General features: G+C 65.8%; 49 protein-coding genes and 1 tRNA gene. 18 read left to right on the forward strand and 32 right to left on the reverse strand.

What is annotated here, in order from left to right; genetic code table 11:
- Positions 1 to 187: 187 nt before the first annotated feature.
- Positions 188 to 583 (reverse strand): DUF3126 family protein, encoded by a 396-nt coding sequence (locus tag A1351_RS24015; protein ID WP_024881228.1) that lies wholly within the window; start codon positions 581 to 583, stop codon positions 188 to 190.
- A gap of 213 nt (positions 584 to 796) precedes the next feature.
- A complete protein-coding gene (locus tag A1351_RS24800) occupies positions 797 to 1330 on the reverse strand; it encodes a hypothetical protein (RefSeq protein ID WP_024881227.1) in 534 nt (177 codons plus the stop codon).
- 199 nt (positions 1331 to 1529) lie between these two features.
- On the opposite strand from A1351_RS24800, the gene A1351_RS14585 reads away from it, so the two are divergent.
- From A1351_RS14585 to A1351_RS14610, 6 genes are all read left to right on the forward strand, one after another.
- On the forward strand, positions 1530 to 2147 hold the full coding sequence (locus tag A1351_RS14585; protein WP_024881226.1) for a DNA-3-methyladenine glycosylase I: 618 nt from the start codon (positions 1530 to 1532) through the stop codon (positions 2145 to 2147).
- Positions 2135 to 2746, forward strand: a complete 612-nt coding sequence (locus tag A1351_RS14590; RefSeq protein ID WP_024881225.1) for an HD family hydrolase — start codon at positions 2135 to 2137, stop codon at positions 2744 to 2746. Before A1351_RS14585 ends, A1351_RS14590 begins: the two co-directional genes overlap by 13 nt.
- A gap of 48 nt (positions 2747 to 2794) precedes the next feature.
- Complete coding sequence (locus A1351_RS14595; RefSeq protein ID WP_026599482.1) at positions 2795 to 3307, forward strand: tyrosine phosphatase family protein; 513 nt, start codon at positions 2795 to 2797, stop codon at positions 3305 to 3307.
- Between the two features lie 10 nt (positions 3308 to 3317).
- The gene (locus A1351_RS14600; RefSeq protein ID WP_024881223.1) at positions 3318 to 4337 is read left to right on the forward strand and encodes an NAD regulator; all 1020 of its coding nucleotides are present in this window, start codon (positions 3318 to 3320) and stop codon (positions 4335 to 4337) included.
- A 129-nt stretch (positions 4338 to 4466) separates the two neighbouring features.
- Complete coding sequence (locus A1351_RS14605) at positions 4467 to 5276, forward strand: hypothetical protein (RefSeq protein ID WP_064033348.1); 810 nt, start codon at positions 4467 to 4469, stop codon at positions 5274 to 5276.
- A gap of 259 nt (positions 5277 to 5535) precedes the next feature.
- A complete protein-coding gene (locus A1351_RS14610; protein ID WP_064033349.1) occupies positions 5536 to 7221 on the forward strand; it encodes a DUF882 domain-containing protein in 1686 nt (561 codons plus the stop codon).
- Positions 7222 to 7614: 393 nt separating this feature from the next.
- Here A1351_RS14610 and A1351_RS14615 read toward each other — a convergent pair whose 3' ends face one another.
- Positions 7615 to 8217, reverse strand: a complete 603-nt coding sequence (locus A1351_RS14615; protein WP_064033350.1) for a hypothetical protein — start codon at positions 8215 to 8217, stop codon at positions 7615 to 7617.
- Positions 8218 to 8317: 100 nt separating this feature from the next.
- Between A1351_RS14615 and A1351_RS14620 the strand changes: the two genes are divergently transcribed.
- On the forward strand, positions 8318 to 8656 hold the full coding sequence (locus tag A1351_RS14620) for a hypothetical protein (protein WP_036292659.1): 339 nt from the start codon (positions 8318 to 8320) through the stop codon (positions 8654 to 8656).
- A 245-nt stretch (positions 8657 to 8901) separates the two neighbouring features.
- On the opposite strand, the gene A1351_RS14625 is transcribed toward A1351_RS14620, so the two are convergent.
- The 3 genes from A1351_RS14625 to A1351_RS14635 form a co-directional block, all read right to left on the reverse strand.
- Positions 8902 to 10272, reverse strand: a complete 1371-nt coding sequence (locus A1351_RS14625) for a (Fe-S)-binding protein (protein ID WP_064033368.1) — start codon at positions 10270 to 10272, stop codon at positions 8902 to 8904.
- A gap of 43 nt (positions 10273 to 10315) precedes the next feature.
- Entirely contained in the window at positions 10316 to 11167 is an 852-nt protein-coding gene (locus tag A1351_RS14630; RefSeq protein WP_064033351.1) for a class I SAM-dependent methyltransferase, read from the reverse strand.
- A gap of 92 nt (positions 11168 to 11259) precedes the next feature.
- Positions 11260 to 12066: a bifunctional 2-polyprenyl-6-hydroxyphenol methylase/3-demethylubiquinol 3-O-methyltransferase UbiG gene (locus A1351_RS14635; protein WP_026599478.1), complete on the reverse strand. Its 807-nt coding sequence runs from the start codon at positions 12064 to 12066 to the stop codon at positions 11260 to 11262.
- A gap of 168 nt (positions 12067 to 12234) precedes the next feature.
- On the opposite strand from A1351_RS14635, the gene A1351_RS14640 reads away from it, so the two are divergent.
- Positions 12235 to 12921, forward strand: a complete 687-nt coding sequence (locus A1351_RS14640; protein WP_024881215.1) for a sulfate transporter family protein — start codon at positions 12235 to 12237, stop codon at positions 12919 to 12921.
- Positions 12922 to 12943: 22 nt separating this feature from the next.
- Here the strand turns inward: A1351_RS14640 and A1351_RS14645 are convergent, their stop codons facing one another.
- Positions 12944 to 13948 (reverse strand): complex I NDUFA9 subunit family protein, encoded by a 1005-nt coding sequence (locus A1351_RS14645; RefSeq protein ID WP_024881214.1) that lies wholly within the window; start codon positions 13946 to 13948, stop codon positions 12944 to 12946.
- 166 nt (positions 13949 to 14114) lie between these two features.
- Here A1351_RS14645 and A1351_RS14650 point away from each other — a divergent pair.
- From A1351_RS14650 to queF, 5 genes are all read left to right on the forward strand, one after another.
- Positions 14115 to 14199, forward strand: a tRNA-Leu gene (locus A1351_RS14650).
- A gap of 182 nt (positions 14200 to 14381) precedes the next feature.
- Positions 14382 to 16295: a hypothetical protein gene (locus A1351_RS14655; RefSeq protein ID WP_157096319.1), complete on the forward strand. Its 1914-nt coding sequence runs from the start codon at positions 14382 to 14384 to the stop codon at positions 16293 to 16295.
- Positions 16296 to 16414: 119 nt separating this feature from the next.
- Positions 16415 to 16993: a DUF2939 domain-containing protein gene (locus A1351_RS14660; RefSeq protein ID WP_064033354.1), complete on the forward strand. Its 579-nt coding sequence runs from the start codon at positions 16415 to 16417 to the stop codon at positions 16991 to 16993.
- Positions 16990 to 18339 (forward strand): peptide MFS transporter, encoded by a 1350-nt coding sequence (locus A1351_RS14665; protein WP_245291658.1) that lies wholly within the window; start codon positions 16990 to 16992, stop codon positions 18337 to 18339. The genes A1351_RS14660 and A1351_RS14665 overlap by 4 nt, the downstream gene beginning before the upstream one ends.
- Positions 18340 to 18371: 32 nt before the next feature.
- A complete protein-coding gene (queF, locus tag A1351_RS14670) occupies positions 18372 to 18833 on the forward strand; it encodes a preQ(1) synthase (protein WP_024881210.1) in 462 nt (153 codons plus the stop codon).
- Positions 18834 to 18948: 115 nt separating this feature from the next.
- Here the strand turns inward: queF and kdsA are convergent, their stop codons facing one another.
- Both kdsA and A1351_RS14680 read right to left on the reverse strand, forming a co-directional pair.
- Complete coding sequence (gene kdsA / locus A1351_RS14675; protein WP_064033355.1) at positions 18949 to 19806, reverse strand: 3-deoxy-8-phosphooctulonate synthase; 858 nt, start codon at positions 19804 to 19806, stop codon at positions 18949 to 18951.
- Between the two features lie 32 nt (positions 19807 to 19838).
- Positions 19839 to 20738 (reverse strand): SDR family oxidoreductase, encoded by a 900-nt coding sequence (locus A1351_RS14680; protein ID WP_024881208.1) that lies wholly within the window; start codon positions 20736 to 20738, stop codon positions 19839 to 19841.
- A gap of 77 nt (positions 20739 to 20815) precedes the next feature.
- Between A1351_RS14680 and A1351_RS14685 the strand changes: the two genes are divergently transcribed.
- Positions 20816 to 21265, forward strand: a complete 450-nt coding sequence (locus A1351_RS14685) for a helix-turn-helix domain-containing protein (protein WP_024881207.1) — start codon at positions 20816 to 20818, stop codon at positions 21263 to 21265.
- A gap of 27 nt (positions 21266 to 21292) precedes the next feature.
- Here the strand turns inward: A1351_RS14685 and A1351_RS14690 are convergent, their stop codons facing one another.
- The 9 genes from A1351_RS14690 to A1351_RS14730 form a co-directional block, all read right to left on the reverse strand.
- The gene (locus A1351_RS14690) at positions 21293 to 22600 is read right to left on the reverse strand and encodes an HlyC/CorC family transporter (protein WP_024881206.1); all 1308 of its coding nucleotides are present in this window, start codon (positions 22598 to 22600) and stop codon (positions 21293 to 21295) included.
- Between the two features lie 4 nt (positions 22601 to 22604).
- Entirely contained in the window at positions 22605 to 24398 is a 1794-nt protein-coding gene (gene aroB, locus A1351_RS24025; RefSeq protein WP_083967342.1) for a 3-dehydroquinate synthase, read from the reverse strand.
- A 47-nt stretch (positions 24399 to 24445) separates the two neighbouring features.
- Positions 24446 to 25156, reverse strand: a complete 711-nt coding sequence (locus A1351_RS14700; protein WP_064033356.1) for an NUDIX hydrolase — start codon at positions 25154 to 25156, stop codon at positions 24446 to 24448.
- On the reverse strand, positions 25153 to 26058 hold the full coding sequence (locus tag A1351_RS14705; protein WP_064033357.1) for a PhzF family phenazine biosynthesis protein: 906 nt from the start codon (positions 26056 to 26058) through the stop codon (positions 25153 to 25155). The genes A1351_RS14700 and A1351_RS14705 overlap by 4 nt, the downstream gene beginning before the upstream one ends.
- A 59-nt stretch (positions 26059 to 26117) precedes the next feature.
- On the reverse strand, positions 26118 to 26579 hold the full coding sequence (locus A1351_RS14710; protein WP_024881202.1) for a nuclear transport factor 2 family protein: 462 nt from the start codon (positions 26577 to 26579) through the stop codon (positions 26118 to 26120).
- A gap of 37 nt (positions 26580 to 26616) precedes the next feature.
- A complete protein-coding gene (locus A1351_RS14715) occupies positions 26617 to 27069 on the reverse strand; it encodes a nuclear transport factor 2 family protein (protein ID WP_026599469.1) in 453 nt (150 codons plus the stop codon).
- Between the two features lie 151 nt (positions 27070 to 27220).
- Positions 27221 to 28240 carry a ketol-acid reductoisomerase gene (ilvC, locus tag A1351_RS14720; protein WP_024881201.1) on the reverse strand — a complete coding sequence of 340 codons (1020 nt, stop codon included), beginning with the start codon at positions 28238 to 28240 and terminating at the stop codon, positions 27221 to 27223.
- Between the two features lie 207 nt (positions 28241 to 28447).
- Entirely contained in the window at positions 28448 to 28999 is a 552-nt protein-coding gene (ilvN, locus tag A1351_RS14725) for an acetolactate synthase small subunit (protein ID WP_024881200.1), read from the reverse strand.
- 96 nt (positions 29000 to 29095) lie between these two features.
- Positions 29096 to 30868: an acetolactate synthase 3 large subunit gene (locus A1351_RS14730; protein ID WP_064033358.1), complete on the reverse strand. Its 1773-nt coding sequence runs from the start codon at positions 30866 to 30868 to the stop codon at positions 29096 to 29098.
- 340 nt (positions 30869 to 31208) lie between these two features.
- Here A1351_RS14730 and A1351_RS14735 point away from each other — a divergent pair, with 340 nt between their 5' ends.
- Positions 31209 to 31727: a TIGR00645 family protein gene (locus A1351_RS14735; RefSeq protein WP_024881198.1), complete on the forward strand. Its 519-nt coding sequence runs from the start codon at positions 31209 to 31211 to the stop codon at positions 31725 to 31727.
- 21 nt (positions 31728 to 31748) lie between these two features.
- Here the strand turns inward: A1351_RS14735 and A1351_RS14740 are convergent, their stop codons facing one another.
- The 8 genes from A1351_RS14740 to adh form a co-directional block, all read right to left on the reverse strand.
- Positions 31749 to 32048, reverse strand: coding sequence for an alkylphosphonate utilization protein (locus A1351_RS14740; protein WP_024881197.1), 300 nt, complete (start codon positions 32046 to 32048; stop codon positions 31749 to 31751).
- Between the two features lie 225 nt (positions 32049 to 32273).
- A complete protein-coding gene (locus tag A1351_RS14745; RefSeq protein ID WP_036309006.1) occupies positions 32274 to 32699 on the reverse strand; it encodes a hypothetical protein in 426 nt (141 codons plus the stop codon).
- Positions 32700 to 32734: 35 nt separating this feature from the next.
- On the reverse strand, positions 32735 to 32914 hold the full coding sequence (locus tag A1351_RS24805; RefSeq protein WP_108917330.1) for a hypothetical protein: 180 nt from the start codon (positions 32912 to 32914) through the stop codon (positions 32735 to 32737).
- Between the two features lie 85 nt (positions 32915 to 32999).
- Entirely contained in the window at positions 33000 to 34148 is a 1149-nt protein-coding gene (locus tag A1351_RS14750; protein ID WP_064033359.1) for an ABC transporter permease, read from the reverse strand.
- The gene (locus tag A1351_RS14755) at positions 34145 to 35071 is read right to left on the reverse strand and encodes an ABC transporter ATP-binding protein (RefSeq protein WP_064033360.1); all 927 of its coding nucleotides are present in this window, start codon (positions 35069 to 35071) and stop codon (positions 34145 to 34147) included. The genes A1351_RS14750 and A1351_RS14755 overlap by 4 nt, the downstream gene beginning before the upstream one ends.
- Positions 35068 to 36048, reverse strand: a complete 981-nt coding sequence (locus A1351_RS14760; RefSeq protein WP_064033361.1) for an HlyD family secretion protein — start codon at positions 36046 to 36048, stop codon at positions 35068 to 35070. The genes A1351_RS14755 and A1351_RS14760 overlap by 4 nt, the downstream gene beginning before the upstream one ends.
- Before the next feature lie 153 nt (positions 36049 to 36201).
- On the reverse strand, positions 36202 to 36489 hold the full coding sequence (locus A1351_RS14765; RefSeq protein WP_026599464.1) for a type II toxin-antitoxin system HicB family antitoxin: 288 nt from the start codon (positions 36487 to 36489) through the stop codon (positions 36202 to 36204).
- Between the two features lie 89 nt (positions 36490 to 36578).
- The gene (gene adh / locus A1351_RS14770; RefSeq protein WP_024881190.1) at positions 36579 to 38096 is read right to left on the reverse strand and encodes an aldehyde dehydrogenase; all 1518 of its coding nucleotides are present in this window, start codon (positions 38094 to 38096) and stop codon (positions 36579 to 36581) included.
- Between the two features lie 305 nt (positions 38097 to 38401).
- On the opposite strand from adh, the gene A1351_RS14775 reads away from it, so the two are divergent.
- Together A1351_RS14775 and A1351_RS14780 are read left to right on the forward strand one after the other, a co-directional pair.
- A complete protein-coding gene (locus tag A1351_RS14775; RefSeq protein WP_064033362.1) occupies positions 38402 to 39169 on the forward strand; it encodes a hypothetical protein in 768 nt (255 codons plus the stop codon).
- A gap of 1 nt (position 39170) precedes the next feature.
- Entirely contained in the window at positions 39171 to 39353 is a 183-nt protein-coding gene (locus A1351_RS14780) for a hypothetical protein (protein WP_026599462.1), read from the forward strand.
- A gap of 12 nt (positions 39354 to 39365) precedes the next feature.
- On the opposite strand, the gene A1351_RS14785 is transcribed toward A1351_RS14780, so the two are convergent.
- Complete coding sequence (locus A1351_RS14785) at positions 39366 to 40355, reverse strand: helix-turn-helix domain-containing protein (protein ID WP_064033363.1); 990 nt, start codon at positions 40353 to 40355, stop codon at positions 39366 to 39368.
- A gap of 418 nt (positions 40356 to 40773) precedes the next feature.
- Here A1351_RS14785 and A1351_RS14790 point away from each other — a divergent pair, with 418 nt between their 5' ends.
- Positions 40774 to 41757: a DUF2778 domain-containing protein gene (locus A1351_RS14790; protein WP_024881187.1), complete on the forward strand. Its 984-nt coding sequence runs from the start codon at positions 40774 to 40776 to the stop codon at positions 41755 to 41757.
- A 174-nt stretch (positions 41758 to 41931) separates the two neighbouring features.
- Here A1351_RS14790 and A1351_RS14795 read toward each other — a convergent pair whose 3' ends face one another.
- The 5 genes from A1351_RS14795 to A1351_RS14815 form a co-directional block, all read right to left on the reverse strand.
- Complete coding sequence (locus A1351_RS14795) at positions 41932 to 42747, reverse strand: lipopolysaccharide assembly protein LapB (RefSeq protein ID WP_024881186.1); 816 nt, start codon at positions 42745 to 42747, stop codon at positions 41932 to 41934.
- 44 nt (positions 42748 to 42791) lie between these two features.
- Positions 42792 to 43571, reverse strand: a complete 780-nt coding sequence (locus tag A1351_RS14800; protein WP_026599460.1) for a tetratricopeptide repeat protein — start codon at positions 43569 to 43571, stop codon at positions 42792 to 42794.
- A gap of 144 nt (positions 43572 to 43715) precedes the next feature.
- Complete coding sequence (addA, locus tag A1351_RS14805) at positions 43716 to 47177, reverse strand: double-strand break repair helicase AddA (protein WP_064033365.1); 3462 nt, start codon at positions 47175 to 47177, stop codon at positions 43716 to 43718.
- 31 nt (positions 47178 to 47208) lie between these two features.
- Complete coding sequence (locus tag A1351_RS14810; RefSeq protein WP_064033366.1) at positions 47209 to 48603, reverse strand: MFS transporter; 1395 nt, start codon at positions 48601 to 48603, stop codon at positions 47209 to 47211.
- 600 nt (positions 48604 to 49203) lie between these two features.
- Positions 49204 to 50292 (reverse strand): MerR family transcriptional regulator, encoded by a 1089-nt coding sequence (locus A1351_RS14815; protein WP_157096320.1) that lies wholly within the window; start codon positions 50290 to 50292, stop codon positions 49204 to 49206.
- Positions 50293 to 50943 lie beyond the last annotated feature (651 nt).

The following is a 50943-nucleotide window of genomic DNA, read 5'->3' on the forward strand; positions in this document are numbered from 1 at the left end:
CCCGCGTCGCGACGCGGGCTTTCTCGGCTCCGCGCCCTGCCTATGGGCGCTGCGCTGGAAGAATCTGGATGTCGAGGCGCGCTTTTCCGCCGCTCTGCTGCGCGATTGGGAAGAGCTCGCGCGCGGGCTGCGCGCCTTTCTGGCCTCGATCGACGCCGATCGGCCGCGTCCGCGCTGAGGCGGGCGCTCAAAAATCGTCGAGGTCGAAGTCCAGAATGGCGATCTGCAGCGTGTAGCTGGTCTGCTTGGCGTCGTCGGCGGAAATGACGCCGAGAAAATCCTCGCCGCTGTTGAGCTCGACGGAATCGGTCTTGCGACCGCGCGGCGCGATGGTGAGCTTGTCGTTCTCGAACAGCTTCCGCAGATAGGATTGCAGCGTCTCGCGGCCGACGGGCAGCTTCATCCCGAAGGCGAAGGAGCGGTCGCCGTCCTCGTCGTCCACCATGATGGAGGCGATCTTGCGCTCGCCGAGATGCACGGCGGCGTCATCGGGGTTCTTGGGATCCGCGGTCACGCGAATCTCCTCATTGCCGAGCGCCTGGCGCAAGAAGGCCTGCAGCTTGCGCAGCTCGATCTTCTCCATACGGCTTCCCCCGCTTCGCGCGCCTCTTGCCGAGCGCCTCGCCGTCGTCTCGCGGCCCGCAGCCTGTGCCACGAAAAGCGGCCGCGCCGCAAGAGGGGCTCCCGCCCGTGGTCCCGCCCGACGAAAAAGCCCGGCGCGACGCGCCAGTGGTCCCGCGCAATAAAAAAGCCCGGCGCGACGCGCCGGGCCAGAGCGGCGGCAATGGCCGAGGCTTCACTCGCCCGCGGCTTTGAGGCGCTTGTTGCACTCGCTCCAATATTTCGGCCAGGTGGCCTTGGGGTCGGCCTTCAGCAGCTCGGCCTTCTTGGATTTCCATTCGGCGCCGCATTTTTTCTGGCGGGCGGTCTGGGCGGCCTTGCCTTCGGAGACGGGCTTGGCCGGCTTGGCGGCGGTTGTCGGCGCGGGTGCAGGCGCCGGAGCGGGCGTCGCTGTCGTCGGCGCGGGGGCCGGGGCCGGGGTCGGCTCGGGCGCTGCGGCGGCCGGAGCAGGGGCGGGGGCAGGTGTCGGTGCGGGAGCGGCGGCGGCCGGCGCGGTCTCGGCGGGCTGCTCGGACAGGCGCACGCGGCAGGCTTTCAGAAAGTCCTGCCAGCTCTGACCCTTCAGCTCATTGGCGGCCTTGGCGGCTTGATATTGCGTGCCGCATTCCTTCAAAACATTCGCCTGCGCTTTCGCTTCACCCGCGGCGGCGACCGCCAAGCCGACCGCGAGGGCGCCGACGGCAGCGTAAGAGACGAGACGGATCGACATCAAATTTCTCCTTGGTGAGCGCCGTCGCCGATGAAGATTCCTCAGCGCAAACGGCTCCCGACGGCCGCACTGCGAGCACGGCCTGTGCCAATTGTCATGCATCGAGGCAAGGGCCGCAAGCTCGCCGGGACCGCAATCCGGATGTTATGAAACACTCTTTGGGCTCAGATGGCGCACGGAAAGCGTGAGGGAAGGGGCGATGGCCGCCGAAAGAGAAAATCCGCGCGCTTGGCGCGATGCTGCCGCGCTGCGTCATCCAGATGGCGTTTTGCGTTGTCCGTGGGCCGGTTACGATTCGCTCTATGTCGCCTATCACGACGAAGAATGGGGCCGTCCGGAGCGTGATTCGCGCGCGCTCTACGAGAAGCTGATTCTCGATGGCTTCCAGGCCGGCCTCTCCTGGATTTCCATCCTGCGTCGCCGCGAGGGCTTCCGCGCCGCTTTCGAGGGATTCGATCCCGAGCGAATCGCGCGCTTCGACTCCGCTCGCGTCGAAGCTCTGATGCAAAACCAGGCAATCATCCGCAACCGCGCCAAGATCGAAGGCGCCATCGCCTCCGCGCGCGCCTATCTGGAGCTCGAGGAGAGCGTGGGATTTTCCAATTATCTCTGGGATTTCGTCGATGGAGCTCCCATCGTCCGCCGTCCGCGCACGACGGCCGACATTCCGACGCAGACGGACATCTCCCGCCGCCTCGCCAAGGATCTGAAGGCGCGCGGCTTCGCCTTCTGCGGCCCGACGATCGTCTACGCCTTCATGCAGGCGGTGGGCATGGTGGACGACCATCTGGCGGAGTGCCACAGATGCGCGGAGTGAAGGCCGAGGCGGCGCCCCGCGCCTGGCAGCGCATGCTGTCCGGCCGGCGGCTCGATCTGCTCGATCCCTCGCCGCTGGATGTGGAAATCGAGGATATCGCCCATGGGCTGGCCCGCGTCGCCCGCTGGAACGGTCAGACGCATGGCCCACATATATTCTCGGTCGCCCAGCACAGCCTGCTCGTCGAGGAGATCGCCTGCGCGCTCTCGCCCGGGCTCGGACGCGAGGGGCGGCTGTTCATGCTGCTCCATGACGCGCCGGAATATGTGATCGGCGACATGATCTCCCCCTTCAAGGCGGTCATCGGCGACACATACAAGAGCGTGGAGAAACGAATTTTGACGGCGATCCTGCTGCGCTTCTCATTGTCGCCGGAGCCGGACGCGGCTCTCTTGCGTCTCGCCAAGCGGGCGGATCGCGCCTCGGCTTTTTTCGAGGCGGTGGGTCTCGCCGGCTTTACACGCGGAGAGGCCGAGCGCATCTTCGGCCGTCCGGCGCTGGCGCCCGACGCTTGCGCGCAGGCGTTGGAGCCGCTCTCGGTCGAGGAGGCGCAGCAGCGCTTTCTCGCGCGCTTCGCCACGATCGAGCGAGGCGCGTAGCGACGCATCAGAGTGTGAGGCATCGAAGTGACACAGAACGGGTGAGACATGGCGCACCTCTATGTCTGTTCGCTTACGAAGGTCGTCGACACGGTGCGCGCCAGTGGCGCGCGCTCACTCATCACAATTCTCACCGCCGGCTCTTCGCTGGCGCGGCCGAGCGAGATCAAGCCCGAGCGACATTTGCGTCTCGCCGTCTCCGACATAGAGGCGGATCAGGACGGCCATGTGCTCGCCAATCGCGCGCATATAGAGAACCTTCTCGCCTTCGCCGGCGCATGGGACCGGCGTGAGCCGCTGGTCATCCATTGCTACGCCGGAGTCAGCCGCTCGCCGGCGGCTGCCTTTATTCTCGCTTGCGCGCTCGCGCCGCAGCGCGCGGAGAGCGAATTGGCGTCCGAGCTGCGCCGCGCCTCGCCGACCGCCACGCCCAACCGCCGTCTCGTCGCTCTGGCCGATCGCATTCTTTCTCGCGAAGGCCGCATGTCGGCGGCCATAGCCGAGATCGGCCGCGGCGCGGATTGCTACGAGGGGGCGCCCTTCGCGCTCGAGCTCGCCTGACCCATAGACGATGACGAGCTTCGATCATCGGCGCGAGCCGCCGGCATCTTCGCGCGACTCTGAAGGACCGCTGCCGGTCGCCATCGGCCTGACGGCGGCGATCGTCGCGGCGCAGGAGGACGAGCCGCTCATCCTCACTGTCGCCGCCCACGGTGAGGACGCGCGCGCCGCTCTGCCCTCCGGCCCTTTCGATCCGGTGCATCACCGCACTTTCGAGATCGGCCTGCGCGCCTGGGTCGCCGAGCAGACCGGCATGACGCTGGGCTATGTCGAGCAGCTCTACACTTTCGGCGATCGCGGCCGCCACGCCCGCGCCGGCGACCGCGATCCGCATGTGGTCTCCGTCGGCTATCTCGCGCTGACCCGCATAGCCGAGGAGCAGGCGGACGAAATTCGCGGCTTTCGCAGCTGGTACGAGTTCTTCCCTTGGGAAGATTGGCGCGGCGGCCGGCCCGAGGCGATGGAGACGACCATTCTGCCCGGCCTCTCGGCCTGGGTGGAGGAGGCGCCGGATGCGCTCTCCTCCTCCGGCCTGCGGCGGCGCGACCGCGTCAATCTTCTGTTCCGCCCGCAGGGCAGGGGGCTCGACGAGGAGAATGCGCTCGAGCGCTATGAGCTGCTCTATGAGGCTGGCTTGGTCGAGGAGGCCTGGCGCGACGGGCGCGAGGCGGCGTTGAAGCGCGGCGTGAAGCCGCCGCCGCTCGGCGCGCCCATGCAGCACGATCATCGGCGCATTCTGGCGACGGCCATGGGCCGGCTGCGCGCCAAGATGAAATACCGCCCGGTGATCTTCGAGCTGATGCCGCCGGCCTTCACGCTCACCGAGCTGCAGCGGACGGTGGAGGCCATCGCCGGCCGCCATTTGCACAAGCAGAACTTCCGCCGCCTCGTGGAAACCTCCGCCGCCGTGGAGCCGACGGGGGAGGTGTCGCTGAAGACGGGCGGCCGCCCCGCGGCGCTTTTTCATTTTCGCCGCAATGTCTTGCAAGAACGTCCTGCGCCCGGCCTCAGGGTCGGAATCAGAGGATGATCCGACGGGCGATCGGATGGGTCGCCGTCCACCCGACCGCTCGAGGATGATCCGGCCGTTAAGAGACTATTCACCCTATCATGGTGAATTTTCTCTTATCGGAGGTCAGTAGAGCGTAGGGGTGCTTGCTTGAGTTATCTGTCGCCGCCGCCTGCTCCGGCACCGGTCATCGTCTATAAGGACGTGGGCGGTTTCGTCTCGGAGTATCAGGCGCAAACGGAAGTCTATCGCCGCGAGGGCCGCGAGGTTCGACTGCACGAATGCCGATCCGCCTGCACAATGGCGCTCAGCCTTCCCAATGTCTGCGTCTATCCAGATTCGCAGGTCAAATTCCACTTGGCCTATAATCCGATAGACCATCAGACCGACGCTGGCGTCTCCGCCGAACTGTTCAATTACTATCCGGCGGCGGTGCGCGAGCGGCTCGGCTATCTCACCCGGCAATATCGGGTGCTGAGCGGCAATGAGCTGATTTCGCTCGGCATTCGCAATTGCAACGGCAGCGACCGCACGGTGATCGCCAGCCGCGCCCGCCGCGGCGCGCAGACGGTCGCCTCCGCCGCGCCAGCCGCCGATCCGCTCGGCGATCTTGCGCAAAAGGTGCGAGGCGCGGTGTCGCAAGCCTTCGCCGACCCCACGTCGCCGCCGCAGGGGCCGATCCGCCTCGCCCTCGCCGAGCGCGATCGGCTGTCGGCGAACCGGGCGATCGATGCGACGCCGACCGCCTCTATCCGAGCCAATGAGCCTGCGCCGGTCCAAGCGCCCGAGCCGCCCCGCCGCCCGCCTTCCGTCGCCTTCACCAGCGCGGATGCGCAGAAAGAGGCGCATTCGGAGCCTTTGCCGGAGATGGCGGCCTCGGCGCCGCTGATCCCCGGCGGGCAGCCGATTTTGGCCTCCGGCGCCTTCGTCCTGCCCCTCGCCGGAGGCGTGGCGCATTGACTTTCAACGGGAACTCGACATTGTGTCACTATGACGGCTGGGCAATTTTTCGCCATTATGTCGAAATACCGTCCTTGCCTTACGGGCGAATCCGATTCGCCCCTCACAAGAGGAGGCCGGGTCCCGCGACGCCGAGGCGCCGATAGGGACCGAGCCACGATCGATCTCCCGATCGGTCGTCCGTGCGTTCGGCGCTCGCGTCTTGCAATTCATTTCGTCGGGCCTTCTCGCCCGTCGACCAGCGGAAAGAAGAGACGTTTTGGACGATCGGCGGGAAGGCGCGCCTCTCCTCTCACGACGGTCTATCGCGCGGCTCGCGAGCGCCGCTGCGGCGCTGATCACGGCGCTGGCTCCGTCCTTCACCGAGAATGCGGTCGCCAATGGCGAGACGCGCACGCTCTATCTCTTCCACAGCCACACCAAGGAGCAGATCGCCGCGACCTATCTGGTGGGCGGCCGCTATGATTCCTCGGTGCTGGAGCAGTTGAACTGGTTCCTGCGCGACTGGCGCCGCGACGAGCCGACCAAGATGGACCCGCATTTGTTCGATGTGGTGTGGGAGGCCTATCGGCAGGCCGGGGCGAGCGAGCCGGTCCATGTCGTCTCCGCCTATCGCTCGCCGGAGACCAACGCCATGCTGCGCCGCCGCTCGCGCGCCGTGGCGAAGTTTTCGCAGCACATGCTCGGCAAGGCGATGGACACCACGATGCCGGGCATGTCCATGGAGCAGATCCGCGAGATCGGCATGCGCATGCAGCGCGGCGGCGTCGGCTATTATCCCACCGCCGGCACGCCTTTCGTGCATCTCGACGTCGGCGGCGTCCGCTCCTGGCCGCGCATGAGCTACGACCAGCTCGCGCGCCTGTTCCCGGACGGCAAGACGGTGCATCTGCCGACCAACAACCAGCCGCTCGCGCGCTATGAGGAAGCCAAGGCCGAGATCGAGGCGCGCGGCAATGGCGCCTATGTTCCGGCCGTCGAGCGCCAGAGCAAGGGTCTCTTCGCCATGCTGTTCGGCGGCGGCGAGGAGGACGAGGACAGCGCGATCGCCGCCGCTCCGCCGCCCACAGCGCGCAAGCAATGGGCGTCGCTCGCGCCGCGCCGCTCGGGCCGCGTCTCCGCCGACGCCGAGGAGGAGAGCGCCGAAGCCGCGCCGATTCCGGCGCCGAGCCGCCGCGAGCAGGAGCGCATCGCCGTGGCCGAGCGCAATCTGCCGCGCGGCGAGACTCAGATGCGCGCCGAGCCGGTCCCCGTCGAGCGTCCGGCCGAGCGGCAAAAGCCGGTCGCCATGGCCGCGCTCGGACCCTCCGCCGAGGAGGCGAAGATCGACGCCAAGCTCGACGCTGCTCTGGCCGCGCCTCTGCCGCCCCGGCGGCCCATGTTCCTCACCGTCGCCGGCGCGCCGCTGCCGCCCACGCGGCCGAGCGAGTTCGGCGCTCTGGCCAGCATTCCCGCCGCTCCGCCCGCCCGCCGGGCCGGAGGCGCCATCGCCAGCCTCGTCGATCTCAGCGCCGCCAGCCTGCGCGGCGGCGTCAGCGAGGAGGCGCATAATGTCCCGCCGCCGCCGGCCCGCCCGGCGCAGCAGGCCGTCGCCAAGCCGGAGCCGCTGCTCGCCTATGCGCCCTCCGCCGCGCAATCGCTTCCCTATGGAAGCGATCTCGCTCCGGAGCTGCGTCTGCCCACCGCCAAGCCGGCGCCCAAGCCCGCCAAGGTGGAGCTGGTGCCGGCGCGTCTCGACCGCTCCAATTTCCAAGCGCTGACGACGGGCGTGTCCGCGAGCCGGCTGCCCGGCGGCACGGCGCTCGGAACCACTTTCGCTGCGCCGCGCTCCGCCGCCCGCGCCGACACGGGGCTCTTCGCGCCCACGACCTCGAGCGGACAGGCGCAGGCTTTCGCCGGACAGGCGGCGATTCTGCCGACGGATCGGTTCGTCTCGGCGCGCTGAGGCCCCCTCCCCAACCCTCCCCCGCTTTGCGGGAGAGGGAGCAGATTCCGCGCTTCATCGAGATTTCGCGCAATGCCGGCCGCTCCCCTCCCGCAAGGCGGGCTATCGGATTCACACATTGCGAAACGCTGCAGCCGTCCTGGCCGGGCTTGTCCCGGCCATCCACGCCAAACAGCTGAGAAACCATAGGAAAGTGCCCACCAACGACGGATTCGTCCCGTGGCGGGCGCCCACCGGAGCTTCGGCGTCACGCCAAACATTCAAGACGCCTCGGCGTCCTGGCGTGGGTGGCCGGGACAAGCCCGGCCAAGACGCCGCGGGGGCGAGGAGGATGTGTGCATTCGATAGCGCAAGGCGGGGGAGGGGCAGGGAGGGGGCGTTCCTCGCGCTAAATCAGTCCTTTATCTCGGTCTGAATGGTGTAGATGTCGTAGGGCGGCGTCGCCTCGCCATTGGCGTAGGGCTCGGCCTCGCCGATCGCGCCGTCGGGCGCGACCGAGCGGCGGACGATGCCGGTGATCGGCCCTCCATAGACCTGGATCGTGATCGAAACCTCCTCGGCCAGCGTATTGGCGAGGGCGGCGGAGGGGCCGGTCTTGGAGAGTCGCGCTTCGACCGCGCCTTTCTCCAGCGTGCGCGCTTCTTCCGTCCCGCCGGGTGGGCGCCGCGACACTGCGCCGCGCAAGACGCCGGCGATCTCCCAGACCCCTGGCTGCTCCAGCGACAGGCCGGCGCCGCCGGCGAGCACGGAGGCGACGACGGCAAAGCGTTCCTCGCCGTCGCTATAGAGCTGGAATTGCCGCCCGCGCCCGGGCAAAGCGTCGGCGAAAACCGCCGGCAGGCAATCGTCGCTGGCGACGAGGCGGGTCATGAGATCGCGGCCGATGAGAAGAATCTCCCGCTCGCTGTCGGCGAGCTCGACCATCGACTGAATATCCCAGATGAATCGTTTCAGCGCCGGCGGAACCGGCCCTCTCTCGGTCGCGTTTGTGGTCATACGTTCAAAAATGCAAGCGTCGCGCCATTGCCGTCCGGCGAGACTGGCGCCGCAATTGATGGAGCGTCTCTCGCGGGAACTGCGGAGACGGAGCGGGGCGGTGATAAAGGACTACATCCCGGAGCTGAGCGAGGTGCGCATGGTGCGTCGCGCGCCGGAGCGGCCTTTCGCGCTCAATGGCGCCGACGCCCGCTATGTCGAAGCCTGCCTGCGCGATTTCGAGGCGGCTTTCGGACTCGACGCCTATCCCGGCGTTCCCTTCGAGCAAATTCCGGGGCGCGCGCTGATCGGCGACCTGATCGATTGGTGGCGCGGCATGGACCCGGAGGGCGAGGCGCAACAGAACGCGCATTCCCGCCTGCCGGGCGCGATCCGCCTGCTCGACACCGTGTCGGCGCTGATGGAGGAGCTGTCCCAGCGTCGCGCCGGGGAGAGCTGAGCGCGCGGCGTTCAATTCTGTCGGTTAGCGGACAATTCTGGACAATTGCGCGCGAGGCGAGCCTTTTATCCCGGCGCGCGCTCCACCCTCCCCTTCAGGGGGAGGGTCGGCCGGCGACTGCCGGACGGGGTGGGGTTCAAGGGCAAAGACTCGGGCGGTCACCCCCTCCCGCTCGCCTTCGGCGATCGACCTCCCCCCTCGAGGGGGAGGTGCGAGTGGCCCTTTCTGCTCAGGCTTCTGCAGCTCTATTCCGCGGCCTGCGGCGCCGGCTCTAGCGCGTCGCGCAGCAGCAGCGCGATATGGCGGGCTTGGCGGCCGCTGCCGTGCTCGATCTGGTGGCGGCACGAAAAACCATTGGCGATCAGCGGCGCGTCGGGCGCGGCGTCGCGCATCGCCGGCAGCAGCGACAGTTCCGCCATTTTCATCGACGTCTCGTAATGCTCGGCCTCGAGGCCGAAGCTGCCGGCCATGCCGCAGCAGCTCGTCTCGACAATGTCGAAGGTGAAGCCCGGAATCCAGCCGAGCACTTTCTTCGTCGCCTTCATCACGCCGAAGGCCTTCTGATGGCAATGGCCATGCACGACCGCCTTGGGCAGATCGAGCGGCTTCAGTGACAGGCGCAGGCCCTTGTTCTGATATTCGCGGGCGAGAAACTCCTCGAGCAGATAGAGCTGCTTGCCGAGATCGCCGACCTCCGGTCCGAGGCCCAGGCTGTAGAGCTCGTCGCGCAGCGACAGCAGGCAGGAGGGCTCGAGGCCGATGATCGGCGTCTTGGCGGCGATCTCGTCGCGGAAGGCGGCGAGCACGCGCTCCGCCTCGCCGCGGGCCTTTTTCACCATTCCGGTGGTGAGATAAGTGCGGCCGCAGCAGAGCGGACGGTCCGGCTCCGCATCGGTCGGCGCCGGCTTGGCGATGCGAACGCTATAGCCGGCGTGCTCCAGCACCTCGACGGCGGCCTCGGCCACATGCGGATCGAAGTGATGGCAGAAAGTATCGACGAAGAGGATCACCTCGCCGCGCGCGCCGGCGGTCGCCGCCGCCGGGGCCGAGCGGGCGAAGGCCGCGGGGGCCGGCTCGGGAAGGGGACGGCGGGCGGTGACGCCGATCCATTTTTCCGCGAGCTTGGAGAGAAGGCGCGAGCGATTGCGCAGGCGAATGGCGAAGCGCAGCAGAGCGCGATGGCGACCCGTCCATTCCGGTACGCCGCCGAACAGGCGCAGACGCTTGGGCACGCCGACGATCTCATGACGCTGGGCGAGATATTCGGTCTTGATCAGCGTCATATCGACGGCGCTGGGACATTCCTTCTTGCAGGCCTTGCAGGAGACGCAGAGGTCCATCGCCTCGTCGAGGCGCGGATCGGCGAAGGCGCGCTCGTCCGTGCCGTCATTGAGCGCGGCCTTGAAGGCGGCGACGCGCGCCTCGGTGGAATGCTTGACCTCGCCGGTGACGCGATAGCTCGGGCACATGACGCCCTTGGCGGTCTTCTGGCAGTCGCGGCTGTGCATGCAAACCGCAACCGCCTTGGCGTAATTGCCGCCCGTCGCCGGAATGCCGGAATAGGCGTCGCCTATTCCGTATGTGTCGTAAGCCGACCAGTCGAGAAATGTCTTCATGCCGCCCGTGTCCTCGGGCGGCATGTGAGCAATATTCGCGCCGTCAGACGGCGGCGTGGGCTTCCTCGGCCGGCGCCGCGGCCTGCGCTTCGGCGGCCTGCTCTTGCGGCTGCTCCTGCGCCGCGGGCTTGCGGCCATAGGTGATGATCCAGAGGCTGGCGCGGACCTGCTCTATCGCCTCATAGCCGGCGCGCTTGAAATAGGTCTCGAGCTCCTGCGGCGTCGAGGTCTTGCTGATCTGCGCCGGCCGCTCGAAGGGCGGCACCGCGCAATGCTCCTCGAAGAATTTCCAGCCGAGATCGGAGGTGATGTCCACATTGTCGACGAGCATGCGTCCGCCCGGCCGCAGAATGCGGAAGCCTTCCTTGATGTAATTATAGCGATCCCATTCCTCGAGATGCATGAAGACGACCGTGCTGTAGACGACGTCGACGGAAGCATCCGGCACGGCGGAGAGATCGAAGCCGCTGGTCGCCACCGTGCGCACATTGTCGAAAGCGGCGAGACGCTGGCGAATATGGCCGAGCATGTTCTCGGCGACATCGGCGCCGATCCATTCCTTGCAGATTGGCGCGAGCGCGGCGCCGACGCGGCCGACGCCGGCGCCGATCTCCAGCACCACATCGTCCGGGCCGATGCCGACATAGGACTGCAGCATGTCGCGCGTGCCTTCGCCCATCTGGCGATAGAGGTCTTCGTCGATATAGCCGGAGACGGCCATTTTCGCGTCATTCTCGGAGACCGAGACGGCGTTCCAAATGTTCTTGTATTGGCTGCGGTTGAGCTTGACGTGCTCCACGGGGATGGGATCGTTCTTCAGCCCGACCAGCGAACGAAGCGCGCGCACGATGCGGCGGCCGATGGGGAGCTTCTTGGCGTTGTCCTGACTGCTCATGCCATTCCTCTGTGAAGAGGCGCCCGCTCGCGGCGCGCGCCTTCGAATCTATCCGCGGCGCGATGGAAGCACCGCCGCGCCGCGCCGCGTCGTCAGCCGACCGAAGCGCTCCGCCTGGCGAAAACGGAAAATGTCGGCAGGACATTGCCCGCCGTCCCGATGATGTCGTTCAGCACGGTGACGTCGTCATAGCCGAGCGCCGCGAGCACGGCGAGTATGTCGTCCCGGTGCATCCAATTGGGAAAATCCATCGCGCCGCCGCAAAAGGCGACGCTGCGATCCCCATAGCCGCGCGCATAGAGGCGCACGTCCAGATTTTCGAACTTCTGCGTGAATGTGTGAGGAAGCTGGTCGTCGTCGACCATGACCGTCCACAGATAGATGGCGTCGGCGCGCTCGGACAGGGCGCGCAGCAGCCGCAGCGGCTCGCGCATGTGATAGAGCACGCCGCTCGCCACGACGAGATCATAGCGCGGGCCGGCCTGCTCGAGCCATTGCACGAAATCGCCGAGATAGAAGCGCGTGTCGGGAAAATCGAGGACTTCCCGCGTCACCAGGCATTTCAGAAAGGCGAGCCGGTTGGCTTCCACCGCGTCGATATGGGCGCCGGCCTTCGCCAGCATATAGGTGTGCGCCCCCTCCAGCGGACCGAGCTCCAGCACGCGGCGTCCTGTAAGATCGCCATAGCGCTCGATGCACCAGGTGATGCGCGGATCGTCGAAGGCCGGCAGCCGTCCGGCCGTAAGCCCCAATTCGACGGGAAAATGGCAGTTCCAGCCCGGAATGGCGTCGATGGCGTTCTGGTGCGACGGCGCGCGGGTCTCATCGCCGGAAAACAGGCTGGCGACCGCGACTTCCTCGGAGCGGGTGCGCCGTCTGAACCAATTTCGTCCTATCAATGCGAAAACCTCGCCTTTCGAATCCGGGCCGCGGCGCAGCCCCTAGCACAAATTCCGCGGCCGCGCCTGCCCCTGCTGGCGGTTGTCTCGGGCGGGGCGGTCTCGGCCCGGCTTGCGCCTGCGCCCGGCGCCCCCCATCTTGTCGGCGAATTCCGCCTCGGAGCCCTCATGCTGCAAGCCGCCCTGGACGCCGCCCGTCAAATCTTCTCGCCGCCCTTTCGCAATGTCCTGCTCAAAAGCCTCGGCCTGACCTTCGTCCTGCTGGCGCTGGCCTGGACCGGGCTGGACAAGGCCGCGCTGTCGTTTCTCACGGCCGACAACTATTGGTTGCGGACGATCGTCGGTTTCGCGACCGGCGCCGGGCTCGTCGTCGGCCTCGCTTTTCTCATCGCGCCGATCTCCATCCTCGTCGCGGGATTTTTCCTCGACGATCTCGCCGATGTGGTCGAGGAGGAGATCGACCCTCACGGGCCGCGCGGGCGTCCGCTGCCGGCCGGTCAGGCGATGGTGATGGCGCTGCGCTTCGCGCTGGTCTCTGCGGGCGTCAATCTCGTCGCGCTCTTGCTGCTGCTCGTGCCCGGCGTCAACGCCATCGTCTTCGTGCTGGCCAACGCCTATCTGTTCGGCCGGGAATATTTCGCCTTCGCCGCGACGCGCTATTGCTCGCTGGAGGAAGCCCGCGAGCTGACCCGTCGCCATGCGACGACCTTGTTCCTCGCGGGCCTGTTCATCGCCGGCTTCGTCGCCGTGCCGGGCCTCAATCTGTTCACGCCGCTGTTCGGCGTGGCCTTCATGGTGCGCCTGCACAGGCGGCTCGCCGCCCCTGCGGCCCGCGCTGAAGCGCGGGCGCGCTGAGGCTGGAGAGGCGTCGGGCGGCTCAGGCGAGCCGCTGCGCCTGATATTGGCCGGTCTTACGGTAGCGGTAGAGATAGCTGGGGACGATCGCCTCGATCGCCGTCGGCGTGATTCCGAGCCCTTGCAGCGTCAACCCGGTGGCCTTGGCGTCGGCGGAGACGACATTGTCGTGGCGCAGCAGCTCCACCTGATCGACGGTCGTCGTCAGCAGGCTGGGGAAGAGGCCGAGCGAAAGAGAATGCAGCGTCTGGGTGATGCGCGCGATGAGCGCCCCCGTCGCGAAGGAGAGCGGCCAGATCTTGACGTCGCGCTCGGCGACCTTCAGCGCATATTCGACCAGCGCGCGGAAGGTCTTCACCTCCGGGCCGCCGAGCTCATAGGTCGCGCCGGCCTGGGCGCGGCCGTCCACCGCCAGCGCGACGGCCTGCGCCACATCGCCGACATAGACGGGCTGGAAGCGCGTCGCCTCGCCGATGACCGGCTCGATCGGCAGATAGCGCGCCAGCGCGCCGAATCGGTTGAAGAATTCGTCCTCCGGGCCGAAGACGACGGACGGGCGCAAGATCATCGCGCTGGGGAAGGCGGCGCGAATTGCGGCCTCGCCCTCCGCCTTGGTGCGGGCGTAGACGGAATGGGAATTCTTGTCCGCGCCGATGGCGGAGACATGGACCAGATGCTTCACGCCCGCCGCGACGGCGGCCTCGGCGACGGCCTTGGCGCCCTGCGCGTGCAGGGTGGAGAATTTCTGCTTGCCGCCCTCGGCCAGCACGCCGACCAGATTGACGACCGCCTCGGCCCCGCGCACGGCGGCGGCGACGGAGGCCGGATTGCGCAGATTGGCCTGCACCGGGAAAATCTGCCCCACCTTGCCGAGAGGCTGCAGGAAAAAGGCGAGGTCCGGCCGCCGGCAGGCGACGCGCACGCGCCAGCCGTCCCGCGCCAGGGCCGCCACCACATGGCGCCCGATGAATCCCGACCCGCCGAACACCGTCACGATCCGCCCGGCATCCTTCACATCTGCGCTCATTCTTCGCCCCACGCCGCTTCGCTCGGAGCGCTCGAGAATATCGCTCCGTTTCGGGCGGATGCTCTAGCGCGATTTGGCCGGAAAGGGAATGCGCCGCACGAACGTGAACGAAGCGTCACGAGCGCCATTGACAAGCAGAGCGTCGTCCTCGTAAGAGAGCCGCGTTGCCCAGGTGGCGGAATTGGTAGACGCGCTGGTTTCAGGTACCAGTGGTGAAAGCCGTGGAGGTTCGAGTCCTCTCCTGGGCACCATCTCACTCTCGCAGAGTGTCCACTCGCGCAGAGTGTCATAGAGCGCCGCTGAGCGGCAAATGAGCCTGAACTCCACCGTAGCGCATATTCAGAGACTGCGGCCGGGCGCGCGCGAAGCGACGGACGTCTCGGCTCCGAAAGGCGAGCAGACTCGCCATCCACGAGCCGAGCCGAGGCCGAAAATGAAGAGAGTTCTTCTCGCAGGCGCGGCGACCATCGCGGGCGCCCTGTGGGCGCATGCGAGGGATCTCCGCCTCGAGGATTTCGGCGCGCCGAGCGCGATCGCGTCCATTTCCGCCTTTGGCGCGACCTGCGATGACGCGGCGCTCGCAGCGGCTGCGGCGGCCGGGCGCACGATCATCATCGACAGAATATGCGCGGTCTCGAACGACCTCGCTCTGTCCGGCATGACGATGTGGTTCGTCGAGCGCGGCGGAGGGTTTCGGGTCGCGAATCGGAAAGCGCTGACTTTCGCGGACGGGGCGACGGTCATCGCCGGCCCGTACCAGATTTTCAGTGGCACCGGCGCCGTCAGGGGGCTGGCTTTTCCAAAGCCGGAATGGTGGGGGGACGCCGATCAGGCGGCGTCGGTCCAGGCCGCGCATGACAGCTCGAAATTCGCCGCGCTCAACCGCGGCGTCCTGACGCCGCGGAACACGAAATATGGCGTCGATCTCGGCTGCGGATTTTATACATTCGCCCGTACGGTCGCGCTTTCCCCGGTGACTTGGTTTCCGCTTCAATTCACCGGTTGCGCGGCGGCTCTCGGCGGCACGCGAATCATGGCCTCCGAGACATTCGAGGGCGAGGCGCTCGTCGATCTCGTCGCGCCTTCGTCCGCTTCCGAGCAAAACGCGTCATTCGATGTCGGCCAATTCCAGCTCGTCAACAATTCCGCCTATTCGGTGACGAGTCTTCTGCGCATCGGCAAGGATGATGGGACGTCATTCAACCCCACGCAGCAGAACCGTATTCACGACATAGACTTCGAGAATTTCGTCAACGCCATAGAATGGCGCAATGGGCGCTTGATCGAATTTCGGCGCATCGGAATGTTCTCGACCGCGCCGCGCGCCTATTGTCTGAACATCGACCCGACGTCGAGCGCCGGCTCATTCGTCGGCGACGCCGATTTTTATCAAATGAACTGCACGCCTTGCCGCGGGACGATGGCGTCCTGCTCCACCGGCGGAAGCTATACGCGCAACATTTGGATCAAGGCCGATCATGCCGGAACGGGCGTCGCGGGCCTGCGCTTCCATGCGTGGATCGGATATTACTCCGCGAAGAATGTGGAGATAGCGGCTTCGAACGGCGCCGCGATCTCGGACATATGGATCGAGACCGGCTCTCAATTCGACGGCCACGGCGAGGAGGGCGGTCCCGTCAATGGCGGAATTGTCGAAGCGACGGCGACCGGGACGGGGTCGATCATTCAGAATATCAACATCGGCAATATTTATGCGCGGGCGTCCTCGCCCAAGCATATCGGCAGCGCCTTCACTTTCTCTGCCGACGCGGACGCCGCCGCCGGCGCGGGCGTGAATTCAATAAGCATGGAGGGGACATGGATCGCCAATGATTCGGCCGGCGGGGTACTCGCGCATAATGTCCGCGGGTTAAAAATCGACGCGATTTTCGCCTCGTCCGGGTTCGTCGGACAGACCGCTGTTCGGCTGGAAGGATCGACCTCGGATGTGACGATTCATCTCGACATGCAATATTGCCTCGCGCCGTATCTCTATGATCACGCCGTCGTGGCGCAGGACACGGTCAGCAATGTGAAGGTTTCGCCCTCCGCCGTCTCCAGCTGCGTCAGGAGCCCTTCATCCAATTCGTCGCGCGGGACGGGGATCGACCTTTCGGGGCTCTCGCCGCGTTCTTCGGCCGATGTTCCGTCCATCATCGAGGCGAAGGGGCTGGCGACGCTGCTCGGCTCGACGGTCGGTTCTCTGCCCGGCTGCAATTCCAGCGCTCTCGGCCAAATCGCCTATGTGACCGACGCGAGCGCGGCCATATGGGGCGCGAGGATCTCTGGCGGCGGCTCGACGAAGACGCTCGCTATCTGCAACGGTTCGAATTGGGTGGCGCGATGAGCGGCGGCGCCGATCGAGAGTGAGGCCGCGCCGGAGGGGCTTGCAACCCGGCCCCGACGGGACGAGAAGCGGAGACCGTCCTGCGGCCCTGTTTCGGGGTGGCTTCCGGGGGAACGATCATGCGACGCGCCCTAATCGCCGTTTTCGCCCTTCTCGCTCTTACGCTTCTCTACGCCGGCTACGCGTTTCTCTCGCTGCGCCAGCTCGAGGCGGGCGTGAAAGCGGGCGACGCCGTCGCCATTTCCGATCATGTCGATTTCCCCGCCGTGCGGGCCTCGATCAAGGAGCAGCTTTCGGCGATCGTCATGTCCCGCGCGCTGGACGAGGCGGATAAGCATCGCAGCGCCGGGGCGCGGCTCGGCGCCGGACTGCTGGCGGCGATCGGCCCCGCTCTCATCGACACGGCGGTCGATCGCTTCGTCTCGCCCGCCGCCATCGGCGCTCTGCTGGCGCGCCGCGCGCCGGCGGCCGGCGGCGGTGGGAGCGAAGCCGGCGGACAAGAGCCGAAGGAGCTCGATCTGCGTCGCTTCGCGCATCGCTTCGAGCTTCTTTCGCCGACGCGGTTCCGGATCACCCATAAGGATGGCGTCGCCATCGTCTTCGTGCTCGCGGATTGGACCTGGAAGGTCGCCGATATTCGCATCCCGCCGGATATTTTGAAAAAGATCCTGCGGCCGGATGCGGGCGAGCGTCTGTGATCGGCTCTGCGCGAAGGGCCGAGCTGTTCGGCCACCCGCGCGGCCTCGCATTTCTCTTCACGACCGAGATGTGGGAGCGCTTCTCCTATTATGGAATGCGCGCTCTGCTCGTCCTCTATATGGTCGATCATCTGCTCGCGCCCGAGCGAGCGCAGAGCGTCATCGGCCTCGGCGCGCTGAAGCAGGGGCTCGAATTTCTGCTCGGCCCGCTGGCGCCGCAGCCCTTCGCCTCGCAAATCTACGGGCTCTACACCGGCTTCGTCTATCTGACGCCCATTCTCGGCGGATGGCTCGCCGATCGCTGGCTCGGGCGCCGCTACACGGTGATCCTCGGCGCGGCGCTGATGATGGCCGGCCATTTCATGATGGCGTCAGAAGGCCTGTTTCTGCTGGCGCTCGTCACGCTGGCGCTCGGCAATGGCGCCTTCAAGCCCAATATCGTCACCCAGCTCGGCGGGCTCTATGCGCCGAATGATCCGCGTCGCGACCGCGCCTTCTCGATCTTCTATGTCGGCATAAATGTCGGCGGCTTCTTCGCGCCGCTGGTGAGCGGAACGCTCGGGGAGACGCTCGGCTGGCATTATGGCTTCGTCAGCGCCGGAGTCGGCATGGCGATCGGCCTCGCGACCTATCTCGCGGGCCTGCCCAGCCTGCCGGTCGAGCCCGCGCCGACGCGCATCGACGAGCGCGCGGAATTGCGCGACGATGGGCGCGCGCTGCTCGGCCTGCTGCTGCTGGCGCCGCCGGCCATTCTCTTTTGGGCGGCCTATGAGCAGCAGGGCAACACCATCGCGCTGTGGGCGGAGCGCTTCACGAACCGCCATGTCGATCTCCTGTTTTGGCGCGGTGAAATTCCCGTCACCTGGTTTCAGGCCGTCAATCCGCTGATGATCTTCCTCTTCACGCCGCCACTGGTGGCGTTGTGGACGCGGCTCGCGACGGCGGGGCGGGAGCCCTCGACCATCGTCAAGCTATCGCTCGGCTGCTTTTGCCTCGGCCTCTCCTATCTGATCCTCGCCTTCGCCGCGGAGACGCGCGGCGAGGGGCTGTCGAGCTGGCTGTGGCTCGCCGCCTATTTCGCTTTGCTCACGCTCGGCGAATTGTGCTTTTCACCGATCACGCTCTCGCTGGTGTCGCGTCTCGCACCGCCGCGCTCGCGCTCCATGGCCATGGGCGCCTGGTTCCTCACAATGTTCGCCGGCAATTTTCTGGGCGGCTGGCTCGGCGGCTTCTGGTCCGGCCTCTCGGGCGCGGGCTTTTTCGCGCTCATCGCCGGCGCGGCATTCGCTGCGGGCGCGATGATAGAGCTCGCGCGCCGCTTTCGCTCCGACCTCATTCCCGATTGACGCGCGCTCGCGTCGGGTTAAGAGCTTTCGGCATGACGAAGACGCATAAGGGCGCCGCGCTTCTCGGGCAGAAGGCGCCGCTGCCGCAATCGCCCGAAGAGGCCGAGCTCGACCTCGTCGCCAATCCGCATCCGGGCGAGACCTATCTCGTCCGTTTCGCTGCGCCGGAATTCACCTCGCTCTGCCCGGTGACCGGCCAGCCCGATTTCGCGCATATCGTCATCGATTATGCGCCGATGGAATGGCTCGTCGAATCGAAGTCGCTGAAGCTCTATCTCGGCAGTTATCGCAATCACGGCGCCTTCCATGAGGATTGCACCATCCGCATCGCCAAGGACCTCGTGGCGGCGATGACGCCGCGCTGGCTGCGCATCGGCGGCTATTGGTATCCGCGCGGCGGCATTCCGATCGACGTCTTCTGGCAGACGGGCGAGCCGCCCGCCGGCCTGTGGCTGCCCGACCAGGGCGTGCCGCCCTATCGCGGGCGGGGGTGAAAAACAGCACATGTCGCGCAATCTCGCCGTCATCGCGAGGAACGAAGCGACGAAGCGATCCAGGGGCCGCCCATGGCTCTGGATTGTTTCGCTTCGCTCGCAATGACGCGCGCGATTATGACGCGAGCGCCTTCGCCAGCCGGTCGAAGGCTAAAAGCGCCTCGATCAGCGCCGGCAAATCGCGTAGCGCGATCATATTCGGCCCGTCGGAGACAGCGCTTTCGGGATCGGGATGCGTCTCGATGAAGAGGCCGGCGACGCCCACCGCCACAGCCGCCCGCGCCAGCACGGGGACGAAGCGCCGCTCGCCGCCGGAGGCCGCGCCGAGGCCGCCCGGCTGCTGCACGGAATGTGTGGCGTCGAAAATGACCGGAACGCCGGTCGTCTCGGCGAGAACGGGCAGCGCGCGCATGTCGGAGACGAGGGCGTTATAGCCGAAGCTGGTTCCGCGCTCCGTCGCCAGCGCGCCGACGGCGCCCTCGGCGCGCAGCTTGTCGATCGCGTGGCGCATGTCCCAGGGCGCGAGAAACTGGCCCTTCTTCACATTGACGACGCGCCCCGTGCGCGCCGCCGCCGCCAGAAGGTCGGTCTGCCGGCAGAGGAAGGCGGGGATTTGCAGAATATCCGCAACCTCTGCGACAGGCGCGCATTGCGTCGTCTCATGCACGTCGGTGAGGATGGGAAGGCCGAAGCGCTCCTTGATCTCGGCGAAGATCGGCAGAGAGGCGGCAAGGCCGAGGCCGCGTCCCGCGGAGCCGGAGCTGCGATTGGCCTTGTCGAAAGAGGCTTTGAAGACCACGCCAATGCTCAGCCGCTCGGCGAGCTCGGCCAGCGCCTGTGCGATTTCGAGGCCCTGCGCGCGGCTCTCCAGCGCGCAGGGGCCGGCGATGAGGGCGAGCGGCAGATGATCGCCGAAGGCGACGCGGCGAGAAGAGCCGACCGTGACCGTGGAGAAATCCGCCGCTTTGTTCATCCGAGAAGCTTATCACCGATCACGACGAGGCGTCATTTGTGGGCGGCGGCGAGAGGCGCCCATGTCTGCGCGATGGTGACGGCGTCGGGCGTCGTCGGCCGGCCGATCAGCGCGCTGAGCTGGAGGCCATTGTCGAACAGCGCGCCTTTCGCCGCGCCTGCGTCGGAATCGGCCAGCATAGCGGCGAATGCGCCCGGCAGGCCGGCGCCGACGAGAGCGCCGGCGAAATCGGCTTCGGGCAGGTTCTGATAGGCGATCTTTCGTCCCGAGACATCGCTGATCGCGGCCGCGAATTCGCCGAGCGTATAGGCCTCGTCTCCGGCCAGCTCATAGATGCGGCCGGCCTGATCCGCGCCCGTCAGCACGGCGGCCGCGGCCTCGGCGTAATCGGCGCGCGCGGCGGAGGCGATCCGGCCCTCGCCGGCGGCGCCGATGAAGACCCCATGCGCCAGCGCCGGGGCGATGGAGGCGGCGTAATTTTCCGTATACCAGCCGTTGCGCAGCAACGCGAAAGGCGTTCCCGAGGCGCGCAGGAGCGCTTCCGTCTCGCGATGCTCCTGCGCCAGCGCCAGCGGCGAAACATCGGCGCGCAGCAGGCTCGTATAGGCGAGGAGGCCGACGCCGGCCCGCGTCGCCGCCTCGATGACATTGCGGTGCTGCGCCGTTCGCTGGCCCACCTCGCTCGAGGAGATCAGCAGCAGCCGTTCCACGCCCGCGAAGGCCGGGGTCAGCGTCTCCGGGCGGGAATAATCGGCGATGCGCAGCTCCACGCCGAGGGCGGCGAGATCGCGGGCGGCGTCGCTGTCGGTCCGGCGCACGCCGGCGACGATGCGCGTCGCCGGAACGCTTCGCAGCAGCGCGCCAATGACGAGCCGGCCGAGCTGGCCGGTCGCGCCGGTGACGAAAATGCGCGGGTGAGCGGAGGAGGTCATGGCGGCGTTCCTTTCGGTCTCGTTTCTGATATAAGGTCTCTAGACGAGACTATTGAGCCCGTGAAGGAGGCAGTTTTTTGGGACAAGGCGACGCCGAGGGAACCGTCTCGATGACTGCGCGGGAGGAGCTCGCGCGCAAATTCGACGAATGGCGAGAGTTGGCGCTGGATGCGAGCCGCTGTCCGGTGCGCGATGTGCTGGATCGCGTCGGCGACAAATGGACGACTCTGATTTTGATCGCGCTGGCCGCCGGGCCGCAGCGCTTCGGCGCGCTCAACCGTGCGACGCCGGATATTTCCAAGCGCATGCTGACGCAGACGCTGCGCACGCTGGAGCGGGACGGGCTGGTCGCGCGCAGTGTCTATCCGACCAAGCCGCCGAGCGTGGATTATCGGCTGACGCCGCTCGGCGTCGCCATGATGGAGCCGCTGGCCGCGCTCATTCGCTGGGCGGAGCAGAGCCATCCGGCGATTGTCGCGGCGCGGCGGCGCTTCGACGAAGGGCCTGCCGAAGAGAGCGCTGCGTGAGCCGGGCGCGCGTCAGTCCGGCGCGCGTCAGTCGGGCTCTCGGGCCTCGGTCGGGGTCACTTTCAGCACGGTGATGCGGTTGCGCATCTTGCGCAGCACCTCGAAGCGGAAACCGTGGAAGTTGAACACCTGCCCCGCCTCGGGAATGGCCGCCGCCTCATGGATGACGAGGCCGGCGATCGTCGTCGCCTCTTCGTCGGGGAGGCTCCACTCCATGACGCGATTGAGATCGCGCACCGGCACGGCGCCGTCGACGAGCACCGAGCCGTCCTCCTGCGGGCGAACGCCCTGCATGGCGAGATCGTGCTCGTCGCGAATATCGCCGACGATCTCCTCGAGAATATCCTCGAGCGTGACGAGGCCCATCACCTCGCCATATTCGTCGACGACGAGCGCAAAATGCGTCTTGCGCTTGAGAAAGGCCTCGAGCTGATCCTCGAGCGTCGTCGATTCCGGGACGAACCAGGGCTCGAGCGCGACATCGTCTATGCTGAGCTTGGAAAAATCCGCTCCCGCCGCATCCAGCGCGCGCAGCAAATCCTTGGAGTGGATGACGCCGATGAAATTATCGGGCCGGTCGCGCCACAAGGGCATGCGCGTGAAGGGCGAGGCGAGAACCTCGCGCACGATCTGCTCGGGCGGCAGATCGGCGTCTATGGTGCGCATTTTGGTGCGATGGATCATCACATCGGCGACATGCAGCACCTGAAGATCGAGCACGCCGCCGAACATGTCGCGCCAATTGCGCTCGACGGTTCCTTCCTCATGCATGATGTCGACGGCGCTCTTCAACTCGTCATAGGGCGAGAGCAGCGTGCGGCCATGGCCGATCTCGACGCCGGCGAGCTTCAGCACGCCGCGCACGAAGGCCTCCACCGCAAAGAGCAGCGGGCCGAAGACGGCGACGAACACGCTGATGATGCGGGCGACGCGCAGCGACAGCCGGTCGGGATGGTTGATCGCCACCGTCTTGGGCAGGACTTCGGCGAAGACCAGCAGCAGCACCGTCATGATGATGGTGGCGTAGACGGCGCCGCTCTCGCCGGTGAGATAGACGAGCACGCTGGTGGTGAAGGCCGAGCCGCCGATATTGACCAGAGTGGAGCCGAGCAGCAGCGCCGCGATCATGCGATTGCGCTGGCGCAGCAGGCGATTGACCACCACCGCGCGGCGGTCGCCCTCCTTCTCCAGCGAGTGCATATGCGCATGGGAGGCGGCGGTCAGCGCCGTCTCGGAGGCGGAGAAGAAGGCCGAGAGAAGCACGCACAGCAAAACCACCAGGGACGCGACCCAGATGTCGACATTCTCGAGGCCAGCCTCCGCTCCGCCATGCATAGGGCTACTCGCGCGCGATTTCGTCTTTGAGGAAGCTGCGCAGCTGATCCACGTCTATGCCCTTGGCGACGAAGGAGCGTCCGATGCCGCGCGCCAAAATGAAGGTGAGCGCGCCTTTCTCGACTTTCTTGTCCTGGAACATGGCGTCGAGCATGGCGTCGGCGTCATCGCGCCAGCCGGAAATGTCGCGAATGCGAGTCGGCAGGCCGACGCGGGTGAGATGGCGGCCGACCCGCTCGGCGTCCTGCAGGCTGCATAGGCCGAGCCGCGCCGAGAAGCGGAAGGCGCAGACGAGGCCGATGGCGACGCCTTCGCCATGGACGAGGCGCTCGCCGTCGTAACGCACGAGCCGCTCCAGCGCATGGCCGAAAGTATGGCCGAGATTGAGCAGAGCGCGATCGCCCTGCTCGGTCTCGTCGCGAGCGACGATCTTGGCCTTGGAGCGGCAGCTCACCGAAATCGCCTCGACGCGCGCGGCGCGGTCGGCGAAGACGGCGGAGGCGTTGTTCTCCAGCCATTCGAAGAAGAAGGCGTCGTCGATGAGGCCGTATTTGACCACTTCGGCGTAGCCGGCGCGGAACTCGCGCAGCGGCAGCGTCGCCAGAGCGTCGACATCGGCCAGCACCAGCGAGGGCTGATAGAAGGCGCCGACGAGATTCTTGCCCTGCGGCGTGTTGATGCCGGTCTTGCCGCCGACGGAAGAGTCGACCTGCGCCAGCAGAGTCGTCGGCACTTGCACGAAGCGCGAGCCGCGCCGCACGCTCGCCGCCGCGAAGCCGGCGAGATCGCCGACCACGCCGCCGCCGAGCGCCAGCACCACATCGCGCCGCTCGATGCGGGCCTCCAAAATCTCCTCGCAGACGCGCTGGAAGACGGGGAAGGATTTGGAGGCTTCGCCCGGCTCGACGATGATCGAGGCGGTGCGTATCCCGGCTTTCTCCAGGCTGTGGCGCAGCACGGGGAGCTGCAGCCGCGCGACATTGGCGTCGGTGACGACGGCGCAGGCGGCGCCCGGCGCGATGCGCGCGAGATGCTCGCCCGCCTGCTCGAGCAGCCCGGCGCCGATGATGATGTCATAGGCGCGGTCGCCGAGCCCCACTTCGACAGTCTGCGGCTCGACGGGGGCGGGCGGCGTTCGTGACGTCATGAATCTGTCGAATCCTCGTGTGGTCGCGCTCTCCGGCGCGCCATGCGCAAAGGCCAGCAGCGCGGCGATGGTCTCCTCGACCATCACCTCATGCGCCACATCGCGGGAGAGCACGGCGATGTCGGCCTGGCGGTAGACCGGATAGCGCTCGTCCATCAGCCGGCGCAGCACGGCGGCGGGATCGCTCGTCTGCAGCAGGGGCCGGTCGCCCTTGCGGCGCACGCGCCGCAGCAGCACGTCATGGGCGGCGTCGAACCACAGCGAGACGCCGCGCTCCTTGACCCGCGCGCGGGTGGCCTCGTCCATGAAGGCGCCGCCGCCGGTGGCCAGCACGCAGGGCTCGCCGGCCAGCAGGCGGGCGATGACGCGGCGCTCGCAATCGCGGAAATGCGCTTCGCCATATTTGGCGAAAATATCGGGGATCGACATGCCGGCCGCGGCGGCGACGATCTCGGCGTCGGCGTCCTTGAAGGGCAGGCCGAGTCGCTGCGCCAAGCGCTGGCCGATGGAGGTCTTGCCGGAGCCCATCATGCCGACGAGCACGAGCGAGCGGCCGAGCAGAGCGCCGCGAATGGCGCGCGCGCAGTCCTCGGGCGGAGTCTGTCCGCCCGGCCGCGCCACATGGCCGCCGATCGCTTGCACTTTGCTCATGACGTACAATCTACACCGCGCCGCAAGGAAATTCAGCCCCCATTTGCTCATGTGGGCAGCAGCGGCTCGAGAAAACGGCGGATGAAGTGAAGCATTCGCGGCTCGGCGAGGTCGGCGCGCCGCGCGGCCATGCGCACGCCGGCCAGCTCCGGCTTGTTTTGCGCGGCGATAAAGGCGGTCACGCGCTCTTCCAGCGCGGCGGCGGAGAGCGGCGATTGCGCGATTCGCATGCAAGCGACGCGCGGCCCGGCGAAGACGATGGTCCAGCCGGGCGAAAGCCGCACCTCTTGCGCCGCAATGCCGGTCTCCTCCTCCAGCTCGCGCAGCAGATTGGCCTCGAGATCGACGATCCCGTCGCGCAGATCGCTCGGGTCCGGCGTGCCGGCGGGGAAATAGATCGCCCCGGCGGCGGAATGATCCGCCCCCATCTCGCCGAGCAGAAAGGCGCCGTCCGACGAGCGCAGCGCCGGCATGGAGAAGCAATTATGGACGCCGCCGCCCGGAAAGCCGAAGTCCCGCCAGGCGAGGAAGCGCGAGAAGCGCGTCGTGAAGAATTTGACGCCGAGAATCCCATTCTCCCCGCGCGAGACGCCATGGGCGAGCAGCACAGGCCCGTCATAGAGCGAGGGGACGGCGGCGCGGCGCGTGGCCCAATGGGCGTCGATCTCCGCGCCGCGCAGACGATCGAAGGCCCAATCATGAGGCTCGAGCACGCAATGCAGGGCGGCGGCGCTGGCGATCTCGATCTCGCCGCTCATAACTCCAATTCTCCGCGTTGCATTTCCACCGCATGTCCCGCCACTGTGACCGCGACGAGACGGCCCGCCTCGATCCGCGAGCCGAGGATGATGCGGGAAGGGCGGCCCATGGCGTAGCCCTGCTCGATGACGAATTCGTGCTCGCCATCCTCCGGCGCCTCGAAAGCGTGAGCGACGCCGGCGAAGGCCGCGGCGGCCGAGCCCGTGGCCGGATCCTCGCCTATGCCGACGCCATTGGCGAACATTCGCGCGCAGACCGCGCTCGCAGGCTCCACTGTCTCGCTCGTGTAGAGATAGGCGCCGACCGCCTCGCCCATGACGGCCGGAAAGAGCGCCGGGTCCGGCCACGCGCGATCCAGCGCAGCGCGGGAGGAGAGCGGAATGAAGACGAACTCCACCCCGGCCGAGAAGCGCGAAGGAATATGGCGGGCGAAGCCTATGTCCGCGGCCGAGAGGCCGAGCGCGCGGGCCAGAGGTTCGGCCTCCGGCGCCGGCGCTCCGGGGAGGGGCAGGCGCGGCGCGACGAAGCGCGCGAGAATGGCGCGGGAGGCGTCCCTCACCACATCGCAGCGGACGAGCCCGATCTCCTCCTCGAGCGCGATGACGATTCCATTGCGGGTCAGCATCTCCGGCGCGCGCTGCGTCGCGAGCAGGATCGCCGCGCCGATCGTCGGATGGCCGGCGAAGGGCAATTCGCGCAGCGGCGTGAAGATGCGCAGCCGCGCCGTATTGATGGAATCGCGCGGCTCCAGCATGAAGACGGTCTCGCTCAGATTGAGCTCGCGGGCGATGGACTGCATCGTCGCAGCGTCGAGCCCGTCCGCGCCGAGCACGACGGCGAGCGGATTGCCGGCGAAACGATGCGTCGTGAAGACGTCGAGCGTGAAAAAGCGCAATCGCATGGGAAGGGCGGAGCCTCGGCTAGGGCCAGAAGGGGCGGCTCAGGATCTGGACGGCAGGGTCAGGGCCAGGAGGGCTCGCCCTGAATGTTGAGAATGCTGATCGAATCGCGGAACTCGATCAATTCGACGATGAGCCCGTGCTCGAAACGTACGAAATCGGCGAGGTCGACGCGGCCCTCGAGGCCGGTGCCGCGATGGCGCCAGCGCACGCTGCGCCGGAGCGCGACGCGGCCGCCGTCGATGACGACATCGTCGATCATCGGCTCCGACTGGCAGAAGTCGACGTTGATGGCGCGCAATATATTGAGCAGCGCGTCGATGCCCGTATGGCGCCCGGCATAGGGGATGCGCGTCTTGTCGCCGACGAACTCGCAGACGACATCCGGCGAGAACAGCTCGTGGATCACGCTGAAATCGCCGTTCTCGGCCGGCTGCGAGGCGAGCAAATCGAGGCGGCGACGGATTTCGTCGCGCTCCAGCCCCGGCGGGCGATGGGTGAAAAGCTCTTCGATATCGGTCATACGCGCCTCGATTCGCGCTTTCTTCTCAGGGGCGGCGCTAGTCCCTTTCGATGAGCGCTTCGTCGCTGAAGGGATTCCAGCCGTGATAATCGAGATACTCGAACACTTCGATGACCATGCCGTTTCGCCAAGACAGGAAATGCGCCATGTCCATGGTCGCGGTGCGCCCGGAATTGCGATGGCGCCAGGAGTTGCGCCACCGCACCACCGTCATGGAGCCGTCCACCAAAATGTCCAGCACCTCGCTGCCGAGGGGCTCGTAGTCGACGTCGGTGAGACGAATATTCTCGCGAAACGCCTCGCGGCCGTGAAGGACGCCGGGAAGAAACAGGCCCTCTTTGGTGGCGTGATAGCGAACGATCACGTCCGGCGCAAAATAGCGCAACATCTCCTCGATCTGCCCCGACATGCGCAGGCGTGTGATCTCGAAGACATTGCGTCTCAATTTGCGACGTTCCTCTTCGTCAGGCGCGTCGATTTTCGGCTGCATCGCGCTTCTCCGTCGCAAGGGCGGCGCCCCGGCCGCTCCTCTCTCGACGTTGCGTTCGATCCGAGCTGAACTTCCCTATGGCGCTCTCCTTCGCACGCTCCACGAGAGCACGATCCAATCGGATCGGATCGTGCGCCCGATCGGAAGCGCTCTAATTGCGGTCCTTGTCGACCAGCCGGTTCTTGCCGATCCAGGGCATCATCGCGCGCAGGCGTCCGCCGACCTCCTCGATCGGATGGGCGGCGTTGCGGGCGCGGGTCGCCTTGAAGGATGTCTGGCTCACCTTGTTCTCGAGCATCCAGTCGCGGGTGAACTTGCCGGACTGAATATCCTCGAGCACGCGCTTCATCTCGGCCTTGGTGTCCTTGGTGACGATGCGCGGGCCGGTGACATATTCGCCATATTCGGCAGTGTTGGAGACCGAATAATTCATATTGGCGATGCCGCCCTCATAGATGAGGTCGACGATCAGCTTCACCTCGTGAAGGCACTCGAAATAGGCCATTTCCGGCGCATAGCCGGCCTCGACCAAAGTCTCGAAGCCATTGCGGATCAGCTCGACGAGACCGCCGCAGAGCACCACCTGCTCGCCGAAGAGATCGGTCTCGCATTCCTCGCGGAAGCTGGTCTCGATGACGCCCGCCCGGCCGCCGCCGATCGCCGAAGCGTAGGAGAGGCCGAGCTCGAGCGCATTGCCGGAGGCGTTCTGATGCACGGCGATGAGGCAGGGCACGCCGCCGCCCTTCAGATATTCGCCGCGCACCGTATGGCCCGGGCCCTTGGGCGCGACCATGATGACGTCGAGATCCTTGCGCGGCTCGATGAGGTTGAAGTGAATGTTGAGGCCATGGGCGAAGAACAGCGCCGCGCCGGGCTTCAGATTCGGCTCGAGCTCGGCGGCGTAGATCTCGCCCTGCAGCTCGTCCGGCGTCAGCATCATGACGACATCGGCCCATTTGGCGGCCTCGGCCACCTCCAGCACCTTGACGCCGGCGCCTTCGGCCTTTTTGGCGGAGGCGGAGCCCTTGCGCAGCGCGACCGCGACCTCGGTGACGCCGGAATCCTTGAGGTTCAGGACATGGGCGTGGCCCTGGCTGCCATAGCCGACCACAGCGACCTTCTTGCCCTTGATCAGATTGATGTCGGCATCCCGATCATAATAGACGCGCATATTCTCGCTTTCCCCCGCAGGACGACAGTCGGCCGTCGCTAGTCTTCAAGAGCTCCGCAACCGCCGGTCGCGCCGGTGGAGTCGGTTTCCTGATTGATTTTACGTGGCTTTTCTCTCGTCTCGGGAAGAACCGCAGGACGAGAGCGCATTTCGCAGACCTTTCTACGCGTCCAGCGCGCGAAGGTCAAAAATTAAGGATTTGCGCGGTCAGATCGGGTCCGGTCCGCGGGAGATCGCCGCCACGCCGGTGCGCGAGACCTCGACGAGGCCGATCGGGCGCATCAGATCGACGAATTCGTCGATCTTATTGGGCTTTCCGGTCAGCTCGAAGATGAAGCTCTCGGTCGTGGCGTCGACGACGCGGGCGCGGAAGGCCTCGGCCAGCTGCAGCGCGGCGTTGCGCTCCTCGCCCTTGCCGCGCACCTTCACCATGGCCAGCTCGCGCTCGAGCGAGCGGGCGGAGACGGTGAGATCGGTGACTTTATGAACCGGCACCAGCCGCTCGAGCTGATGCTGAATCTGCTCGATCGTCTCCGGCGTGCCGGAGGTGACGACGGTGATGCGCGAGAGATGCTCGCCATGGGCGACCTCCGCCACCGTCAGGCTCTCGATATTATAGCCGCGGCCCGAGAACAGGCCGACGACGCGCGCCAGCACGCCCGGCTCATTGTCGACCAGCACGGCGAGCGTATGCGTCTCCACATTGGAGCGCGACGTCGGCGAGGAATAGGGCGAGGGCGGGGAGAGGGGAGCGTTCATGTGTCCGTTTCCAGCGAATAGCGAGTAGCGAGTAGCGAATAGTCGACGCAGGAGCAGCTCTATTCGCTACTCGCTATCTCGCTATTCGCGCTCGTCTCACACCAGCATCTTGCCCTTTTCGTCGATGATCGAGCCGAGCTCGATTCCGGCGTCGTCGGAGAGATCGGCGAGCAGCATGTCGTTATGCGCCTTGCCCGAGGGGATCATCGGGAAGCAATTCTCGCCCTTCTCGACGAGGCAGTCGAAAATCACCGGCCCGTCATAGTCGATCATTTCCATGATGGCGCGATCGAGATCGGCGGGGTCGGAGCAGCGAATGCCCTTGGCGCCGAAGGCCTCGGCGAGCTTCACGAAATCGGGCAGCGCCTCCGAATAGGAGTGCGAGTAGCGCCCGCCGTGCAGCAGCTCCTGCCACTGGCGCACCATGCCCATATATTCATTGTTCAGGATGAACACCTTGACCGGCAGGCGATATTGGATCGCCGTCGACATCTCCTGAATGTTCATCAGAATCGACGCCTCGCCGGCGATGTCGACGACCAGCGATTTGGGATGCGCGAGCTGCGCGCCGATCGCCGCCGGCAGGCCATAGCCCATGGTGCCGAGCCCGCCGGAGGTCATCCAGCGATTGGGCTCGTCGAAATGATAATGCTGCGCGGCCCACATCTGATGCTGGCCGACCTCGGTGGTGACGTAAGGATCGCGATCCTTGGTCAGCGCATAGAGACGCTGCACGGCGTATTGCGGCTTGATGACCTTGTCCGAATTGCGGAAGGCCAGCGACTTGCGGTCGCGCCATTCGTCGATCTTCTTCCACCAGGCGTCGAGCGGCTGCTTCTCGGCGTGCATCGCCTCGGCGCGCCAGATGCGCACCATGCTCTCCAGCACATGGCCGCAATCGCCGACGATGGGCAGATCGACCTTCACATTCTTATTGATCGAGGAACGATCGATATCGATGTGGATCTTCTTCGAGCCGGGCGAGAAAGCGTCGAGCCTTCCGGTGATGCGATCGTCGAAACGCGAGCCGACGGCGATCATCAGATCGCAGTCGTGCATGGCGTTATTGGCCTCGAAAGTGCCGTGCATGCCGAGCATTCCGAGCCAGTTCGGCCCGGAACCCGGATAGGCGCCGAGGCCCATCAGCGTGGAGGTGATCGGGAAGCCGGTCAGCGACACCAATTCGCGCAGCAGCGTCGAGGCCGCCGGGCCGGAATTGATGACGCCGCCGCCCGTGTACAAGATGGGGCGCTTGGCGGCGGCCATCATCTTCACCGCGAGGCGAATGGCGTCCGTGTCGGCGTCGAGCTTGGGCCGATAGGTCTTGTGATGGACATTGCGCGGGCCGGTATAGGTCCCGGACGCGAATTGCACATCTTTCGGAATATCGATGACCACCGGCCCGGGCCGCCCGCTGGAGGCGACGTAAAACGCCTCGTGCAGGATGCGCGGCAGATCGGCGATATTCTTCACCAGATAATTATGCTTGGTGCAGTGGCGCGTGATGCCGACCGTGTCGCATTCCTGAAAGGCGTCGGAGCCGATGAGATGCGTCGGCACCTGGCCGGTGATGCAGACCAGCGGAATGGAGTCCATCAGCGCATCGGTGAGGCCGGTGATGGTGTTGGTGGCGCCGGGGCCGGAGGTGACGAGCAGCACGCCCGGCTTGCCGGAGGAGCGGGCGTAGCCCTCCGCCGCATGGGCCGCGCCCTGCTCGTGACGCACGAGAATGTGCCGCACCTTCTCTTGATGGAAGAGCACGTCATAGATCGGAAGGACGGCGCCGCCGGGATAGCCGAAAAGCACTTCGACGCCCTGATCCTTCAGGGCCTCGACCACCATTTCCGCTCCGGTCATCTGCTTCGCCATTCTCTCCAGCTCCGCTTTTCTCGACCCTCGAGACATAGGACTGCGCGGGCGCGCCCCCATAGGCAATAAAAAAGGCCCCCTGGAGGGCCTCGGATAAGCGCCAGCGGCGGAAGCTCGGGTTCAGACCCGCTCCGTCTCCAGCGCCCTGCCTACGAGAAGAATGCCCTTCACGGCCCGCTCCAGGTGAAATAACGGAGTAGACGTTACGGGAGACGACCGCAGGGGTCAAGGCGATTCCGCGGGCATAGGGGCGATCGGCGCGCGCGCCGGTCCCCTGAGCTTGGCCGGCGCGGCGAATTCGTGTACGGCTCCGTCGCCTCCCCACGAGAACGAGTCGAAGATGAAGCGCTTTTTCGAATCCTTCCTGTTCATGTCGCGCTGGCTGCTCGCGCCCTTCTTCGTCATGCTGGCGGTTGGGCTCTTGGAGCTGCTCTATAAAGCGGGCGTCCATCTCTACGAGGCGACGGCGCATCTCCTCACCGCCGCCGAATCCGACATGACCCTGCTGGTGCTGGACCTCATCGACATGACTCTGACGGGCGCTCTGGTGGTGACGGTCATGCTGTCGGTCTATGAGAATTTCGTCTCCAGGGTCGACACGGACAGCCAGCCCGGCTGGCCGGACTGGATGGGCTCGATCGATTTCTCCGAGCTGAAGCTGAAGCTGCTCTCGACCATCGTCGCCATTTCGGCGATCAAATTGCTCGAAGCCTTCATGGACGTGCCGCATATGAATGACCGGGATCTGTATTTCTATCTCGGCATTCATATGGTCTTCGTCGTCTCGACGCTGGCCTTCGCTCTGTCGGAGCGCCTCGCCGGCGGCCATGGAAAAAACCACGACGAGGAGGCGCATTGACGAGCGAGCCGGAAGACCGGCTCAGCGTTTCTTCACGAATTCCGTCCGCAGCACCAATCCTTTGATGGTGTCGTGCCGGCAGTCGATCTCCTCCGGATCGTCGGTGAGGCGGATCGATTTGATCACCGTGCCCTGCTTCAACGTCTGATTGGCGCCCTTCACCTTCAGATCCTTGATGAGGGTGACGGAGTCGCCGTCGGCGAGCGCATTGCCGGCCGAATCCTTCACGACTTTCGCCTGCGCCGCCGCCGCGGCGAGCTGCGACGCCGGAACCCATTCGCCGCTCGCTTCGTCATAGACATAGTCTTCGTCGTCGGCCACGCGAACCTCTTTTCGATTGAACGCCGCGCGCGAGAGCCGCGCATCGGATGCGCTCTCTTAGGCGACCGCGCCGCCCCGGCGCAAGGTGGAGCGGAGCGATGCGTTTCTATGGGGCGACGTCTCTAGAGCATTATCCGATCCGATCGGATCGGATAATGCTCTAGGTATCTCTCTTTTGGAGCGAATTCTGATCGATCGAACGATACCGTTCGATCGGAACGCGCTCTAGAATTTGCGGCCCGGCGGCGCAGGCGCGCATTTCATCACGGCGATGACGCCGCCATCGTCATATTTCAACGTGCCCGCGGTCATGTCGAGCAGGTTGCGAATATGCTGATCTCGGCATTTGCCGGTCGCGGCGACGCAGACGCGGTCCTGTCCGAAGCTCACCGCATCCTTATCCACGCTGACCGCATAAGTGACCTTTTGCGTCTCGCTGGAGCCGCTCGCGCCGGAGACATAGGAATCGCCATCGCGATATTCCTCGGCGACGCCGTCCTCCCAAATGAGCTGCACGAAGCGCCGGCCGGTGTCGACGTCGATCGCGACCGTTCGATTGGTGCGTCCGCAATCGAGATGAATTTCCGAGGCGTGGGCATGCGGCGCGAGCAGCAGCGCTAGGGCCACAAAAGCGTAGAGTCTGGCGTTCATTCTATTTTCCGCAATGCGCGCGCGGCGCGGCCTCGTCAATTTCTCGGCAGGGAGGAGCGCATCTCGTCGCAGGCGCGCAATTGCGCCTCGGTCGCAGACCAATAGGAGATTTCGCAAAGGGCCTGATAGCGGCTGGCCACGAAGATCGACCACAGAAAATAGCCGAAGCCGGCGACGCCCAACGCCAGCAGCATGTTGCGACTAAAAGCGTTCATGATCGCCCTTTCGCGCCGATGCGGCGTGAAGCCCTCTGCCCTGTCATCCTGGCGCGAGCGCATGGCCGGGTCAAGCGCGTTCCCGTCAGTCCAAAGTCTGGCGGAAACGCATCACCGCGACGCTCATCGCCACCAGGGTGAAGACGCCGAGCGCGAGAGTGTCGGCGGTCAAATCGCTGAAGCTCGAGCCTTTCAGCATGATCGAGCGCACGATGCGCAGATAATGGGTGAGCGGCAGCGCTTCGCCGACATATTGCGCCCATTGCGGCATGCCGCGGAAGGGGAAGAAGAAGCCCGAGAGCAGCATATTGGGCAGGAAGAAGAAGAAGGTCATCTGGATCGCCTGCAATTGATTGATGGCGATCGTCGAGAATGTGTAGCCGACCGAGAGATTGGCGGTGATGAACAAGAGCGTCAGCGGGCCGAGCACGAGCAGCGAGCCGACGATCGGCACGCCGAACAGCATTGTCGCGACGACGAGGATGATGCCCATCTGCACGCCGCCGACGACGACATAAGGCGCGATCTTGCCGAGCATGATCTCGGTCGGCCGCACCGGCATGGCGAGCAGCGACTCCATCGTGCCGCGCTCGATCTCGCGCGTCACCGAGAGCGCGGTGTAGATCAGCATGGTCATTGTGAGAATCGTGCCGACGAGTCCGGGCACGATATTGCGCCGCGTCTCGCCTGCGGCGTTATAGCGCCGATGCACCCGCACCTCGAAGGGCGCCGGCCCTTGCGCGAGCCGCGCGAGCGGGCCTGTGAGCTCGCGGTCGAGCGCGCTCGACGCCGCCGCCGTCACGGCGGAGACGGCGCCGCCGGTCGCGGTCGGATCGGTGGCGTCGGCGACGAGCAGCAGCGGCGGCTTCTCGCCGCGGATCACGCGCCGCCCGAAATCGGGCGGAATCTCGATGACGAATTGCACGCGATTGGAGAGGATCAGCTTTTCGGCGTCGGTCTCGTCCGTGGCGGCGGCGATGATGTCGAAATAATCGGTCGCCCGCAGCGCGGCGATGAAGGAGCGCGCCAGCGGCCCGTCGTCCTGCACCAGCAGCGCCGTGGCGAGATGCTTGGGATCGGCGTTGATGGCGTAGCCGAACAGCAAGAGCTGAATGAGCGGAATGCCGACGATCATCGCCAGAGTCACGCGATCGCGGCGCAGCTGGATCAGCTCCTTCACGAACATCGCATAGAGACGCCCGAGCGAGGCGCGCGCCTGCGGCGTCCACATCATCGTCGCGCCTCTATATGCGTCATGAGGTCGATGAACACATCCTCGAGCGAGGGCTCGCCGCGTGTCCACTGCTGCGGCGCGCGCTCGCCGAACTCGCGCACGATCTCGGAAAGGCGCGCGGCGTCGCGGCCGGCGACATGCAGCGCCATGCCGAAGGGCGCGACCATATCGACGCCCTTCGTCGTCTTCAGCCGCGCGGCGAGCGCGCCGAGATCGGGGCCGGTCACGACGTAAGTGGAGAGGCCGGAGCGGGCGACGATCTCGGCGATCGTCCCTTGCGCCAACAGACGTCCATCGGCGATATAGGCGATCTCGTGGCAGCGCTCCGCCTCGTCCATGTAATGGGTGGAGACCAGCACAGTGAGCCCGCCGGCGGCGAGCGAATGAATCTCGTCCCAGAAATCGCGGCGCGCTTTTGGATCGACTCCCGCCGTCGGCTCGTCGAGCAGCAGCAGCGCCGGACCGGGCAATATGCAGGCGGCGAGCGCCAGCCGCTGCTTCCAGCCGCCAGAGAGCTCACCAGCGAGCTGCTCGGCGCGCTTGTCCAACCCTAAGCGAATGATCGCCTCGCGAGCCGCTTCGACGGGCCGCGGAAGGCCATAGATGCGCGCGACGAATTCGAGATTCTCGCGGATCGACAGATCGCCATAGAGCGAGAAGCGCTGCGTCATATAGCCGACCTGGCGCTTGATCTCGTTCTGCTGCGTGCGAATGTCGTAGCCGAGACAGGAGCCGCGACCGGAATCGGGCGTCAGCAATCCGCAGAGCATGCGGATCGTCGTCGTCTTGCCGCTGCCATTGGGGCCGAGAAAGCCGTGAATGCGGCCGCGCTCGACGCGCATTGTGAGATTGTCGACCACCTTGCGGCCGCCGAAGGATTTGGTGAGCCCCTCGGCCTCTATGGCGACGCCGGCGGCGCTCACGGCGCCGCGCTCTCGGCCGCAAGGCGCACTTGGACCGGCAGGCCCAGTGGAAGCAGCAGCGCCTTCTCCTCGAGCCGCGCCTCCACTTTGAAGACGAGCTTGGCGCGCTCCTGATCGCTGAAGATCACGGGCGGCGTATATTCCTCGCGTTGAGCGATGAAGCTGATGCGGCCCGAAAGACCCTTCTCGCAGCCGTCGCATTCGACGGCGACGCGCGCGCCGAGCCGCGCCTCGACGAGCCGCGCCTGCGGGACATAGAAGCGCACTTTGCGATTCTCCGGCGGCAGCAGGGAGAGCGCCGGCTGGCCGGCGGCGACCATCTCGCCGGCGCGGAAGAAAATATCCTGCACCACGCCCGCCGCCGGCGCGACGACCTTTTGTCGCGCGATGCGCGTGTCGAGCTGCTCGATCTGCGCGCGCGCCATGACGATCGCCGATTGCGCGGCCTCGATCTCCTGATTGCGGCTCGGCAGGCGCGCGACCTCGATCTGGCGCTCCGCCTCGGCGAGCGCGGCCTTGTCGCGGTCCCGCGCCATCACCGCCTGATCGAGCGCCGATCTCGGCGCATTGCCATGCGAAGTGAGAATGCGCTTGCGCTCATATTCGGCGGACGACAGAGCGAGCGAGGCGCGGGCGCGCTCGACGGCGGCCTGCAGCACGGCGATCTGCTGCGGACGATTCATGGAGGCGCGCAGATTTTCGAGCTGCGCCTGCATTTGCGCCAGCCGCGCGGCGGCTTCGGCGCGCTGGCGATCGAGCACGGGGGTAGCCATGGAGAAGAGCGGCTCGCCCTCCGTCACCGCTCTGCCGGCCTCGACGTCGAGCCGGGCGAGACGCTCGCCTTCCACCGGGCCGATATAGAGAAGCTCGCCCTCGACATAGCCGAGGAAGGCGCCGGAGCCATAGCCGTCGCCGCGCAGGCGCCAGAGGCCGAGCGCGATGGGGATCAGCAAGACGAGCAGGAGCCAGCGTCGCATTTCCGTCCTCGCAACGGCGGACGGAGCGGGCCGGCCAGCCCAATGCGCTCGATCCGAACTTTCCCCGAGGTCAGGCTGTTAAGTCGCGCCGGTGACGCGGTCAAGACCCAGCTCCGGGGCGGGCTGTCGCAAGGGGAGGGTCGTCGAGGGGAGTTATTGCGCAGCGTCGAGCTGCGGCCGCAGCGGGATCAGCGCCACCATGAACTGCGACAGTTCCGGTGAGATTGCGGGATCGCGCTTCAAATCGACGAGGCTGCGCGGCGCAGGGATCGGCTGGCCGTGCTCGAGCGCGACGTCCACCCAGAGCGTCAGCGCCTCGGCGGCGTTGGCCATCGCCTCGTCGAGACTATCGCCCGCGGAGACGCAGCCGGGCAGATCGGGACACCAGACGCCGACCGCCTTTCCCTCTTCCTCTTCGGCAATGGCGACGTAATGGGTCATCGAGCTCGTTCAGTCTCGTGGCGCTAGAGCAATAATTTGAAGGGAGCGGGGCGACCGCAGGGAGGGAAACGGCCGCCCCGGCCGGACGCTCAGAAGAAGCCGAGCTTGTCCGGGCTATAGCTGACCAGCAGGTTCTTCGTCTGCTGGTAGTGATCGAGCATCATGCGATGATTCTCGCGGCCGATGCCGGACTGCTTGTAGCCGCCGAAGGCCGCATGCGCCGGATAGGCGTGATAGCAATTGGTCCACACGCGTCCCGCCTGCACGGCGCGGCCGACGCGATAGGCGCGGTTGATGTCGCGGGTCCACACGCCGGCGCCGAGGCCGAAGATCGTGTCATTGGCGATCGCCACCGCCTCTTCATCCGTGTCGAACACCGTCACCGACACGACGGGTCCGAAGATCTCCTCCTGGAACACGCGCATCTTATTATTGCCGGCGAGCACTGTGGGCTTCACATAATAGCCGCCGGAAAGATCGCCGCCGAGCTCGGCGCGTCCGCCGCCGATCAATATGTCCGCGCCTTCCTTCTGGCCGATGTCGATATAGCCGAGGATCTTCTCCATCTGCTCCTTGGAGGCCTGCGCGCCGATCATCGTCCGCGCGTCGAGCGGGTCGCCTTGCACGATGGCGCCGACGCGCTTCACCGCTTTCTCGATGAATTTGTCATAGATGCTTCGATGCACCAGAGCGCGACTCGGGCAGGTGCAGACCTCGCCCTGATTGAGCGCGAACATGGCGAAGCCTTCCAGCGCCTTGTCGAGGAATGCGTCGTCTTCCGCCGCCACATCGGCGAAGAAGATGTTCGGCGATTTGCCGCCGAGCTCCAATGTCGTGGGGATGAGATTGCGCGCGGCATATTCGCCGATCAGCCGTCCCGTGCTGGTCTCGCCGGTGAAGGCGATCTTGGCGATGCGCGGCGAGGAGGCGAGCGGCTTGCCCGCCTCGAGGCCGAATCCATTGACGATATTGATGACGCCAGCCGGCAGAAGATCGCCGACGATCTTCGCCCATACGAGTATGGAGGCGGGCGTCTGCTCGGCCGGTTTCAGCACCACGCAATTGCCCGCCGCGATAGCGGGAGCGAGCTTCCACGCCGCCATCAGCAAGGGAAAATTCCAAGGAATGATCTGGCCGACAACGCCGAGCGGCTCGTGGAAATGATAGGCGACCGTGTCGTGGTCGATTTCCGATACGCCGCCTTCCTGCGCGCGGATCGCCGAGGCGAAGTAGCGAAAATGATCGATGGCGAGCGGAATGTCGGCGGCCGTCGTCTCGCGGATCGGCTTGCCATTGTCCCAGCTCTCGGCCTCCGCCAGCGCCGCGAGATTTTGTTCCATGCGATCGGCGACGGCGTGGAGAACGCGCGCGCGTTCGCCGACGCTGGCGCGGCCCCACGCGTCCTTGGCGGCATGGGCGGCGTCGAGCGCGAGCTCTATGTCGGTCGCGTCGGAACGCGGGACCTCGCAGAGAATCTGTCCATTGACCGGAGTCACATTCTCGAAATAGCGGCCGGCGCGCGGCGCCACCCAGCGGCCGCCGATGAAATTCTCGTAGCGCGCCTCGAACTTCGGTGTCGTGGAGCGGAGGAATTCGGGCCTCGTCATGACGTTTCCCCTTTGTGTCTCTGCGCCTTTGCGGCGTCGGGGGAGATCATCCGCCCGAGCGGTCGACGGCGCCAGAGGGGGAACGCATGAACGGCCTCGAGGTGTCGCAGATTTGCGACAGTCGGGGCGGGCGAAGACGTCACAGCGACGGCTCTGGCGCGAATTCCACGCGCGAGGCGACAGGGAAAGCCCGTATCGGAGTCATGCCGCCGCGCCTCAAAAATTCACATTGTTTTGATTAGCTGTTCTCCTCTCGGCGAGGCTGGCGGACGCGTCTTCGGCGGGACCGCGAATGATCCGGGAAGATGCGGGACGAGATTTTCAACGTCGATTTTCGAGGGGAGGCGATCATGCCTTTGAACCCAGGCGAAACTGCGAGATTGCGGAATCTGTGCAATTTGTTTTCGATCGACTTCCGTCTTACGGAGGACAATCTTCCCGGCGCATTGTCGGTCACGACATGCCTTTATTCGATGCCGGTCATCGCGGATCATTTCGAGCGGCGCCGCTTTGGCAATCAGATTTTACAGAGCGCCCATGCGCATCTTTCGTCGTCGGAGCCGAAGTCGTCACAATTTTTCGCGCTCATATCAGCCCGTGTGATCGAGATTCAAGAGTTTCGCTCCTGGTACGCGGAAATGGCGCGATCGCCCGAAGAGCTTATTCGTTCATATCAGAGCATGCAGCGCGTCGTCACCGCGCTGAAGTTCATCGGGGTGGGCGCGGGATCCGGGGCCATCGCCGCCGGAATGAAAGAGGCGCTCAAGGCGAAGGGAGGCGCCGAGATGGCCAAAGCCGGGGCCAAGACGACCTTGAGCCGCATGTCGGGAAAAGGCGCGATATTCGAGGGCATCGAAGCGCGATACGGCAAGCTTCCTGTGGGAGGGGGCGTCGCGCTGTTCTTGATCGTCACCGCAGCTACCGCATTGTATGTTTCGCTGCTCGAGGAAATGCGTAAGCTAAAGATCGTCATCTTGGATAAATTTCAGAATGGTCAAATCAGCAATGAGCTTTTTTCAAAAGCATTCACCGAAATAGACCCGAATAGCATCAAAAAATATTGGGAGATGTGATTTGAAAAAAATAGAAATCGACCGCACCACATTCTACATGGGCGCGACGGCGCTGAATTTCGTGTCGTGGGTGCTTCTGTCGGTTTATGCGGACGTGTCGCTCTTGGTGCTGTTTTTACCGGTTTTTGTTTTCTTTTATGTGCTCGTCAGGCTCTGCGTGCGTTACGTGTTCGAGATGAAATAGCTCTCACCCCGGTCACTGCGACAATCCGAGCCGCCCGAGCTTGCGATGCAGAGTGGCGCGGCTGACGCCGAGCAGCCGCGCGGCGGCGGTCACATTGCCATTGGCGCGGGCGAGCGCGCGGCGAATGGCGCCGCGCTCGGCGTCCTCCAGCTCACTTCTCTGCAACTCCCCGTTCTGCAGCTCCGTCTCGGCGCCGCCGCTCAGCAGATCGGCGGCCGGCAGCTGCGCCGCTATGCGCGCATCTGTGACGCCGAGCTCGAGCCGCGCCGCGCGCGTCGCGCCGATGACGAGATCGTGCCGATCGACGGCGATCAGCGAGGCGGCGTTTCGATCGGCCTGCGGCGAGAGCAGAATGCGCGCGTCGGCGAAAGCGCGGCGGAAGTTCAGCGCCTCTATCGTGCGCGCGGCGTCGACGACGGCGACGGACAATAGATTGGTCAGCCCGTCGGCCAAGGTCTCGCGGCAGGAGGAGACGTCGAGCGCCGCGGCCAGCCGTCCCAAATGATCGAAGATCGGCGCGGCCGTGCAGCTCAGCCCGGTGTTCTGCGTATGAAAATGCTGGTCGCGATGGATCGTCAGCGCGCGCTCCTCGACGATGCAGGCGCCGATGGCGTTGGTGCCCTGATGCGCCTCGCTCCATTGCGCGCCGGCCAGCAATCCGCGCCGGTCGAAAATCTCGGCGTCGGCGGGGGCGCCGCGCCGCTCCAGCGGGACGCCGCGCGCATCGGCCAATAGAACGCAGCAGCCGAGATCGCCGATTGCGGCGGAAAGCCGCTCCATCACGCTCTGCGCGACGCGCGCCAGCGGCTCCAGCCTGTCGTGCGCCTCGCGAAATTCCGTGGCGGTGAGAATGGCGGGCGCGAGGCTCGCCGCCGGATCGAGCTTATGCAGCGTGACGCAGCGGCGCCAGGAGGCGGCGACCGCCGAGCGCGCCGGCGCGGTCTCGTCCGCGACCACCGAGCGCACGCGGTCCAAATGTGAATTGGCGACGTCTCCGCTCATGCGAAGCTCCCTTTGACGCTGCGACTATAGAGGGAAAGCGCGTCCCGCGCACGCGTCCCTGCGCCGCATTTCGGCCGGCGAGATTATGCGAAGGATTTACGAAAATGTTTACTATATTGCGGCGTAATTCACCTCCATGGTCAGCGAAGCTCGCGTTGGTCGAACCGAAAGGTCCGAGAAGTCGAGCTTGCGAATACTTACGCTGAAGCTACGTAGCGCGGACAAAAAACCGCCAAATTGTAACTTCAGTTTCTCGAACAATGCTCGGGATTGGAGAGAAGAAGCTTCATTCTGGGCGCGTGTGGCGTAGTCGAGCGGCTCGCTTATGGAGACGCTTCGACAGTGTGCGTAACGGAAGTCCTTCCGAAAGTGGGGGTGGATGCGTAAGAATCCCGGTGAACGATGCTCTTCCAATTCATTGCCTCGCCGTGAAGTCTCTCGCCGCATTCTGCTCTCGACTCTTTTTCTCGCCGGCGCCCTCACCGTGGGCGGACTGGCGGGGCTCGCGATGCGGAGCGCCGAGCAGAAGCCCGAGCCGCCCGCGGCAGCCGCGCTCACGATAGACTCGCCGGCCGAGACGACGGCCTCGATCGAGTCGCCCTCCTTCTCCATTCCCTTCGGCGTGCTGGTCGGCGATCTGCGCTCCCATGCGGCGCCCAAGACGGTCGTCGCTACGCTCGAGGCGCCGCAATCCCTGCTGGCGCCTGTGGCTGCGCCGACGCCGCCCGCCCGCAAGGATGCGGGTCTGGAGCAGCAGGTCGCGGAAGAGGAAGAAGACAGCGCGCCGCTGCCGCCGCCGCGTCCCTCCGAATTCGGCCTGCGCGTCCATCTGCCCGTCATCCGCAGCGCGCGCAAGACGGCCTCCGCGCCGGCGTCGGAAGAGGAGAGCAGCCCCTCCTTCTTCGAGAAAGTGTTCGGCCCGTTGCAGCCGACCGGCAAGGCGCTGGCCTATGCCGCGCCGGAGACGGGGCTCTTCGACGGCCTGCGCAATGTGACGCGCGGCAATCCGACGACGGCCTATGACAATCAGACCGCCGTCTACGACATCAGCGCGCATACGGTCTATCTGCCGGACGGCACGCGTCTCGAGGCGCATTCGGGCCTCGGCGACAAATTCGACGATCCGCGCTTCGCCCATGTGCGCATGCGCGGCGTCACGCCGCCGCATACTTACGATCTCACCTTCCGCGAGAGCCTGTTCCATGGCGTGCGCGCGATCAGGCTGACGCCGATCGGCGGCGAGGGCGCGATCTTCGGCCGCGCCGGCCTGCTCGCGCATACTTACATGCTCGGCCCGCGCGGCGACTCCAATGGCTGTGTGTCGTTCAAGAATTACGCCGCTTTCCTGCGCGCCTTCGAGCGCGGCGAGATCAAGCGCCTGGTCGTCGTCGGCAAGCTGTAAACAGCGACCCTCGCCCCTCATGCTGAGGAGGTCGTGAAGCGACCGTCTCGAAGCGCGAGGGGGAGTTCCAGAAGGCGGCGCGTGAAATTTCCCTCCCGCTTCGAGACGCGGCGTTCTGCCGCTCCTCGGCGCGAGGGAAATTTCATCTCCTTCATATCTCTGCCGTCCGAGCTTTCACAATTTCTTCGGCTCGTCGAAGGCCGGCAGATTGCGGCAGCCGAGCGCGCCATATTCCTCGACGCGCTTGCGCGCTCCCGGCGTGCCGCGCCGCGTGGGATCGAGCGCGATCCAGGCAAAGAGGGTGAAGGCCGCGTCGCAAGGCTTACCCACGGCGACATAGGCGTTGGCCAGCTCGACGAATAATCGCTCATGCACTTTGGCGCGATCGTGGAACAATTCGATCGCCGTCTTATATTCGCCGATCGATGCGTCATAGCGTTTGGCCGCAAAGAGCGCCCGCGCGCGCAGATAATGAAAATCCGGGTAGATCGGCTGTTCGGAGATCAGCGCATCGGCGATTTTCAGCGCGCCCTCCGCGTCGCCGATGCGCAGGAACAATTCGCCGGCGCGGCCTTTCTCCACAGCGCTGTCCGGGCAGGCTGCGGCGAAGCCGCTATAACCGCGCGCGGCGACGCGCTCCTCTCCTTCGACGATCAGCGCCTCGGCGAGAGCGGCGATCGCGCGCTTGTCGCAGGGCTCGCGCAGCAGCTTGGCGAGCGGCTCGGAAATTTTAGGCGAGGCGACGAGGCCTGCCCGCAGCGGCTCCATCTCCAGCCGGGCGTAGACGGGCGCATATTCATCGGCCGGGGTCGGGGCGCCGATGGCGCTCGCCGCCGCATAGGCTTGGCGGCGCAGAAAGTCGCCGAACTCCGGCGCGATGACGACAGCGAGCCCGAGCGCGGCCAAAATCGCGACGATCGCGCCGATCCAGACGCGGCTTCTTTCCGGCGAAGGCGGCGGGGCGATGCGGTCCCCGCGGTCGATCTCCATGACGCCAATTCCTCTCTGAGTTTTACCGAGGCGCCTCGGCGGGTTCAATTCTTGTCGGAGCTTTCGGGCAGTTCGACGCCGGGGCGCCACTCATCCGCAATGGCGAGCGCTCTGTCTTTTTGTTCCCGGGAGAGCCCGGCGGCTAATCCGTCCTGATTTTCACGATAGCCGATGTCGTCTTCCCCTTTGCCGCGCGTGATGCGGCTCGCCAGCACGAAGAACGCATAGGCGAGGGCCGGATCTTTTTGGACGCCATCGCCGCGGCCGTATTGGACGCCGAGAGCGTTTATCGCCTCCGCATATCCTTGGCCGCCTGCGGCGCGGCGCCATTTCGTGGCTTCTTTCGGGTCTTTCAGAACTCCTTGGCCGAGGCTGTAGGCGCTGGCCAAGGCCTCTTGCGCGGCGGCGTCGCCATTTTCTGCGCGCTCGCGCAGGATCGCATTGGCCCGGCGATCCCATTCATCGGCCTTCGCCACATCCACGGGCGCGCCGCCTCCCGCACGAAGCAATTGCGCGACGCGCCGTTGCGCGCTCACGACATTCTGCTCCGCCGCGCGGGAAGACCATGTGAAAGCCGAGGCCCGATAGCGTGCGGATGCGGCCGCGTCACGGAAGTTCAGGGCGACGAGAGCCTCGTAGGCGAAAGCCAGTCGCAATTGCGCGACGGCGTCCCCCTTTTCGGCGGCCGGAGTGAGCTCGCCGATCGCGCGGGGAATGTCCCCCGCCTGCAACGCCGCCTCGCCCTCCGCGACCCCGCCGGAGGCGGAGGTCTCGATCAGGAAAAACAGGATCGCGCAAATCGCGATCGGAACCGGGAGCCGCATCGCGTCGACCTCCTCGAAATGAATATGATTCTATAATCGGCCGAGCGGAACCCGCTTTTCAATCCGGTTCCGCTCGACGAAGCGCCGTCGCCGAAAGCAGTCGCAGACGATCGCGGCGAAAGCGCGTCCGGCGTTTCCCTCGCCTCAGACCTCCCGCAAAATCTCCTCGAGCGCGGCGTCCAGCGCCTCGGGCTCCGGCTCCTCTATCGTCGCGCTCTGCGTGAAGATCAGCGCGCAGCGCACATTTTTGTGCGGATAGAGCCGCAGCGCAGCGGCGCGATAGACGGCGAGCTGCCGCAATTGCGCCGGCGTCGCCGGATGGCGCGGCGCGCCGGTCTTGAAATCGGCGACGATGACGTCGGTTTCCGTCTCGGTGAGCCGATCGATGCGGCCGCAAATAGCGATCTCGCCGCGCGGACTGTCGAGCCGGGCGACGATCTCCACCTCCGGCGCCGAGCCCGGCCCGAACAAAGGCGCGAGCGAGGCATGGTCGATCACCGCGAGCACGGCGGAAACGAGCCGCTCGCGCTGCGCGGCGTCGAGCGGGGCGGCGCGCAGCTCCAGAAAGCGCAGCGCCGCCTCGACGCGCCGCTCCGGCGGCGCGTCCGGCAGGCGCTGCAGCAGCGCATGGGTGAGCCGGCCGACCAGCAGACGCTCGCGGTCGCGCCGCGTCGGCGCTGCGGTCTCCTCGCCGGTGAAAGGATCGGCCGCCGCCAGCGCCGTCGCCGGGCGCAAGGGCGGGGCCGGCGCGCGCTCTTCCGGCGCCGGCGTGCGCGCATAAAGCGGGACCATGGTCGCCGCGGCCTCTCGCGTCTCGTTCGCCGCCGTCGCGCCATGCGCCGTGACGCCATAGCGCAAAATCTGCTTCGTCTCGTCCAGCGGGTCTGGCGCGTTGTCGCAGGCGGGCTCGAGCGCGTTGCGGATCGCGTCGTACCAGCAGCCGGCGCCGCGGCCCGCCGGCCCGTGGAAGCCGCCGACATAGAGCCGCTCCTCGGCGCGCGTCAGCGCCACATAGAGCAGCCTGCGATGTTCCTCCCGCGCCGCCTCGCGTAGCGCCTCGCGCGCGTTGGCCACGGCGGGCGGATCGGCGGCCATAGCGCCGGACCAGACCAGCGTCGCGCCATCCTCCTCGCCGAGCCGGAATATCTTCGGGTCGTGCCGGCCGGAGGGGCCGCCGCACGTATCCGGCAGAAAGACGACCTTCGCCTCCAGCCCCTTGGAGGCGTGCACGGTCATCACGCGCACGGCGTCGCCGGCCGCTTCCATGTCGCGCTTGACGGAAAGCTGCAAGCTCTCGACGCTCGCCAAAAATCCGGCGAGGCCCTGCGCCTGCTCGCGCTCGAAGGTGAGCGCGAGGTGCAGAAATTCGTCGATCGCGTCATTGGCCTCCTGGCTGAGCCGCCCGACCAGTCTCTCGCGCCCGCCGCCGGCGCTGAGAATATGGCTGTAGAAATCGAAGGGCGCGCGCGTGCGCGCCTCGCGCGCCCAAGCATCTACCCGCGCCGCCGCCTCTTTATGCGCCGGCTCCGGCGAGGCGGCGAGGGCGTCGATGAGCGCGCCTTCGCGCTTGGGCGCGAGGGCGATGAGATCATCGTCGGTAAAGCCGAAGAGCGGCGATTTCAGCAGCGTCGCCAAAGTGAGATCATCCTCGCGCAGCAGCGCGACTCGGCCGAGCGCGACGAGGTCCATCACCGCAATATGGCCGGAGAGATCGAGACGATCGGCCCCGGCGACGGGAATCGCCTCCGCCTTCAGCGCGCGAATGACGCCTTCGAAAAAAGCGTCGCGCTTGCGCACCAATATCATCACATCGCCCGGCCGCACGGGGCGCATCGCGCCTTTGTCCTCGACGCATTCGCCATTTTGCGCCGCGAGCAGCGCTTTGATCTTGCGCGCGATCTTGCGCGCGAGCCGCGCCGGCGGTCCCGCCTCGTTCACATAATCGAGCGGCAGGCGCCAATCCTCCGGCGCCTCCGCGCCCTGGGACGCCTCCGGCTCCCATATTTCGACGAGACCCGGAACATCGGTCTTCCAGGCCTCGTGCAATGGCGCGGGCTCGTCGCGGTCCGCCGCGAGGCCGCGCCTGTTCTCCTCGACGGAGAAGACGATATCCACCGCGCCGAGCACTTGCGGCGAGGAGCGGAAGGAGCGCGTCAGCCGCACCGTCTCGAAGCCGAGCTCGGCGTCGCGAAAGCGGCGCGCGAAATCGCGGCGCATGGCGTCGAATTTCTCCGGCGCGGCGCCTTGAAAGGAGAAGATCGACTGCTTCTCGTCGCCCACGGCGAAGAAGGTGCGGATGCGCCGCGTGGCTCCCGCGCCGGCGCAGAACTCATCGGCGAGCGCGGCCAATATGTCCCATTGCGCCGCGCTCGTGTCCTGCGCCTCGTCGACGAGAATGTGGTCGATGCGCGAGTCGAGCTTGTAGAGCACCCAGGACGGGCTCGAGCTTTGAAACAGCCGACGCGTGCGCTCGATGAGATCGTCGAAATCGAAGAGGCCGCGATTGCTCTTCATCCGCTCATAGGCGGAGAGAATGGCGTCGCCGATCCGCGCCAGCGCCATGGAGCGATCCAGCGCCGCCGCCGCCTTGCGTTTTTCCACCAGCGCGACGAGCCGATCGCGCTCATCCTCGAGCCGCGCCAACAATGCGGGCTGCTGTTTTTGAAGCGCGGCCGAGATCATCTTCTGCTTGCCGAGCCCGCGCGGCTCGCCGTCCTTCTTGAAGAAGACCGCTAGATATTCATCGGCACAAGCGGTGTGTTGTGGAAGAGCGCCTATGAGCCCCGCTGCGATCGTCAATTGGGTCGCGAGCTTCCCATCATTCGCCCCGCCGCCGCGCAGCGCCTGCGCTATCCCCGGCCAATCGCGTGGCGCTATCCCGCCCTCGACAATCTCGCGCTCCACCGCCTCGAGCGTCTCGCCTTCGCGCAGCCCTAAGCGCTCGCGCAGCAATTCCGCATAATCGCCGGACGACAAATTGCGATGCGCCGCGCGATGGCCGAGCAATTCCGCGATCAGCTCGTCGAAGCCGCCGCCGGAACAAAGCCGCGAAACGGTTTCCAGCGCTGCGCGCAGCTCACCTTCGTCCAGCACGGCGCGGGCGAGCGTCTGCCGCCGCGCGCGCTCCAAAAGCTCGGCGCGCTCCAAATCGTCGAGCACGCGGAATGACGCCGCGACATTGGCCTCGAAGGGAAAGAGATGCAGAATCCTTTCGCAAAAGGCGTGGATCGTCTGAATCTTCAACCCGCCCGGCGTCTCCACCGTGCGTGCGAACAGGCGCCGCGCGAAGACGAGCTCCGCGCGCGACGGTTGCGGCGCGCCAGTGGCGAGAATGGCGGCGGTCAGCGCTTCATCGTCGAGCAGCGCCCAGCCGGCGAGAATATCGAAAATGCGCGCCGCCATATTGGCGGCCGCGGCCTTTGTGTAAGTGAGGCAGAGAATGCGCGAGGGCGGCGCGCCGGCGAGCAGCAGCCGCACCACGCGCTGCGAGAGAACATGCGTCTTGCCCGAGCCCGCATGCGCAGCCACCCAGGCCGATTGCGCGGGATCGGAAGCGGCGCGCTGCCGCTCCCGCGTGTCCTTGGCGATGGGTCGTCTGTCGCTCATCCAATTTCCATTCGGAGCGAAGGAAAGCGCTCTAAGGCGATGTCTTCTCGATATTCTCGGTGACGGCTTCGTCGATCATGCTGTCGAGATCGGTCGCCTTGGTCTCCTTGGTGAAGAGGAGCGCGACGATCGTCGAGGCGCCGAGCATAGCGAGATAGAGGCCGACCGATTCCGCTCCGTAATTCTGCGCGATCCATGTCGCCACAAAGGGCGTCAGCGCCGCGCCGAGTATGGAGGCGAGATTATAGGAGACGCCCGAGCCCGTATAGCGCGTGTTGGTGGGGAAAAGCTCCGGCAATATGGCCGACATAGGCCCGAAGGTGAGGCCCATCAGCGACATGCCTATGCTGAGGAAAACCAGAATGAGCCCGCGATTGGCGCTTTCGCCGGTTCCGATGAGATCCTTGGAGAGGAAGAAGCGGAAGGAGAGGCCGAACAGCACGATGCCCGTCGTCACGATCAGCAGCAGCTTGCGACGGCCGATCCTGTCGGCGAGATGTCCCGAGACGGGGATGAAGCCGGCGAAGAACAGTACCGAAATGAGCTGCAAGACGAGAAAATCGCGATAGCCTATGCCGAGATTGCCGAGCGCGACCTTGCCTATGCCATAGGAGAGAATCCACGTCGTCATCAGATAGAAGAGACCGTATGTCGCGACCATGATGAAAGTGCCGAGCAGAAGCTCTTTCGCATTGTTGCGAAACACATGGGCGAGCGGCGATTTCAATTTCTCGCCGCGCTCCAATGCGCGCGCGAACACCGGGGTCTCATGCAGCTTCAAGCGCACATAGAGGCCGAGCGTCACCAGCAAAATGGAGAGCAGGAAGGGCAGCCGCCAGCCCCAGGCGAGGAAATGCTCGTCCGGCGTCGCGCGCGTGGAATCGAAAGCGAAGAGAATGGTGAGCGTCAGGAAGAATCCATTGGCGAGAATGAATCCGAAAGGCGCGCCGAGCTGCGGCCACATCGCCGCCCAAGCGCGCTTGCCCTTATCGGCGGTCTCGGTGGCGAGCAGGGCGGCGCCCGACCATTCGCCGCCGAGGCCGACGCCCTGGCTGAAACGGAAAATGGTGAGCAGGACCGGCGCGAACAGGCCGATCTGATGATAGGTCGGCAGAAGGCCGATGGCGAAAGTGGCGAGGCCCATCAGCAGCAGCGAGCCGACCAAAGTCGCTTTTCGCCCGACGCGATCGCCGAAATGGCCGAAGAGGACGGAGCCGATCGGCCGCGCGACAAAGGCGACGCCGAATGTCGCCATTGAGGCGAGCAGCGCCGCGCTGCCCGCGCCGGCCGGGAAGAACAATAGCGGAAACACCGATACGGCGGCGGTGGCGTAGATGTAGAAGTCGAAGAATTCGATCGTCGTGCCGACGAGGCTCGCGAAGATGATGCGATTACGGTAGCTTTTATCCGACCCTTCGAGAGCCATTTTCAAATTCCTCGCCAATGTTCGAATGCTGCGCGTCGATCCGGCGTTTATGAGGATCGAAGGCCGTTTTGGGAAACCATACAAGAAATGTAGTTTGACCGCTATCGAAGGCGGTCGCCGCCCCCGGCTCCGATCTTTTGCTTAGCGAGACGTGAATCCTCCGCGGCGTCGCGTCGTCCCGAAGCGGGAAGAATGGCACGAGAGGTGGACAAAGCCCGTCCGAATCGGGGGCGCCGAAAATCGGCGGCCGATTCCTTGCCGAAACTTCAAAAAGCGTGGTGAAGGCTTCGTGTCTTCGACGGCAGGAAGCCGCGTCGATAGGCTTAGCGGAAAGTGAATCCGGCGCCCGTTTCCGCCGTCCCGAAGTGAGAGCGGCGGCACGAGATGTGGACAAACAGCGTCCGAATCGGGAGCACTGAAAAGCGGCAGCCGATTCCTTGCCGAAGCGTCAACCAGCGTGGTGAGTGCTTCGTGAACGCCGCGTCTGGGCGCTCGACCGCGCGGCTCTCGCCATGGCCGGGCGACCGTCGCTCGCCTCTACACGCCGCCATCGTCGCGCCGCTCACTCACCGTGGCGGCGCGGCCTGCTGCGAGGGCCTCTCAGGGCAGCGTGCGGAAGAAAAGGCCCCTGACCCGGCCGTCGGGCGCGAGGTCGATGCGCCATTCGGTCTCGCTTTTTTCGAATTGCGCGCGGTAGACGTCCCAGCCGTCCACGCCGACGCCGACGAAGCGAATGTCCTTCAACTCACCTTTGGCCGAGAGCTCCTCCGCGATCGCCTCGGCTCGCTCTCGCGCCAATGTGGCGAGCGGCTCCGTCATGCGCGTGGACTCGACCTCTCCGCACCGCGCTTCGTCGATCGTTCGGCGGATCGCCTCTTCGCTGTCCGGCTGCGGCCGATTTTCGCGGATTCTGCGCGCCAGCTCCTCCTCTGCGCGTCGGGCCTCCGTTTCGTCGATCCGCCGCGCGACCAATTCGACGCCGTTCTGATGGATCGTCAGCGCATTCGCTGTTTGGTCGCGGTCTACGGAAAAGACGAGCTGAGCCGGGACGACCTTCAGAAAGAACTCGGTCTCGCTCTCTGGAAAAATTTCATAGGCAGCCTGCCCGGTCACTTGACTGAAAAGCCGGTCATCGTTGCGCGTGATCGTGATCCCGCCCCTGATGGCGTCGAATTGGTAGGCGCCGACGTAGCGATCGTAGAGTTCTGGATCTATGGGCGTCATCTTGCGTGGACGCGCCTGCTCGTAGCGGCGCTGCGCGATCAGGTCGAGCGATGTCTGCGTCATGGTCGTCTCCTTTGCGAGCGTTATGAGTTCGTCGAGCGAGAGCGTCCCGCCCGTGGAGAGTTTCGTTCGGGCGGCGCAGACGAGCGCCAGCTTCTCGCCGATGCGCTGGCGTTGTTCGGTGAGCGCCGACTGTTGCATTCCCAGAGTTCGGTCGAGATCGATTGCGCGGCCCTCGAGCAGCGCGGCGATGCGGGAGAGGCTGAGGCCGAAGCGCTTTAGAGCGAGCACCTCGTGAAGGCGGGCGATCTCTTTTTCCCCGTACAGCCTCCAGCCCTTCGCCGAACGGGCCGGCGTCAGCAGGCCGCGCTGCTCATAGGTTCTGAGACCGCGAACCGTGACGCCGATGCGTTCTGCGCATTCCGCCGCGGTCAGCAACATGTCCTTGCGTCTCGACTCTCTCACCGGACGAGCCCTCCTGTTCCTCAGGGTCTAATCTATGACCCAAGGGACGGCGCAAGCGTCATTTCGCGACCTCGGAAGCGACGCGGTGCGAGGCCCCGTGTCTGGCGTCGCCGCCGCGCGCAAGGCGCGAGATGTCGCGTCGATAGGCTCAGCGAAAAGTGAATGCGGCGCCGCTTCCGCCGTCTCGAAAGTGGAATTGCAGCACGAGAGGTGGACAAACCCTGTCCGAATCGGGGGCGTCGAAAATCGGCCGTCGATTCCTTGCCGAAGCGTCAATCATCATGGTGAAGGCTTCGTAAACGCCGTGTCTTCGCGTCTCGGCTCGTCACCGCCTTCACAGGCTTAGCGAGTGGTGAATGGCTGACCTCTTCGCGCCGTCCCGAAAGTGGAATTGCGGCACGAGACGTGGACAAACCCCGTCCGAATCGGGGGCGTCGAAAATGGGCCGTCGATTCCTTGCGGAAGCGTCAATCATCATGGTGAACGCTTCATAAGCGCTGTGTCTTCGCGGCTCGTCGCGTCACCGCCTTCATAGGCTTAGCGAGTGGTGAATCGTCGGCCTCCTCGCTCCGTCCCGAAAGTGGAATTGCAGCACGAGAGGTGGACAAACCCTGTCCGAATCGGGGGCGTCGAAAATCGGCCGTCGATTCC

This window comes from Methylosinus sp. R-45379 (assembly GCF_001644125.1).
Classification (GTDB): Bacteria; Pseudomonadota; Alphaproteobacteria; order Rhizobiales; family Beijerinckiaceae; genus Methylosinus.

Bases quoted from the DNA above. Each gene is read 5' to 3' on its own strand.
- queF (WP_024881210.1), top strand. From the start codon at position 18,372: ATGACGAAGACGCATAAGGGCGCCGCGCTTCTCGGGCAGAAGGCGCCG.
- A1351_RS14690 (WP_024881206.1), bottom strand. From the start codon at position 22,600: ATGCATGGCGGAGCGGAGGCTGGCCTCGAGAATGTCGACATCTGGGTC.
- A1351_RS24015 (WP_024881228.1), bottom strand. From the start codon at position 583: ATGGAGAAGATCGAGCTGCGCAAGCTGCAGGCCTTCTTGCGCCAGGCG.
- A1351_RS14810 (WP_064033366.1), bottom strand. From the start codon at position 48,603: ATGGCTCTCGAAGGGTCGGATAAAAGCTACCGTAATCGCATCATCTTC.
- A1351_RS14785 (WP_064033363.1), bottom strand. From the start codon at position 40,355: ATGAGCGGAGACGTCGCCAATTCACATTTGGACCGCGTGCGCTCGGTG.
- A1351_RS24800 (WP_024881227.1), bottom strand. From the start codon at position 1,330: ATGTCGATCCGTCTCGTCTCTTACGCTGCCGTCGGCGCCCTCGCGGTC.
- A1351_RS14600 (WP_024881223.1), top strand. From the start codon at position 3,318: ATGACGAGCTTCGATCATCGGCGCGAGCCGCCGGCATCTTCGCGCGAC.
- A1351_RS14760 (WP_064033361.1), bottom strand. From the start codon at position 36,048: ATGCGACGCTGGCTCCTGCTCGTCTTGCTGATCCCCATCGCGCTCGGC.
- A1351_RS14730 (WP_064033358.1), bottom strand. From the start codon at position 30,868: ATGGCGAAGCAGATGACCGGAGCGGAAATGGTGGTCGAGGCCCTGAAG.
- A1351_RS14640 (WP_024881215.1), top strand. From the start codon at position 12,235: ATGCTGCAAGCCGCCCTGGACGCCGCCCGTCAAATCTTCTCGCCGCCC.
- A1351_RS14595 (WP_026599482.1), top strand. From the start codon at position 2,795: ATGGCGCACCTCTATGTCTGTTCGCTTACGAAGGTCGTCGACACGGTG.
- ilvN (WP_024881200.1), bottom strand. From the start codon at position 28,999: ATGAACGCTCCCCTCTCCCCGCCCTCGCCCTATTCCTCGCCGACGTCG.
- A1351_RS14630 (WP_064033351.1), bottom strand. From the start codon at position 11,167: ATGAGCAGTCAGGACAACGCCAAGAAGCTCCCCATCGGCCGCCGCATC.
- A1351_RS14585 (WP_024881226.1), top strand. From the start codon at position 1,530: ATGGCCGCCGAAAGAGAAAATCCGCGCGCTTGGCGCGATGCTGCCGCG.
- A1351_RS14700 (WP_064033356.1), bottom strand. From the start codon at position 25,156: ATGAGCGGCGAGATCGAGATCGCCAGCGCCGCCGCCCTGCATTGCGTG.
- A1351_RS14645 (WP_024881214.1), bottom strand. From the start codon at position 13,948: ATGAGCGCAGATGTGAAGGATGCCGGGCGGATCGTGACGGTGTTCGGC.
- A1351_RS14795 (WP_024881186.1), bottom strand. From the start codon at position 42,747: ATGGAGATCGACCGCGGGGACCGCATCGCCCCGCCGCCTTCGCCGGAA.
- A1351_RS14615 (WP_064033350.1), bottom strand. From the start codon at position 8,217: ATGACCACAAACGCGACCGAGAGAGGGCCGGTTCCGCCGGCGCTGAAA.
- A1351_RS14705 (WP_064033357.1), bottom strand. From the start codon at position 26,058: ATGCGATTGCGCTTTTTCACGCTCGACGTCTTCACGACGCATCGTTTC.
- A1351_RS14800 (WP_026599460.1), bottom strand. From the start codon at position 43,571: ATGCGGCTCCCGGTTCCGATCGCGATTTGCGCGATCCTGTTTTTCCTG.
- A1351_RS14625 (WP_064033368.1), bottom strand. From the start codon at position 10,272: ATGAAGACATTTCTCGACTGGTCGGCTTACGACACATACGGAATAGGC.
- A1351_RS14680 (WP_024881208.1), bottom strand. From the start codon at position 20,738: ATGACCTCCTCCGCTCACCCGCGCATTTTCGTCACCGGCGCGACCGGC.
- A1351_RS14735 (WP_024881198.1), top strand. From the start codon at position 31,209: ATGAAGCGCTTTTTCGAATCCTTCCTGTTCATGTCGCGCTGGCTGCTC.
- A1351_RS14765 (WP_026599464.1), bottom strand. From the start codon at position 36,489: ATGACCCATTACGTCGCCATTGCCGAAGAGGAAGAGGGAAAGGCGGTC.
- A1351_RS14745 (WP_036309006.1), bottom strand. From the start codon at position 32,699: ATGAACGCCAGACTCTACGCTTTTGTGGCCCTAGCGCTGCTGCTCGCG.
- A1351_RS14775 (WP_064033362.1), top strand. From the start codon at position 38,402: ATGCGGGACGAGATTTTCAACGTCGATTTTCGAGGGGAGGCGATCATG.
- A1351_RS14750 (WP_064033359.1), bottom strand. From the start codon at position 34,148: ATGATGTGGACGCCGCAGGCGCGCGCCTCGCTCGGGCGTCTCTATGCG.
- A1351_RS14715 (WP_026599469.1), bottom strand. From the start codon at position 27,069: ATGCAGCCGAAAATCGACGCGCCTGACGAAGAGGAACGTCGCAAATTG.
- kdsA (WP_064033355.1), bottom strand. From the start codon at position 19,806: ATGAACAAAGCGGCGGATTTCTCCACGGTCACGGTCGGCTCTTCTCGC.
- A1351_RS14655 (WP_157096319.1), top strand. From the start codon at position 14,382: ATGAAGAGAGTTCTTCTCGCAGGCGCGGCGACCATCGCGGGCGCCCTG.
- A1351_RS14590 (WP_024881225.1), top strand. From the start codon at position 2,135: ATGCGCGGAGTGAAGGCCGAGGCGGCGCCCCGCGCCTGGCAGCGCATG.
- aroB (WP_083967342.1), bottom strand. From the start codon at position 24,398: ATGAGCAAAGTGCAAGCGATCGGCGGCCATGTGGCGCGGCCGGGCGGA.
- A1351_RS14660 (WP_064033354.1), top strand. From the start codon at position 16,415: ATGCGACGCGCCCTAATCGCCGTTTTCGCCCTTCTCGCTCTTACGCTT.
- A1351_RS14710 (WP_024881202.1), bottom strand. From the start codon at position 26,579: ATGACCGATATCGAAGAGCTTTTCACCCATCGCCCGCCGGGGCTGGAG.
- A1351_RS24805 (WP_108917330.1), bottom strand. From the start codon at position 32,914: ATGAACGCTTTTAGTCGCAACATGCTGCTGGCGTTGGGCGTCGCCGGC.
- ilvC (WP_024881201.1), bottom strand. From the start codon at position 28,240: ATGCGCGTCTATTATGATCGGGATGCCGACATCAATCTGATCAAGGGC.
- addA (WP_064033365.1), bottom strand. From the start codon at position 47,177: ATGAGCGACAGACGACCCATCGCCAAGGACACGCGGGAGCGGCAGCGC.
- adh (WP_024881190.1), bottom strand. From the start codon at position 38,096: ATGACGAGGCCCGAATTCCTCCGCTCCACGACACCGAAGTTCGAGGCG.